Annotated in this window: 45 protein-coding genes and 1 pseudogene (1 of these 46 running past the window's edge); 19 read left to right on the plus strand and 27 right to left on the minus strand. The window is 75.5% G+C overall.

The genetic code is table 11. The features are described 5' to 3' along the window. Positions 1 to 200: 200 nt before the first annotated feature. Positions 201 to 2,402 carry an MMPL family transporter gene (locus AC07A6_RS02380; RefSeq protein WP_478775733.1) on the plus strand — a complete coding sequence of 734 codons (2,202 nt, stop codon included), beginning with the start codon at positions 201 to 203 and terminating at the stop codon, positions 2,400 to 2,402. A 239-nt stretch (positions 2,403 to 2,641) separates the two neighbouring features. On the opposite strand, the gene AC07A6_RS02385 is transcribed toward AC07A6_RS02380, so the two are convergent. From AC07A6_RS02385 to AC07A6_RS02395, 3 genes are all read right to left on the minus strand, one after another. Then, complete coding sequence (locus AC07A6_RS02385) at positions 2,642 to 4,435, minus strand: ABC transporter permease/substrate binding protein (protein ID WP_478775734.1); 1,794 nt, start codon at positions 4,433 to 4,435, stop codon at positions 2,642 to 2,644. Further along, positions 4,435 to 5,496, minus strand: coding sequence for a quaternary amine ABC transporter ATP-binding protein (locus AC07A6_RS02390; protein ID WP_362458707.1), 1,062 nt, complete (start codon positions 5,494 to 5,496; stop codon positions 4,435 to 4,437). The genes AC07A6_RS02385 and AC07A6_RS02390 overlap by 1 nt, the downstream gene beginning before the upstream one ends. A gap of 175 nt (positions 5,497 to 5,671) precedes the next feature. After that, the gene (locus AC07A6_RS02395; protein ID WP_478775735.1) at positions 5,672 to 6,628 is read right to left on the minus strand and encodes a SigB/SigF/SigG family RNA polymerase sigma factor; all 957 of its coding nucleotides are present in this window, start codon (positions 6,626 to 6,628) and stop codon (positions 5,672 to 5,674) included. A gap of 205 nt (positions 6,629 to 6,833) precedes the next feature. Between AC07A6_RS02395 and AC07A6_RS02400 the strand changes: the two genes are divergently transcribed. Then, positions 6,834 to 7,301 (plus strand): hypothetical protein, encoded by a 468-nt coding sequence (locus AC07A6_RS02400; protein WP_478775736.1) that lies wholly within the window; start codon positions 6,834 to 6,836, stop codon positions 7,299 to 7,301. Between the two features lie 239 nt (positions 7,302 to 7,540). Here AC07A6_RS02400 and AC07A6_RS02405 read toward each other — a convergent pair whose 3' ends face one another. Further along, positions 7,541 to 8,338 (minus strand): GntR family transcriptional regulator, encoded by a 798-nt coding sequence (locus AC07A6_RS02405; RefSeq protein WP_478775737.1) that lies wholly within the window; start codon positions 8,336 to 8,338, stop codon positions 7,541 to 7,543. A 133-nt stretch (positions 8,339 to 8,471) separates the two neighbouring features. Next, the gene (locus AC07A6_RS02410) at positions 8,472 to 10,010 is read right to left on the minus strand and encodes an IucA/IucC family protein (protein WP_478775738.1); all 1,539 of its coding nucleotides are present in this window, start codon (positions 10,008 to 10,010) and stop codon (positions 8,472 to 8,474) included. Positions 10,011 to 10,123: 113 nt separating this feature from the next. Between AC07A6_RS02410 and AC07A6_RS02415 the strand changes: the two genes are divergently transcribed. Both AC07A6_RS02415 and AC07A6_RS02420 read left to right on the plus strand, forming a co-directional pair. After that, positions 10,124 to 11,668, plus strand: coding sequence for an IucA/IucC family protein (locus AC07A6_RS02415; RefSeq protein WP_478775840.1), 1,545 nt, complete (start codon positions 10,124 to 10,126; stop codon positions 11,666 to 11,668). A gap of 56 nt (positions 11,669 to 11,724) precedes the next feature. Continuing rightward, positions 11,725 to 12,387, plus strand: a complete 663-nt coding sequence (locus AC07A6_RS02420; RefSeq protein WP_362474789.1) for a class I SAM-dependent DNA methyltransferase — start codon at positions 11,725 to 11,727, stop codon at positions 12,385 to 12,387. Positions 12,388 to 12,614: 227 nt separating this feature from the next. Here the strand turns inward: AC07A6_RS02420 and AC07A6_RS02425 are convergent, their stop codons facing one another. Continuing rightward, entirely contained in the window at positions 12,615 to 13,043 is a 429-nt protein-coding gene (locus AC07A6_RS02425) for a DUF8189 domain-containing protein (protein WP_478775739.1), read from the minus strand. A 340-nt stretch (positions 13,044 to 13,383) separates the two neighbouring features. Here AC07A6_RS02425 and AC07A6_RS02430 point away from each other — a divergent pair, with 340 nt between their 5' ends. The 3 genes from AC07A6_RS02430 (at position 13,384) to AC07A6_RS02440 (ending at position 19,263) form a co-directional block, all read left to right on the plus strand. Beyond that, complete coding sequence (locus tag AC07A6_RS02430; RefSeq protein ID WP_478775740.1) at positions 13,384 to 16,314, plus strand: AfsR/SARP family transcriptional regulator; 2,931 nt, start codon at positions 13,384 to 13,386, stop codon at positions 16,312 to 16,314. A gap of 110 nt (positions 16,315 to 16,424) precedes the next feature. After that, positions 16,425 to 17,990 carry an FAD-binding oxidoreductase gene (locus tag AC07A6_RS02435; RefSeq protein ID WP_478775741.1) on the plus strand — a complete coding sequence of 522 codons (1,566 nt, stop codon included), beginning with the start codon at positions 16,425 to 16,427 and terminating at the stop codon, positions 17,988 to 17,990. A gap of 46 nt (positions 17,991 to 18,036) precedes the next feature. Then, the gene (locus tag AC07A6_RS02440; protein ID WP_478775742.1) at positions 18,037 to 19,263 is read left to right on the plus strand and encodes a hypothetical protein; all 1,227 of its coding nucleotides are present in this window, start codon (positions 18,037 to 18,039) and stop codon (positions 19,261 to 19,263) included. Here AC07A6_RS02440 and AC07A6_RS02445 read toward each other — a convergent pair. Then, entirely contained in the window at positions 19,217 to 19,627 is a 411-nt protein-coding gene (locus tag AC07A6_RS02445; RefSeq protein WP_478775743.1) for a hypothetical protein, read from the minus strand. The genes AC07A6_RS02440 and AC07A6_RS02445 overlap by 47 nt on opposite strands. Before the next feature lie 84 nt (positions 19,628 to 19,711). Here AC07A6_RS02445 and AC07A6_RS02450 point away from each other — a divergent pair, with 84 nt between their 5' ends. Beyond that, a complete protein-coding gene (locus AC07A6_RS02450; RefSeq protein WP_478775744.1) occupies positions 19,712 to 21,103 on the plus strand; it encodes a sensor histidine kinase in 1,392 nt (463 codons plus the stop codon). Then, positions 21,100 to 21,780: a response regulator transcription factor gene (locus tag AC07A6_RS02455; protein WP_362471311.1), complete on the plus strand. Its 681-nt coding sequence runs from the start codon at positions 21,100 to 21,102 to the stop codon at positions 21,778 to 21,780. The genes AC07A6_RS02450 and AC07A6_RS02455 overlap by 4 nt, the downstream gene beginning before the upstream one ends. Positions 21,781 to 21,795: 15 nt before the next feature. On the opposite strand, the gene AC07A6_RS02460 is transcribed toward AC07A6_RS02455, so the two are convergent. The 4 genes from AC07A6_RS02460 to AC07A6_RS02475 form a co-directional block, all read right to left on the minus strand. Further along, on the minus strand, positions 21,796 to 23,142 hold the full coding sequence (locus AC07A6_RS02460) for a glycosyltransferase family 2 protein (protein WP_478775745.1): 1,347 nt from the start codon (positions 23,140 to 23,142) through the stop codon (positions 21,796 to 21,798). An 11-nt stretch (positions 23,143 to 23,153) separates the two neighbouring features. After that, on the minus strand, positions 23,154 to 24,308 hold the full coding sequence (wecB, locus tag AC07A6_RS02465; RefSeq protein WP_478775746.1) for a non-hydrolyzing UDP-N-acetylglucosamine 2-epimerase: 1,155 nt from the start codon (positions 24,306 to 24,308) through the stop codon (positions 23,154 to 23,156). Positions 24,309 to 24,478: 170 nt separating this feature from the next. Further along, positions 24,479 to 25,228: a response regulator transcription factor gene (locus AC07A6_RS02470; protein WP_478775747.1), complete on the minus strand. Its 750-nt coding sequence runs from the start codon at positions 25,226 to 25,228 to the stop codon at positions 24,479 to 24,481. Continuing rightward, positions 25,225 to 26,409: a PAS domain-containing sensor histidine kinase gene (locus AC07A6_RS02475; RefSeq protein WP_478775748.1), complete on the minus strand. Its 1,185-nt coding sequence runs from the start codon at positions 26,407 to 26,409 to the stop codon at positions 25,225 to 25,227. Before AC07A6_RS02475 ends, AC07A6_RS02470 begins: the two co-directional genes overlap by 4 nt. 329 nt (positions 26,410 to 26,738) lie before the next feature. On the opposite strand from AC07A6_RS02475, the gene AC07A6_RS02480 reads away from it, so the two are divergent. Then, entirely contained in the window at positions 26,739 to 27,914 is a 1,176-nt protein-coding gene (locus AC07A6_RS02480; RefSeq protein WP_362471297.1) for a UDP-N-acetylglucosamine--N-acetylmuramyl-(pentapeptide) pyrophosphoryl-undecaprenol N-acetylglucosamine transferase, read from the plus strand. Between the two features lie 397 nt (positions 27,915 to 28,311). Beyond that, a pseudogene (locus tag AC07A6_RS02485) lies at positions 28,312 to 28,749 on the plus strand (GNAT family N-acetyltransferase); the annotation flags it as partial. Positions 28,750 to 28,862: 113 nt separating this feature from the next. Here the strand turns inward: AC07A6_RS02485 and AC07A6_RS02490 are convergent. From AC07A6_RS02490 to AC07A6_RS02500, 3 genes are all read right to left on the minus strand, one after another. After that, on the minus strand, positions 28,863 to 29,300 hold the full coding sequence (locus AC07A6_RS02490; RefSeq protein WP_478775749.1) for an aminoglycoside 6-adenylyltransferase: 438 nt from the start codon (positions 29,298 to 29,300) through the stop codon (positions 28,863 to 28,865). A gap of 104 nt (positions 29,301 to 29,404) precedes the next feature. Further along, positions 29,405 to 29,536: a hypothetical protein gene (locus AC07A6_RS02495; RefSeq protein ID WP_478775750.1), complete on the minus strand. Its 132-nt coding sequence runs from the start codon at positions 29,534 to 29,536 to the stop codon at positions 29,405 to 29,407. 66 nt (positions 29,537 to 29,602) lie between these two features. Then, positions 29,603 to 29,980, minus strand: coding sequence for a hypothetical protein (locus tag AC07A6_RS02500; protein ID WP_478775841.1), 378 nt, complete (start codon positions 29,978 to 29,980; stop codon positions 29,603 to 29,605). A 291-nt stretch (positions 29,981 to 30,271) separates the two neighbouring features. Between AC07A6_RS02500 and AC07A6_RS02505 the strand changes: the two genes are divergently transcribed. Both AC07A6_RS02505 and AC07A6_RS02510 read left to right on the plus strand, forming a co-directional pair. Then, positions 30,272 to 31,315: an alpha/beta hydrolase gene (locus tag AC07A6_RS02505; protein ID WP_478775751.1), complete on the plus strand. Its 1,044-nt coding sequence runs from the start codon at positions 30,272 to 30,274 to the stop codon at positions 31,313 to 31,315. Then, entirely contained in the window at positions 31,312 to 32,517 is a 1,206-nt protein-coding gene (locus AC07A6_RS02510) for an acyltransferase family protein (protein ID WP_478775752.1), read from the plus strand. The genes AC07A6_RS02505 and AC07A6_RS02510 overlap by 4 nt, the downstream gene beginning before the upstream one ends. On the opposite strand, the gene AC07A6_RS02515 is transcribed toward AC07A6_RS02510, so the two are convergent. Beyond that, positions 32,514 to 33,179 (minus strand): winged helix-turn-helix transcriptional regulator, encoded by a 666-nt coding sequence (locus tag AC07A6_RS02515; RefSeq protein WP_362471285.1) that lies wholly within the window; start codon positions 33,177 to 33,179, stop codon positions 32,514 to 32,516. The genes AC07A6_RS02510 and AC07A6_RS02515 overlap by 4 nt on opposite strands. A 116-nt stretch (positions 33,180 to 33,295) precedes the next feature. Between AC07A6_RS02515 and AC07A6_RS02520 the strand changes: the two genes are divergently transcribed. Continuing rightward, a complete protein-coding gene (locus tag AC07A6_RS02520; protein WP_362471282.1) occupies positions 33,296 to 34,507 on the plus strand; it encodes a pyridoxal phosphate-dependent aminotransferase in 1,212 nt (403 codons plus the stop codon). 107 nt (positions 34,508 to 34,614) lie between these two features. Here the strand turns inward: AC07A6_RS02520 and AC07A6_RS02525 are convergent, their stop codons facing one another. Continuing rightward, positions 34,615 to 35,037 carry a DUF350 domain-containing protein gene (locus AC07A6_RS02525; RefSeq protein WP_125819052.1) on the minus strand — a complete coding sequence of 141 codons (423 nt, stop codon included), beginning with the start codon at positions 35,035 to 35,037 and terminating at the stop codon, positions 34,615 to 34,617. 116 nt (positions 35,038 to 35,153) lie between these two features. Here AC07A6_RS02525 and AC07A6_RS02530 point away from each other — a divergent pair, with 116 nt between their 5' ends. Then, the gene (locus AC07A6_RS02530; protein WP_478775753.1) at positions 35,154 to 37,040 is read left to right on the plus strand and encodes a GNAT family N-acetyltransferase; all 1,887 of its coding nucleotides are present in this window, start codon (positions 35,154 to 35,156) and stop codon (positions 37,038 to 37,040) included. A gap of 260 nt (positions 37,041 to 37,300) precedes the next feature. On the opposite strand, the gene AC07A6_RS02535 is transcribed toward AC07A6_RS02530, so the two are convergent. Continuing rightward, positions 37,301 to 39,301, minus strand: coding sequence for an AMP-binding protein (locus AC07A6_RS02535; protein WP_478775754.1), 2,001 nt, complete (start codon positions 39,299 to 39,301; stop codon positions 37,301 to 37,303). 139 nt (positions 39,302 to 39,440) lie between these two features. Between AC07A6_RS02535 and AC07A6_RS02540 the strand changes: the two genes are divergently transcribed. Continuing rightward, positions 39,441 to 41,321: an ABC transporter ATP-binding protein gene (locus tag AC07A6_RS02540; protein ID WP_478775755.1), complete on the plus strand. Its 1,881-nt coding sequence runs from the start codon at positions 39,441 to 39,443 to the stop codon at positions 41,319 to 41,321. 25 nt (positions 41,322 to 41,346) lie between these two features. Here the strand turns inward: AC07A6_RS02540 and AC07A6_RS02545 are convergent, their stop codons facing one another. From AC07A6_RS02545 to AC07A6_RS02565, 5 genes are read right to left on the minus strand one after another with little or no spacing between them, the layout of a single operon-like run. Continuing rightward, positions 41,347 to 42,912, minus strand: a complete 1,566-nt coding sequence (locus AC07A6_RS02545) for an AAA family ATPase (RefSeq protein ID WP_478775756.1) — start codon at positions 42,910 to 42,912, stop codon at positions 41,347 to 41,349. A 16-nt stretch (positions 42,913 to 42,928) separates the two neighbouring features. After that, the gene (locus tag AC07A6_RS02550) at positions 42,929 to 43,510 is read right to left on the minus strand and encodes a hypothetical protein (protein ID WP_386272589.1); all 582 of its coding nucleotides are present in this window, start codon (positions 43,508 to 43,510) and stop codon (positions 42,929 to 42,931) included. 2 nt (positions 43,511 to 43,512) lie between these two features. Continuing rightward, a complete protein-coding gene (locus AC07A6_RS02555; protein WP_478775757.1) occupies positions 43,513 to 43,761 on the minus strand; it encodes a hypothetical protein in 249 nt (82 codons plus the stop codon). Further along, on the minus strand, positions 43,758 to 45,536 hold the full coding sequence (locus tag AC07A6_RS02560; RefSeq protein WP_478775758.1) for a hypothetical protein: 1,779 nt from the start codon (positions 45,534 to 45,536) through the stop codon (positions 43,758 to 43,760). The genes AC07A6_RS02555 and AC07A6_RS02560 overlap by 4 nt, the downstream gene beginning before the upstream one ends. Next, positions 45,533 to 46,057, minus strand: a complete 525-nt coding sequence (locus tag AC07A6_RS02565) for a hypothetical protein (protein WP_478775759.1) — start codon at positions 46,055 to 46,057, stop codon at positions 45,533 to 45,535. Before AC07A6_RS02565 ends, AC07A6_RS02560 begins: the two co-directional genes overlap by 4 nt. 157 nt (positions 46,058 to 46,214) lie before the next feature. Between AC07A6_RS02565 and AC07A6_RS02570 the strand changes: the two genes are divergently transcribed. After that, positions 46,215 to 48,089 (plus strand): caspase family protein, encoded by a 1,875-nt coding sequence (locus AC07A6_RS02570; protein WP_478775760.1) that lies wholly within the window; start codon positions 46,215 to 46,217, stop codon positions 48,087 to 48,089. Between the two features lie 8 nt (positions 48,090 to 48,097). Here AC07A6_RS02570 and AC07A6_RS02575 read toward each other — a convergent pair whose 3' ends face one another. From AC07A6_RS02575 to AC07A6_RS02595, 5 genes are all read right to left on the minus strand, one after another. After that, positions 48,098 to 52,081 carry a CHAT domain-containing protein gene (locus AC07A6_RS02575; protein ID WP_478775761.1) on the minus strand — a complete coding sequence of 1,328 codons (3,984 nt, stop codon included), beginning with the start codon at positions 52,079 to 52,081 and terminating at the stop codon, positions 48,098 to 48,100. 17 nt (positions 52,082 to 52,098) lie between these two features. Further along, the gene (locus AC07A6_RS02580; RefSeq protein ID WP_478775762.1) at positions 52,099 to 52,752 is read right to left on the minus strand and encodes an RES family NAD+ phosphorylase; all 654 of its coding nucleotides are present in this window, start codon (positions 52,750 to 52,752) and stop codon (positions 52,099 to 52,101) included. A 3-nt stretch (positions 52,753 to 52,755) separates the two neighbouring features. Continuing rightward, positions 52,756 to 53,403, minus strand: a complete 648-nt coding sequence (locus AC07A6_RS02585) for a Rossmann-fold NAD(P)-binding domain-containing protein (protein ID WP_386272582.1) — start codon at positions 53,401 to 53,403, stop codon at positions 52,756 to 52,758. Further along, positions 53,400 to 54,509 carry a macro domain-containing protein gene (locus AC07A6_RS02590; protein WP_478775763.1) on the minus strand — a complete coding sequence of 370 codons (1,110 nt, stop codon included), beginning with the start codon at positions 54,507 to 54,509 and terminating at the stop codon, positions 53,400 to 53,402. Before AC07A6_RS02590 ends, AC07A6_RS02585 begins: the two co-directional genes overlap by 4 nt. Positions 54,510 to 54,775: 266 nt before the next feature. Next, a complete protein-coding gene (locus tag AC07A6_RS02595) occupies positions 54,776 to 55,486 on the minus strand; it encodes a FadR/GntR family transcriptional regulator (protein WP_386272579.1) in 711 nt (236 codons plus the stop codon). A gap of 151 nt (positions 55,487 to 55,637) precedes the next feature. On the opposite strand from AC07A6_RS02595, the gene AC07A6_RS02600 reads away from it, so the two are divergent. Next, entirely contained in the window at positions 55,638 to 56,126 is a 489-nt protein-coding gene (locus AC07A6_RS02600) for a gluconokinase (RefSeq protein WP_478775842.1), read from the plus strand. An 11-nt stretch (positions 56,127 to 56,137) separates the two neighbouring features. Then, on the plus strand, positions 56,138 to 56,626 hold the 5' end (the start) of the coding sequence (locus tag AC07A6_RS02605; RefSeq protein WP_478775764.1) for a GntT/GntP/DsdX family permease. It continues 909 nt past the right edge of the window; the window shows 489 of its 1,398 coding nt (coding positions 1–489); its start codon is at positions 56,138 to 56,140; the stop codon falls past the right edge of the window.

A 56,626-nucleotide genomic window follows, 5' to 3' on the forward strand; every position in this document is an offset into this window, starting at 1 on the left:
TCCCGTGGGGCTGGGGGGCGACTCTGGGAAGGGGAGCCCCCCCCCCCCGGGCCCCCTGGTCCTGGTCGGGGCCGGATCCCGGACCGCGGTCCCGGCCGCGTTCTCCTTCTCCACCAGGACGTTTTCCCGCCCGGCGGCTGATGGTCTGGAGTCAGGACGGCCGCCCCGGCCGCTCCGTACGGACAGACCGGAGGAGAACAGTGATCCGCGCCCTGACGGGATGCTCGACCAGGAACCCGTGGAAGGTGATCGCCCTGTGGGCGGTGCTGGGCATCGGGCTGACGATCCTCGGCCAGGTGTTCGTCTTCCGCGCCACCCAGCCCGGCAACGACGGCTTCCTGCCCGCCTCCTACGATTCGGCGGCCGCGCTGCGGATCTCCGAGGAGAGCTTCGGGGCCCGGCCGGACTCCGACCCGCTGACGGTCCTGGTGGCCCGGAAGGACGGGGCGGCGCTCACCGCTCCCGACGAGCGCCGGGTCGAGGAGGTGTCGCGGCAGCTGGCCGGGAAGCGGATCGTCATGCCGAAGAAGGAGGAGGATCCGCCCTTCATGCAGGACCACTCCCAGACGCCGCGGATCGGCGCCGGGATGACGGCTCCGGACCGGTCCTTCCGGCTGCTGTCGGTGGAGCTGAAGGGCAACCCGCAGGACCCGGGGGTGCAGAGCACCTACAAGGCGTTCCGCGAGCAGGCGCGGGCCGCGTTCGGCGAGGCGGGCCTGCGGACCGGGTTCACGGGCGGGCTGGCGGCCACGGTGGACACCGCCGACTCCGAGGAGACCCAGTCGACGGTGGTCGGCGCGGTGGTCATGGGGCTGATCGTGCTGCTCCACGTCCTGGTGTTCCGCAGCGTGTTCGCCGCGCTGCTGCCGCTGCTGGCGATGGCGGTGATCGGCGGCGGGGCGGCCGGGGTCGTGGTCATGGCGTCGGTGGCGAGCGGGGTCCGGCTGGCGCCTTCCACGCCCGGGCTGATCAACGTGGTGCTCATGGGCATCGGGATCGACTACTTCCTCTTCCTGCTGTTCCGCTTCCGCGAGCAGCTGCGGCAGTACCCCGCGCAGAGCGGGCGCGAGGCGGCCGCGGAGGTCGCGGGCCGGGTGGGCACGGCCGTCACCTCGGCGGCGCTGACGATCGTGGCCGCGTTCGCCACCCTCGGGATCGCCTCCTTCGGCCAGTTCCGGGTGCTGGGTCCGGCGATCGCGGTGTCGGTGCTGGTGATGCTGCTGGGCAGCCTCACGCTGATGCCGGCGCTGCTGGCGGTGACCGGCCGGAAGATGTTCTGGCCCTCGCGCGCCCTCCGGCACGCGCCCCGCGAGGGTGCGGCGGGCCGCCTCGGCCGGCTGACGGCCCGGCGTCCGGTGGCGCTGGTCCTCGGCTCGCTGGTGCTGCTCGGCGCGCTGGCGGCGGGTCTGGCCGGGATCCGCATGGACTACGGGCAGTCCGGCGCGGGCGGCGAGCGGACCGCGGCGGTGGAGACGGCCGAGGAGATCTCCCGCGCCCTGCCCGCCGGGGTCTCGGACCCGACGAGCGTGCTCGTCGCCGCGAAGGACGGGGCTCCGCTCGGCGCGGAGCGGGTGGCCGGACTGGCCGGGGCCCTCGCCCGGGTCCCCGGGGTGGGCGGCGTCGCGCCGACGGTGCTGAGCGAGGACGGGAAGGCGGCACGGATCGACCTGCTGCTGAACGTCGAATCCGGCGGGCAGCAGGCCCGCGACCTGGTCTCCGGCCCGGTCCGGGAGACGGTCCGGGCGAACCTGCCGGCCGGGACCGAGGCCCATGTCGGCGGCACCGCCTCGGTGTTCGCGGACATCGCGGTGGCGGTCGACAAGGACCTGAAGGTCATCTTCCCGGTGGCGGCGGTGCTGATCGCGGTGATCCTGCTGGTGCTGCTGCGGAGCGTGCTCGCGCCGGTGGTGCTGATGCTCGCCGTCGGGCTCGGCTTCGCGGCCACGCTGGGGGCCTCGGCCCTGGTCTTCCAGCACGGGCTGGGTCGGCCGGGCGTGGACTTCACGCTGCCGCTCGTGCTGTTCCTGTTCGTGGTGGCGCTGGGCACCGACTACAACATCCTGATCAGCGACCGGCTGCGGGAGGAGATGGAACGCCCCGGACCCGCCCGCGCGGCGGTGGCCCGCGCGGTGCGGCACACCGCGCCGGCGATCGCGACGGCCGGGCTGGTGCTCGCCGCGTCCTTCGGCAGCCTGGCCGTGAGCCCGCACGCCGGGACCCAGCAGACCGGTTTCGCGACGGCGGTGGGGATCCTGCTGTCCGCGTTCGTCCTGTCGGCCGTACTGGTGCCGGCGCTGGCCGCGCTGCTGGGCCGCTCCCTGTGGTGGCCGCTGCGCCCGCGGGTGCGCGACGGGGAGCCCCGGGCGGCCCGGCCGGGAGCGGACCGGGTGCCGGTGGGCTGAGCCGCGTACGCGCGGGCCGTGTACGCGCGGGCCGTGTCCTCCGGACCGGCCGGGGGGGGGGGGGGGGGGGGGGGGGGGGGGGGGAAAGGGGGGGGGGGGGGGGGGGGGGGGGGGGGGGGTGGGGGGGTGGAGGGGGCGGGGGGAGGAGGGGCAGGGATGGTGCTAGGAGGGGTTGTCCCCCGGGGCCGGGGGGGGCACCCGGGGCCCGCCCCCCCCCCCCCCCCCCGGCGCGTGGTCCGTCAGGCGAGCGCGGCCACTTCGGGGTGGTCGGCCAGCCAGGCGCGGACCGCCTGCTGCTCCTTGCCCTTGCCCGTCTCCTGGATCTTCGCCTCCAGGCCGGTGAGCTGGGCCTCGGTCAGCTTGAACGAGCGCAGCCAGGCGGCGACCTCGGGCTCGTCGTCGGCGAAGCCCTTGCGGGCGAGGGTGTGGATGCCGTCGCCCTCGCCCCAGACGCCCTTGGGGTCGGCCAGTTTGGTCAGCTCGTACGCGGAGTACGCCCAGTGCGGGGACCACAGGACGCTCACCACGGGTTCCTTCTTCTCGTAGGCGCGCTTGAGCTCGGCGAGCATGCCGGGGGTGGATCCGTCGACGACCTGGTACTCGCCTTCGAGTCCGTACTCCTTGAGGACCTTCTCCTTCAGTACGGACATGGCTCCGGCGCTGGGCTCGATGCCGATGATCCGGCCCTTGAAGCGGGCGCCCTTGCCCTTGAGGTCCTCCAGGGAGCGCACGTCCTTGACGTAGGAGGGGACGGAGAGCTCGATGGAGGTGGGCCCGTACCAGGAGCCTAGGTCGTCCAGCTCGTTCCCGTACTTCTTCCAGTACTGCGCCTGGGTGACGGGCAGCCAGGCGTCGGTCTGGAAGTCGACCTGGCCGCCGGCGAGCCCGGTGAACAGCGCGCCGAGTTCCAGCTGCCGGGCGTCGACCTTGAAACCGCGTCGTTCCAGCAGCTCCTTCCACAGGAAGGTGGAGGCGATGCCCTCGTCCCAGGGGATGTAGCCGATGCTGATGCTGCGGCCCTTGCCGGTGTTGTCGGCGCCGGTGGAGGCGGCCGGCGATCCGGAGCCGCCGAAGGTGCTCAGTCCGCCGGCGACGAGGGCGAGGACGACGGCCGCGGTGACGGCGTACGCGGGCTGCGGGCGGTGGTTCCACAGCCGGGCGGTGCCGCTCGCGGCGGACCTGGCCAGGGCCTGTGCCCGGCGGCCGACCGGGGAGACCTGGCGGCCCAGGGCCCCGGTCATCCGGTCCAGGTACATGGCGAGGACGACGATGGACAGGCCGGCTTCGAAGCCGAGGCCGATGTCGACGCTGCCGATGGCCCGGTAGACGGCGCCGCCGAGTCCGCCGCCGCCGACCATGCCGGCGATGACGACCATGGACAGGCCGAGCATGATGACCTGGTTGACGCCCGCCATGATCGTGGGCAGGGCCAGCGGCAGCTGGACGCGTACGAGGGTGTCGCGCGGGGCGGTGCCGAAGGCTTCGGCGGCCTCGACCAGTTCGGCGTCCACCTGGCGGATGCCGAGTTCGGTCATGCGTACGCCCGGCGGCAGTGAGAAGACGATGGTGGCGATGATCCCGGGGACCACGCCGACGCCGAAGAAGATGATGCCGGGGATGAGGTAGACCATGGCCGGCATGGTCTGCATGAAGTCCAGTACGGGCCTCAGGGCGGCGCTGACCCGGTCGGAGCGCGCGGCCCAGATGCCCAGCGGGAGGGCGAACGCGAGCGTGACGAGGGTGGCGACGAGGACCAGGGCCAGGGTGGACATGGCCTCGTCCCACAGGGCCACGGAGTCCACGAGGGCGAAGGCCCCGAAGGCGAGCAGGCCGGCGAGGAGGCCGCGCAGCCACCAGGCGGCGAGGGCGAGGAGGCCGGCGAAGAGCAGCGGTGCGGGGGCGGACAGCACGGCGTTCACGCCGTCGTAGAGGCCTCCGACCAGCATGCTGACGGTGTCGAAGAGCCATGACAGGTGGCGCTGGAGGAAGTCGACCGCGCTGTCGGCCCAGGCTCCGAGGTGCAGGCGGGGCATCAGGCGGCCACCTCCGCGCAGGCCATCGGGGGCCGCTGCTCGTCGCCGATGAAGGCGACGAGCCGGTCCTTGGGCACGGATCCGACGACGGTGCCGTCCGCGCCGGTGACGGCGACCGGGTGGGGGACGCGGGCGCTGACGGAGCAGAGGTCGGCGAGCGGGGTGTCGGCGCTGACGGTGGGGCAGGCGCAGGCTTCGGCGTCCTCGGCGGGCTCGTCCATGACGGCGTCGGCGGTCAGGACGCGGGAGCGGTCCACGTCCTGGACGAAGGAGGCGACGTACTCGTCGGCGGGGCGGGTGAGGACGTCCTCGGGGGTGCCCTGCTGGACGATCCGGCCGTCGCGCATGACGGCGACGCGGTCGCCGATGCGCATGGCCTCGTTGAGGTCGTGGGTGATGAAGACGATGGTCTTCCTCAGGGTGCGCTGGAGTTCGAGGAGCTGGTCCTGCATGTCCCGGCGGATCAGCGGGTCCAGGGCGCTGAAGGACTCGTCCATCAGGAGCAGGTCGGCGTCGGTGGCCAGGGCGCGGGCGAGGCCGACGCGCTGCTGCATGCCGCCGGAGAGCTCGTCGGGCCAGGAGTTCTCCCAGCCGCCGAGCCCGCACAGCGCGAGCGCCTCGGCGCCGCGGCGTTCGCGCTCGGCCCGGGGGACGCCCTGGACCTCCAGGCCGTAGGCGGCGTTGGCCAGGACGTCGCGGTGCGGGAAGAGCGCGAAGTGCTGGAAGACCATGGAGACGCGGGTGGAGCGTACGCGGCGCAGCTCGCGCGGGGTCAGCGCGGTGAGGTCCTCGCCGTCGAAGAGGATGCGGCCGGAGGTGGGCTCCAGCAGTCCGTTGAGCATCCGCAGGAGGGTGGACTTGCCGGAGCCCGACAGGCCCATGACGACGAAGATCTGACCGGGCTCGACGCGGAACGAGGCGTCGATCACCGCCGCCGTGGCGCCGTCGGCGCGCAGCTCGTCGCGGCCGGCGCCGCGTTCGAGCGCGCGGACCGCGGCGGCCTGGCGGTCGGGTCGTCTGGCGAACACCTTGTAGACGTGTTCGGCCTGGAGCGTGGACACATGCACCTCGCGGGTCGTACCGGGTCCGGCCCGCCGCCGGAGGCCGCGGGCCGGGGAGCGGGGCGGGATCGGCCCGCGCGGTCCGTGCTCCCGGCCCAACGGCCGGAGCATGCGGTTCCGCTCCAGCGGCCCGCATGCCCGGTCTTCACCAGCGCAAACGGCGAAGTGATCCAACTCACGTCAGGGATGCGGGACCCGGCTCGGGGTCGGCCAGCATGGAGGTGCGCAGGTGGGCGAGGAGCCTGGTGAGGAGCCGGGAGACCTGCATCTGGGAGATGCCGAGGGCGGCCCCCATCTGGGCCTGGGTCAGCTCTTCGCCGAAGCGCATGCGGAGCATGGTGCGCTCGCGGTCGCTGAGCCGCTCCAGCAGCGGGGCCAGGGTCTGGATGTCCTCGACGAGCTCCAGGGCCGGCTCCTCCTCGCCCAGGACCTCGGCGAGGGTGTGGCCCTCGGCGGGGCCGTCGCCGTGTTCGGCGTGCGGGGCGTCGAGGGAGCCGCTGGTGTGCCCGTTGGCGGCGACCAGGCCCTCGATGACCTGCTCCTCGGTGAGGTCGAGGTGGGCGGCGAGGTCGCGGACCGTGGGCGAGCGGTCGAGCCGGATCGTCAGCTCCTCCTTCGCCTTGGCGATGTCGATGCGCAGCTCCTGGAGCCGGCGCGGGACGTGGACGGCCCAGGCGGTGTCGCGGAAGTGGCGTTTGATCTCGCCCGTGATGTACGGCATGGCGAGGGTGGCGAACTCGTTCTCGCGGGCCGGGTCGAACCGGTCGATGGCCTTGATCAGGCCGATGGTGCCGACCTGGACGAGGTCGTCGACGTCCCCGGCGCCGCCTTCCGCGCGGCCGCGGAAGCGGCGGACGGCGTACTGGACGAGCGAGGCGTTCATCTCGATGAGGGTGTTGCGGACGTACTGCCGCTCGGCGGTGCCTTCGGGGAGTTCGCGGAGGCGGGCGAAGAAGACCTTCGACAGCTCCCGCGCGTCCGCCGGGGCCACCTCCCTGGGCTCGTCGATCCGGGGCAGTCCGGCCTCACGGGCCGCGGCCCGGCCGCTGCGGCGGGGGCCGGGGAGGAGGGGTCCGGGAGTACGGGCCGCGGCGGGGCCGGCGGTATGGGAGTGGTGGGCGGGGACCTGCATGGGGTTCGCTCCTTGGGCTGGTCGGCTTGCGGCGCGGGACCTTGACTGTCCTCGACTCTGGACCGATTCCGCTCACACGTCAAGAAATGCCGGAAACACTTTTCGCGTCTTGTTTCGCGTGAAACACGTGCCGCATCATGGCGAGATGGGGAGCATGACACGCCGACAGAACTGGACATTTCTCACAAATCACGCACGCGTCCTGGTGACCATCGCCCGGGACCCGGCGGCGCGGCTGAGGGATGTCGCCCTGGTCTGCGCGCTCACCGAGCGCACGGTCCAGGCGATCGTGGCCGACCTCGAATCGGACGGCTACCTGCGCCGCGCCCGGGACGGGCGGCGCAACCGCTACGAGATCTCGGCGGGAGCCATGTTCCGGCACCCCGCCGAGGCGGGTGTGGAGGTGGCCGGCCTCCTCGCCCTGCTCACGGGCGCCGCACCCTCCGGGGGCTCACGGGGGACCACGGGCGCGGGGGGCACCGAGGGGGCCGGGGGCACCGTCGGGGTCGGGGGCACCGAGGGGGCCGGGGGCACCGTCGGGGTCGGGGGCACCGAGGGGGCCGGGGGCACCGTCGGGGTCGGGGGCACCGAGGGGGCCGGGGGCACCGCGGGCGGTGAGGGGTCTTGGCCGGTGGCGGCCCCGCCGGGCCCTTCGACCCCGGCCCGCCCCTGAGACCCTGTCCGGCCCCGCCGGCGCTTGAGCCCTGTCCAGCCTTCGCCGGCGCTTGGGCCTTGTCCAGCCTCGCCGGCGCTTGAGGCGCGGGGGTCTGGGGGCGGAGCCCCCAGGAAGGGGTCCGGGCGCAGCCCGGGGAACGGGCGAAGGGCGGGTAGGGGACCTCGCCCCGCGCAGCGGCACCCGCACCCGCGGGCGCCCCACCGGCCCCGGCCCCGGCCCCGGCCACCCGGCGTGCGTCAGGTCACACGGAAGCCGATCGCCTCCGGCTCACGATGGAAGGTCACCCGGTCCCAGTCGGTGAACGCCAGGTCCGTGACGGCCAGCAGCCGGCCGGAGCCGTCGTGCACGGTGCGGCGTACCGACAGCCCGCAGGCGGGCGCGCCGCCGGCCGGGTGTGTGGTGCGGGTCATGGTGATGGTCTCCGAGGTCCGGCCGTGCGCGGCGGCCCGCTCCAGCCAGCGGTGCAGCGGCCGCAGGTCCTCGCCCCTGGCCCCCTCCGGCCGGTCGAGGTAGGCCGCGAGCTCCGGGGTGCGGGCCACGGTGCGCGGGCAGAGGTACGTCACCGTCTGCCGGACCGCGCGCCCGTCCGGGCCGTACACGCGGTGGTGGTGGACCAGCGTGCGCTCCCCGCCGCCCATCCCGAGCAGCCCGGCGAGCGACGGCGGCACGGCGACCAGGGCGAGCCGGGTCCGGGTGACACGGGGGCCGGGACCGGCCTGCCGGCCGGCGGGCGGCGCGTTCCGCGAGCCGGCGCGCGCCGCGGAGGAGGCGGGGGCGCCGCGCCCGCCGCCGGGGAGGACCGCGGCCCGCGTGCCCCGGCGGCCGGTGACGACCAGTCCGTCGGCGCGCAGCTCCTGGAGCGCGGCCCGGACGGTCTGCCGGTTGACCTCGTAGCGGGCGGCCAGCGTCCGTTCGGAGGGCAGTCTGCCGCCCGAGGTCCGGGCGGCGAGAGCGAGTTCGTCCCGCAGCTGTGCGGCGATCCGCTGGTACTTGGGCATGGCGGCCGGGCCGCCGCCCCGCGAAGGGGAGGGCATGGCTTCTCCTCTGACGGGTGGTCAAGGACTGCGCGGTCTGCCCGCCCAACCTAGCATTGGTCTATACCTTTCGATACGGCGGTTCCGGCGGCCGGCCCAGCTTGGCCGAATCCCACGCCCGCCCGCCGCCCGCTCACTCCCCCCGCAGCGGGTTGGGCAGCGGCAGGTAGCGCGCGTCCGCGCCGTCCGCCCGGGTCCAGCGCAGCAGGAGGTTCGTCTTGGCCGGAAGCGCCGGTGCCGCGAGCAGCTCCGCGATCTCCGGCAGGCCGTGCTCGGCGTCGTAGCGCAGCAGCTCCTCGCGGACCGCCGGCCACACCCCGCCGGCCGCCCCGGGGTGGTGCTCGGCCAGGGCCCCGCCCACCTCCGCGAGGTGGTTGACGACCAGGCAGTACACGAGCCGCTGCCAGGCGCTCTCGCGCGGCATGTCCCCGGGGAGTTTCACGCCCTCCGCGTCGCGGAAGAGGGCCTGCACCGGCATGCCCCGGCCGTCCACGGCGACCAGACAGTTCTGGAGGTGGGCCTCCAGCACGATCCCGTGCCGGGCGAACAGGTCCAGGACCGGAGGCACGACATGGCGCAGGTACGCCCGCCACCAGCCGGCCGGGTCGGACGCGGACTCCAGCGGGCTGCCGGGGTAGCCCTCCGCGAGGGCGGCGGACAGCAGCGGCACCGCGCCCGCCGCCACCCCGGTGCGCAGGCCGTCGCGGACCAGGACGGCCAGTTCCTCGAAGGCGAAGGCGGCGGTGCGGTACCCGCGGTCGGCAAGCCACACCGCGCCGGATCCGGTACGGCTGCGCAGGTCGGCGAAGCCGGCCTCCACCGCGGAGTCGGTGCGGCGCAGCTTCAGCAGGTCGTGGCGCCACAGCCGGCGCACGTCGTTGGTGATCCGGACGTCGAGGCTGAACTTCGCGAAGAGGTCGGCGTCGGGCCCCGGCGCGTACACGGTCCGCACGGAGGCGGTGGGCCACACCGGGAGCCGGGTCGGGCCGAGCCGCAGCAGCCGCCCGTCGGCGAAGGCCTCGCGGACCTCCCGCCGGCCGCCGACCAGCTCCAGCTGCCAGGGGTGCGCGGGCAGCGCCCGGTAACCGGCGGGCGGGCGGGGGCCGTCGAGGATCCCGGCCAGCGCGTCGACCGCGTCGGCGGCGGCCCGGCCGCCCTCCTCGGCCACCTGGTCCTCGCGCAGCCCCAGCATCACGAGCGGGAAGCGGGTGTGCGCCTCGGGGGCGTACGGCAGCCAGCTCGCGGCGGGTGCGCCGCCCCTGGCCTTGGGCGCGGGGTGGTGCGGATGGCCCGTCACCAGGGCCTGTTCGGACAGGACGTAAGGGTCCTCGGGCGCCTCGGCGGCCGCCCGGGCGGCCAGCAGTGCGGCGACGGCCTCGCGGCTGTCGTCGATCTCGCCCGGCAGCTCGTCGTTGGAGACGCCGGTGTAGCGGTGCAGTTCGTCGGAGACGAGCTTGACCAGCTCCGCGTGGCCGAGCGGATGCCAGCCGTCCGCCGTGTGCAGCTCCGCGCGGTCCGGGCGGCGGCCGCCGGAGACCCGCAGCAGCCGGCCGCTGCCGCGCAGCCGGTGGACCTGCCCGCCCTCGGCCTCGCCCACCTCCCTGAGCAGGCAGTTCAGGAGCGGGGCGGCGCTGCGCGCGTCGGCGTCGGTGTTGAGGTCCACTGGTTCCATTCGGTCCGTCTGCGGGGTGCCGGAGGTGCGCGGGAGGGACCACCGGGCGTGATCTTCAGTATCCGGGATGATGACCTGATCATCGGTTGAACCGACCCGAAAGGACCGGACCCCTGGACCGCAGCAGGCACGTTTCCCCGCCCGACCCCGGGCACTCCCCCGCCACCGCCGCCGAGGAGGCCGCCGCCGTCGCGCTGGCCGGCGTGCGGCCCGGGCTGGTGGCCGCGTACGAGGCATCGCTGGACGGGGCCCGCTCCGCCGTGCTGACCCGACTGTGGCGGGCGCTGGCCTTCGAACCGCTGCCGTGGGTGGTGGGCCGGGAGCAGGGGCCGGACTCCCTCACCCTGCTGCTGGCCGGGGGCGGACGGCTGGAGGGGCCGCGCCCCGACCCGTACGCGACGGGCTCGCTCGTCACCGAGGTGCGGCTCGACGGGCGGCCCCACCGGCAGGCGGCCCGGCTGGTCGAGGCGCTGCGGGTGCCGCACGGCGCCGCCTTCGCCGCCGAACTCGACGACAGCACCGCCTCCCTGGCCCTGTCCCGGGCCGGGCAGCCGGACGGGGAGCGGCCGGCGCCGTCGGCCGGGTGGGAGTGGGAGCAGCGGGTGGTGGACGGGCACCCGTACCACCCCAACTGCCGCTCCCGGCCCGGCTTCACGGTGGCCGAGCAGCTGGCGTACGCCCCGGAGCACCGGCCGCTGGTGGAACTCGGGCTGGTCCCCGTACGGGCGGCGGAGTGCCTGGTCGCGGGCGAGTGGCCGGAGCACCTGCGCGACGGCGACCGGATCCTGGTGCCGGTCCACCCCTGGCAGACCGAGCACGTCCTGAAGGGCGAGGAGGTCCTCCCCGGATTCGCCGCGCACCCGCTGATGGCGCTGCGCACGCTCGCCCCGGCGGCGGGCGGCCCCCATGTGAAGACGGCGCTGAGCACCCGGCTGACCTCCTCCGTCCGGGACATCTCCGCGTACTCGGTGGAGACGGCCGCGGTGGTCTCCGCGTTCGCCCACGCGCTGACCGAACGGCTCGACGGCCGGCTGCACATCACCCGCACGCTGGGCGCGGCCACCGCGTACAGCCCGGACCTGGCGGCGGTGCTCCGCGAGCCCCCGGAGGCGTACGCGGGACCCGGCGAGCGGGTCGTGCCGGTGGCGGCGCTGGCGGGAACTGAACTGGCCGGGTCGGCGGCCTGGCGGGCCGCGTTCGCCCGGCTGGCGCTGTCGGTGTGCCTGCGGGTGCTGGACCTCGGGGTGGCGCTGGAGGCCCACGGGCAGAACCTGCTGGTGGTGCTGGCGCCCGACGGGAGCCCGCTGCGGCTGGTCTACCGCGACCTGGCGGACATCCGGATCAGCCCGGCCCGGCTCGCCCGGCACGGCCTGTCGGTGCCGCCGCTGTCCGGGCGGCTGGTCACGGACGACGAGACGGTGCTGCGGCGCAAGCTGTTCGGCTCCCTGGCGGCCGGTGCCCTCGCCTCGACGGCGGGCTCGGCCGGGGCGTTCGCCGACTGCCTGGCGGCCGGGCTGGACGCTGCGGTGCCCACCGCCGACGCGGCGGCGCTGCGGAGCGGGCCGCTGCCGGTGAAGGCGCTGACGCTGATGCGGCTGAGTCCGGGGGTGCCGGGCGACCAGTGGGCGGAGCTGCCCCCACCGCTCGGCGCGGGCTGACCGGCGGTGACCTGCGGGGATGAGCCCGGCGGCCGGACGGGCTACTGTCCAGGGGCATGACACAGACCTCGCGGCTCAGTGCCGTCCAGGCGTCCTACGACACCGTCGCGGTCGACTGCGCCCGGCTGCTGGACGGCGATCTGGAGGGCCGGCCCCTGGACCGGGCGGTACTGAACGCCTTCGCCGAGTACGTGCGCGGCGGGGGCGGCGGGGCGGTCGCCGACCTGGGCTGCGGCACCGGCCGGGTGACGGCGTACCTGGACGGCCTCGGGGTACGGGCCTTCGGCGTCGACCTCTCCCCCGCGATGGTGGCGGTGGCCCGGCGCAGCTATCCGGGGCTGCGGTTCGAGGTGGGCCGGATGGCCGGGCTGGACATGGCGGACGGGGTGCTGGGCGGGGTGCTCGCCTGGCACTCCACCGTCCACACGCCGCCGGGGGAACTACCCGCCGTCTTCGCGGAGTTCGCCCGGGTGCTGGGGCCGGGGGGCCATGTGCTCGTCGCGTTCGGGGCGGGGGACGGGCAGCACCGGCTGGAGCACGCCTACGGGCATCCGGTCGACCTCGACGTGTACGGGACCCCGCCGGAGCTGGTCGCCTCGCTGCTCGCCGGGGCGGGGCTGGCGGAGGTCGCCCGGATGGTGCGGGGGCCGGGCGCGCACGAGCAGGGGCCGCAGGGGTTCCTGCTGGCCCGCAAGGGCCCGCGGGGGCCCGCCGCCTGAGCCCGCGCGGGACGCCGGGGGCGCGGGACACCGGGGGCGCGGGACACCGGGGGCGCGGGACACCGGGGGCGCGGAGCGTCCGCGCGCGCGGACGCCCGCAACGGGCCGCGGCCGCTCGCGCGCGCGGCTCGCGGGCCGGACCAGGGCCCGCGCGCCGCGCGGTGGGGGGCCGGGCGGACCCGCGGAGGTGCAGCTCCGCGGTCCGCCCGGTGCCTTCGGGAGAGCGGTCAGCTCTGCCAGCCGGTCCAGCTGCCGCTGTTCAGGCGGTGGCGGAACCAGCGTTCGCCGTCCATGCCCACGACGGAGATCGTCGGGTTCCAGGTGTTGTTGCCCTCGATGCGGACGCCGCTGCGGACCGTGCCGCCCATCGACTCCCAGGCGGACCAGCCGCCGCTCGTGTTGCTGTAGCGGGTCCACACCGCGAAGTCGGTGCCGACGATGAAGACCTGTCGCGTCCCGTTCGGGAAGGTCTGCCAGGCCTCCCCGTACTCGCAGATGTAGTCGCCGCCGAGGCCGGACACGTGGCAGTAGCCGGCCGCGGCGGCCGGGTTCCGGTCCGGCGCCGGGGCGGCCGACGCCACACCGGTCAGGGCGACGCCCGCCAGGGCGAGGGTGGAGGCCGCGAGGGCCGAGGCACGGACGATGGATAAGCCCATGAAAGTGACTCCCTGTTTTCCCACTCGTCTTCGGAGGATGCCGGGCGGCCGCACCGGGCACCCGCCCCCACGGGGCTGGGAGGACGGGTGCCGCGGTGTGGGCCTCCCCCGGCGAGAAGAAGCGTTCCAGCACCCGCAAACGCGGCCCTAACGCCGGGCTAAGGAAGCGCCGCCGGTCCTTGCGTCACACTGTCGTCCGGGTGTCCGTCCGCGCGTCGTCGCAGGTACGGGCCGTGCGGGGCGGTTTCACGGGCCGGTGGCGATTGGCCGGGATCCCCCTCATCCACCGAAATACCGAGACATATGCTCGGACGGGGAAAAGCAGATGGAAGGGGCATGCATGCGGTTCCGCGTGCTGGGGACGGTTTCGGCGGTGGCGGAGTGCGGGAAGCCCGTGCAGTTGGGTCCCGCCAAACGGCGCAGCCTGCTGGCGATGCTCCTGTTGCGGCCCAACGCGGCCGTCGGCGTGGACCGGCTGACCCGGGCGTTGTGGGACGAGGACCCGCCCCGGCACTCCCGGACGGTGCTGCAGGGCCACGTCTCGCGGCTGCGGGCCCTGCTCGCCGAGCACGGCGCCGCCGCCCACGGGGTCGAACTCCTCACCCAGGGGCCGGCGTACGCGCTGCGGCTGCCCGCGTCCCTGGTGGACGCCCACCGCTTCGAGCAGTTGCAGCAGCAGGCCCGGGAACAGCACGAACCGGCCGACGCGGTACGGCTGCTGCGGGAGGCGCTCGCGCTGTGGGAGGGGCCCGCGCTGGGCGGGACCGTGGGCGGGCCCCTGCTGGAGGCCGCCGCACACGGGCTGGACGAGCTGCGGCTGGCCGCCGTGGAGGAGCTGGCCGGGGCGCACTCGCTGCTGGGCGAGCACGCCGCGGCGGCGGTCCTGCTGCGGGCAGAGGCCGTGCTGCACCCGCTGCGGGAGCCTCTGATCGCCGAACTGATGCTGGCGCTGGGCCGGTCGGGCCGGCAGTCGGACGCCCTGGACTGGTACCACCGCACGCGGGAACTGCTCGCCGAACAGCTGGGCGTCGACCCCGGAGCGGTGCTCGCGGACGCGTACACCGCTCTCCTGCGGGCCGGCGAGCCCGTGCGCTCCGCGACGGCCCCCGTGTCACTGGCGTCCGGTCCGGCCGGTGCAGCCGCCAGGGTGTCCGGGCGGCCCGGCACGGGAGGCGGCGGGGCCGACTCCGGCCCCGGGGCGGGCTGGATACCTGGGGTGGCCGCCACGGGAGGCGGCGGAACCGGTTCCGCCCCCGGAACAGCTGGGGCGGCCGAGACGCCCGGGACCCTCGGGGCCGCAGGGGCCACGGGTTCCTCCGGAGCTGCGGGGGCCACAGGAACCCCCGAGGCCGCAAGAACCCCCGGGCCCGGGTACAGGGATCCGGCCCCGGGCGGTCGCCCCGTGGCGGGGCCGCAGCTGCTGCCGCGGAGGCCCGGTGGCTTCACGGGCCGTGGCGGCGAGCTGGCGGCGCTCGACCGGGCCGCGGACTCCGGCCCCGGGCCCGTCGTCATGCTCACCGGCAGCGCCGGCGTCGGGAAGACCGCGCTGGCCCTGCACTGGGCGCACCGGCGCCGCGCGGACTTCCCCGACGGCCGGCTCTTCGCCGACCTCCACGGCTACAGCCCCATCCCGGCCCGGGACACCAGCTCCGTGCTGCGCGAGTTCCTTCTCGCGCTCGGCCTCCCGGCCGAGCGGATGCCCGACTCCCCGCAGGCGCTCGGCGCCCGCTACCGGGAACTGACCTCCGGGCGCCGGATGCTGGTCGTGCTCGACAACGCCCGGGACTCCGCCCAGGTGCGGCCGCTGCTGCCGGGCGGCGACGGCTGCGTCACCCTCGTCACCAGCCGCAGCCGGCTCGGCGAGCTGGTGGTATCCGACGCCGCCCGCCCCGTACCCGTGCGCGAGCTGCCCGCCGCGCAGTCCACCGAGCTGCTCGCCGCCGTCCTCGGCCCGGACCTGATCGCGGCCGAGCCGGAGGCCGCCGCACGCCTCGCCGGGCTGTGCGACGGCCTGCCGCTGGCGCTGCGCGTGGCGGCGGCCCGGCTCGCCACCCGCCCGCACCAGGGGCTGGCCGCCTTCGCGGGCGAACTCGCCGACGAGCACACCCGGCTGGACCTGCTGAACGTGGGGAGCACCGGCGTCGCCGCCGCGCTCCGCCTCACGCTGCAGCACCTGCCGGAACCGGCCCGGCGGATGTTCCACCAGCTGGGGCCGCACACCGGGGCCGCCCTCGACGTCCGCACCGCCGCCGCGCTCGGCGGCTGCCTGCCCAGCCAGGCCGCTGCCGCGCTGGACCAGCTGGCCGCCGCCCAGCTGGTGGTGGAGGCGGGCCCGCAGTCCTACGTGCTGCACGACCTGGTGCGGCTCTACGCCCGCAGCCTGTCGCCGGGGCACGACCCGGAGGGGCTGCTGCGGCTGCTCGACCACTGGCTGCGCACGCTCCTCGCGGCCTGCGCTGCCGCCGAGCCGGGCAGCGAGCCCTGCTGCGCCCTGCCCGACGGGACCCGGCGGGCCGCCCCGGTACGGCCGTTCGCCGACCGCGCGGACGCCCTGGCCTGGTTCTCCGCCGAACGGGACGCGCTGCGCGGCGCGGTCGAGTCGGCCGTCGCCGCCGGGCTGCACGACCGCGCCTGGCGGCTGGTGCTGCTCCAGTGGCCGCTGATCGTGTGGCAGGTCCGCGACGGCTGGGTACCCCTGCTCGAACGGGCGCTGGCCTGCGCCGAGGCCGACGGCGACCCCGGCGCCCAGTCCCGCGCCCGGGCCCTGCTCGGCTGGGTGCTGTCCGAGGAGGGCCGCCCCGAGGAGGCCCTCGCGCAGCTGGAGCTGGCGCCGGACCTCGCGGCCCTGGCGGGGGACGCCAACGCGGAGGCCATCGCCCGGATCAACCTCGCCGTCGCGCTCGTACGGGCGGGCGAACGCGCCCGGCCCGCGGAGCTGCTGGACGCGGCGCTCGTACTGGCCGAGCGGGCGGGCCGGCCGGACACGGCCGCCCTGGCCCACCAGCACCTCACGGAGCACCTGCTGACCGTGGGCGCGCCCGAGGCGGCCGCCGACCACGCCGCCCGCGGCCTGGCGCTGGCCGCCCCGCCGGCGGCGGCGCCCCGGCGGGTGGTGCTGCGCACCCTGTACGGCGAGGCGCTGGCCGCGACGGGCCGCAGAGGCGAGGCGGTGCGCCAGCTCGACGACGCCGTCCGGGAGGCGCGGGCCCATGCGTACGAGGAGGGCGAGAGCGCGGCCCGTGCGGCGCTGGCCGCGCTGACGGAACGTTAAAGCCGATCGGGGGCCGCCCGCCCGCGCGGCCGTGGTCCGTTCGGGCGGGAAGCGGCGCCCGGCGGGCCCGCCTGCTCGGCGATCGGGCCCGGCGGTGGCAGGAAGGAGGGATGAGCCTTCCACGCCGCCGGGTCCTCGCGAGTACGGCAGCCGCCGTGCTCGCCGCCACCGGGACGGGTGCGCGGGCGGACGGCGGACGGGCCGGCGGGACGCGGCCGGGTGCGCGTGCCAAGGGCGGGGCGGGGCCCGACTTCGGGGCGCTCGGCCGCGCGCTGGACGGCCGCCTGGTCCTGCCGGGGGACGCGGACTACGCGGAGGCCCGGCAGCTCTTCCAGCCCCGCTACGACACCGTCGCGCCCGGCGCGGTGGCCTATCCCGCGCACGCCGGGGACGTGGCCGTCTGCCTGGACTTCGCCCGCCGCTCCGCCACCGCGGTGGTGCCGCGCGGCGGCGGCCACAGCTACGCGGGGTGGTCCACGTGCGCGGGCGGACTGGTGGTGGACACCGGGGCGCTGGCCGCCGTGACCGTCGGGGGCGACGAGGTGCGGGTCGGCGCCGGGGCCCGGCTCGCCGGGGTGCACGCCGCCCTCGCCGCGCGCGGCCTGGGCGTCCCCGCCGGGCTGTGCCCCTCCGTCGGCATCGCCGGGCTGGCCCTCGGCGGCGGGCTCGGGCTGGGCTCGCGGGCGTACGGGACCACCTCGGACCGGCTCTCGGGCGCCCGCGTGGTCACCCCGGACGGGGTGGTCCGCGAGGTCGGCCCCGACCGGGACCCCGACCTGTACTGGGCGCTGCGCGGCGGCGGGGGCGGCAACTTCGGCGTGGTCACCGAGCTCAGGCTGCGCACCCATCCGGTCGGGGACGCCGCGTACGCCGAACTGCACTGGCCCGCCGGGGACTCGGCGGCGGTGGTGCGGGGCTGGCAGCGGTGGCTGGGCGGGCTGCCGGACCCGTTCTGGAGCCAGGTGGAGTTCACCGTGGAGGCCGGGCGGGACGCGGTCCCCGCCTTCCGGGCGGTGTGCCTGGACGGACGGGCGGAGCTGGAGCGGGAACTGGCCCGGCTGACCGGCCTGGTGGGCCGGGAGCCGCGGGACGCCTGGTTCGCCGTACGCGGTTACGGGGACACCGTGCGGGCCATGGCCGGCTGCACCGAGCGCGGCGCCGAGGAGTGCCGGCTGCCGGGGCGGCTGCCCGGCCGGGACCCTCGGGGGCGGCTGGGCCGGGACTCGTACGCGGCCCGCTCCGACTTCTGGGACGGCGGGGGCCTGCCGGAGGGCGCGGTGGCGGCGGTGCTCGCCGCGATCGGCCGGTACGGGCGCGAGGTGCCGGGGGGCGGGTTCGGGGTGGTCCAGTTCGACGGGGTGTGCGGCGGGGCCGTCAACCGGGTGCCCGCCGCGGCCACCGCGTTCGTGCACCGGGACAGCGCCTTCCTGGCCCAGTACCTCGCGTACTGGCCCCGGTCGGCGGCGGCCGCCGAGGTCGTGCGGCACCAGGGCTGGCTGGACGGGCTGTGGCGGGACCTGCGCCCGTGGGCGAACGGCAGCGCCTACCAGAACTACGCCGACCCGGGACTCGCCGGGTGGCGCGGGGCCTACTACGGGTCCAACCTCCCCCGTCTGGAAGGGATCAGGCGGGCCTACGACCCGGACAGGCTGTTCCGCTTCCCCCAGGCCGTATAGGCCGCGTCTTGTGGATCAGGCCAGTCACGACAGGAGCGAGCGAGACATGCGACGTGTGTTGACGGTGGTGACGGCCGCGGCCGCGGCGGCCGCCGCCCTGATGCTGCCGGGCGGGGCGCTGCCCGTCGCGCGGACGGAGCGGGCCGAGGCGGCCTCCGAGCACTGGTCGGCGCGGGAGGCCACGGCCTTCTGGACGGAGGACCGGATGGCCTCCGCCCTGCCCGTACCCGAACCGGAACCGGCCTCGGACCCCGTCCCGGCCTCCGACCCCGTGCCGGCGGCGGCCGGTCCCGCGACCCCGGGGCCGTCCCCGGCGACGGTCCCGTCACCGCCCCCGGCGGCCGACCCGGCCGGGCCCGCCCGGCCGGAGGCGCCGGCCACGCCGGCCGTTCCCGACGCCGCGGCACCCCCACCCGACGCGGCCGTGCCCGTTCCCGAGGCGCCCGACGCCGCCGTCCCCGGCCCGGCGGCCGCCACACCCGCCACACCCGCCACACCCGTACCGGCGCCCGCGCCGAGCGGGTCCGACAAGGCTGCGGTGCCGGCCGTGAACGGGGTCGGACAGGACTTCAACGGCATCCCGGTCGTCGGCCGGATGTTCGTCATGCAGGGCAGCGGCGCCTACTTCTGCACCGCCAGCGTGGTCTCCTCCCCCAGCCGCGACATGGTGCTCAGCGCCGCGCACTGCCTGCTCGGCACGGACACCCGCCAGGTGGCCTTCGTACCGCAGTACACGCGCGCGAAGCCGCGCCCCTACGGGCTCTTCCCGGTGCTGCGGGACGCCGCGGGCCGCTCGAAGGTGTGGATCGCCCCCCGGTACCGCACCGACGGCCCCGACCGGTCCGCCACCCTCGACGTGGCCTTCGCCCAGGTCGGGCCGGGCTCCGACGGCCTCCCGGTGGAGGACGTCGTCGGCGGGAACCGGCTCGTCACCGGGGCCGCCTTCAACCACCCCAAGGTCACCCTGATCGGCCATCCGGCGGCCGCCGCCCGGCCCCGCATGTGCGTGAACAAGACGACCAGGTTCACCAGCGCCGACCCGAAGAGCCCCGGGTCCTTCCTGCGGATCGACTGCACCGGCTATCCGGGCGGGACCAGCGGCGGCCCCTTCCTGGTCCGCTACGACGCACAGACGATGACCGGGGACGTCGTCGGGGTGATCGGCGGCTGGAAGACGGGCGGGCCGACCGCGGACACCTCGTACAGCTCCTACTTCGGCGCGGAGATCAGGAAGCTGTACCAGACGGCGGTTGCCGGGGCACTGGTGCAGTGACCACCACCCGCTCCCAGCGGGTCCGGCGCGGGTTGCCGACCGTACGGGGGGTCGCCGGGACGCCCGCGGCGGTCAGCGGGTCGGCCGGGGCGAGCGCGAGCTGGCGGCGCAGGTCCGCCAGGGCGGCGTGCACCGGGGCGAGGATCACCTCGGCGCGCGGGTGGACGTACGCGAGGGCGTGCGCGGTGGTCTCGATGGTCTCGGCGGCGTCCTCGGCGGCGGTCCGGCTCCACCCGCCGGGCCACCCTCCGGGCCCTCCACCGCTCCAGGGCGCGACGGCGTCGTAGAGGTGGCAGGCGGCGTCGGCCGCGGCATCGGCCCGTTCACCGACGCCCGGCCCCGCGATGGTCGGCAGCAGCTCCATGCCCGCTCAACGAGCGGGATGCGCCGGGGGAACGAGACGTCGCGGATCCCGGTCGGCGGCACGTGCGCATAGGCTGGCGGGATCATGAGCCTGAGAGTGCGCAAGCCTGCCGGCAGGAGGAAGCCGGACGCGGCGGAGGCGACGGCCGGCGCGGCCCGCGAGCCGCGGCCGCCCGTCGGGTTCGCCCAGTTCGCCATGGCGTTGCGGACGCCCGCGCGGGCGGGCGAGCCGTTGCTGGCGCGGGCGCCCAGGGCGTGGCAGCGGATGCTGCCCTTCGCCGTGATGGGCGTCTTCGTGGTGTCGCTGCTGCCGGTGACGATCGCGGTGCTGACCAACGACTACGGGATGGGCGGCGGTTGGGCGGGGGCCCTGGGCGTGGCGCAGACGGTGCCGCTGCTGCTGGCGGTGTCGCGTCCGGTGGCGGCCTGGGGCCTGGTGCTGTCCGCGGACGTCCTCGGGGCGGTCCTGCTGCTGGTCGGCGCGGACCGGGTGCCCGGGCATTCCTGGCCGTGGACGCCGATGGTGGTGGTCGGGTACCTGGCGCTGATGGTGTGCCTGGGGCTGCGCGAGCCGGTGCGGACGCTGGTGCAGGTGGGGCTGGCGACCGGTGCGGCCGGGGTGGTGCTCGGCTTCTTCGCGCCGGACGGGGTGACGAACACCGTGGCGCTGCTGTTCGTCCTCAGCGGCTGCGTGCTGGCGGTGACGGGTGCGCTGCGCGGGCTCGGTGACGCGCGGCAGCGCGCCGCGGAGCAGGAGAGCATCAGCGAGGCGGAGCGTGCCCGGCGCACCCTGCTGGAGGAACGGGCGCGGATCGCGCGGGAGTTGCACGACGTGGTGGCCCACCACATGTCGGTGATCACGGTGCAGGCGGACTCCGCGCCGTACCGGCTGCCCGGCATGGAGGAGCCGGTGCGGGAGGAGTTCGCGGCGATCGCGGCCAGTGCGCGCGAGTCGCTGGGCGAGATGCGGCGGCTGCTGACGGTGCTGCGGGGCGACTCGGGCTCCGGCGGCGCGGACGGGAACCGGGCGCCGCAGCCGGGCATCGCCCGGATCCAGCAGCTGGTGGAGGCGACGGTCCGGGCGGGGCAGCCGGTGGAGTGCTCCCTGGCCGCCGGGCTGGCGGACGCGCCGGTGCCGCCGGCCGTGGACCTGTCGGCGTACCGGATCGTGCAGGAGGCCCTCGCGAACGTGGTGCGGCACGCCCCGGGCGCGCCGGCCCGCGTCTCGGTCACGTACTCCGCGGAGGACGGGGAGGTGCTGGTGCTGGTCGTCAACGGCCCGGCCCGGGAGGCGGTGGTGGAGCTGGAGCGCTCCGGGACGGGGCACGGGCTGGTGGGGATGCGCGAGCGCGTACGGTTGACCGGCGGGACCCTGGACGCGGGCCCGCTGCCCGAGGGCGGTTTCCGGGTGGCCGCCCGGCTCCCCCTCGACCCGCCCGCCGACCCCGTCGACTCCCTTACCGAGGAGCCCAGTTGACCATCCGCGTGATCATCGTCGACGACCAGGCCATGGTCCGGGCGGGGTTCGCCGCGCTGCTGTCGGCGCAGGCCGACATCGACGTGGTGGGCGAGGCCGCCGACGGCCGCCAGGGGATCCTGGTCTCGCGTACGGTGCACCCCGACGTGGTGCTGATGGACGTACGGATGCCGGAGCTGGACGGGCTCTCCGCGGCCCGCGAGCTGCTGGACCCGCCGCCGGGGGTGACGCACCGGCCGAAGGTGCTGATGCTGACCACCTTCGACATCGACGACTACGTGTACGAGGCGCTGCGCGCGGGCGCGTCCGGGTTCCTGCTGAAGGACGCCCCGCCGGCGGACCTGATCGCGGCGGTCCGGGTGGTCGCCTCGGGCGAGGCGCTGCTCGCGCCGTCGGTGACGCGCCGGCTGATCGCGGACTTCGTACGGCAGCGGCCGGCACCGCGCAAGGATCCGGCGCTGCGGCTGAACGGGCTGACGCCGCGCGAGACCGAGGTGCTGGAACTGATCGCGCGGGGGCTGTCGAACCAGGAGATCGCCGCCCACCTGGTCCTGGCGGAGCAGACGGTGAAGACGCACATCGGCCGGGTCCTGGGGAAGCTGGACCTCCGCGACCGGGCCCAGGCGGTGATCTTCGCGTACGAAGCGGGCCTGGTCCGCCCGGGCGACACCGCCTAGCGCCCGGGCCGGTGCCTAGTGGTCCAGGGCGACCGGGCCGGCGGTGACCGGGTCGGCGTTGCGGCGGGTCTTGGACCAGCCGGTGCGGCCGCGGAGGATGCGGACGAAGGCGCGGGCGGAGACGGGGAAGAGGTGGTAGGCGTACAGCCACAGGGCGACGCCCCACAGCAGCGCCCGGGCCCGGGAGGCGTCGGGGGCGAAGTCCCTCCGGTAGACCGGTCCCCACAGGAGGAACGGCACCACCGAGAGCACCGCCAGGCCGAGCGCCAGGGGCCACCAGGCGAGGGCGCCCGTGAAGCCGTTCAGGGCGAGGACGGCCAGCAGGACCGCGGAGAGCACCAGGGAGAAGAGGTGGGCCAGCGGCTGGCCGAAGGTGTACAGGGTCTCCAGGACGCCGCTGCCGGTGTAGTGGCGTGAGGAGAGGATGCGCGGGGCGTAGCGGACGCACTGCAGGTTGCCCTGGGCCCAGCGGGTGCGCTGGGTGAGCAGGCGCCGGGCGTGCGGCAGGCCTTCCTGCGAGACCCAGGTGTCGGCGATGTGGCTGATCCGGTGGCCGGTGAGGATCATGTGGAGGCCGAGTTCGTAGTCCTCCAGCAGGGCGGCCTCGCGCCAGGGGCGGCGTTCGGCCTCGGCGATCCGGTCCAGCGCGGAGAGCCGGGTGAACTGGCCGTTGCCGCCGAGCCCGACCGATCCGGTGCGGGCGCGCAGCAGCTGCATGCCCGCGTTGGAGACGGCGAACTCCATGTCCTGGACGCGGACCAGCAGGCGGGCGAGGGCGTTCGCGGCGCGGCCGCGGTCCGGCAGCGGCCGCGGGTCGTCCACGTTCCGCATCCGCACGCTGACCTGCACTCCCCCGGTGTCCGGGTGGCCGAACCCCTGGGGGCCGCTGACCAGGAACGGGGCGGCGGGGTCGAGCCGGCCGTCGGCGTCGACGACGCAGACGACGACGCGCTCCCGGTCGGCGCCGGGGCCGAGCAGTCCGCCGAGTTCGCGGTACGCGGCGTTGAGTGCGGCGCCCTTGCCGGTACGGGCCTCGGGCCGGACCCGGCTCACCAGGTGCAGCCGTACGTCGTCCTCGGCGAGCGCGGCGACGATGGCGCCGGTGCGGTCGTCGCTGGCGTCGTCGACCACCCACACGTGGGCGTAGGGGAAGTCGGCGCGGAGCCGGGCGACGGTGGCGCCGACCACGGCCTCCTCGTCGCGGCAGGGGACGAAGAAGTGCCAGTCGAAGGCGGCCGGGTCACCCGGTTCGGTCTCCGGCCGGCTGCGGTAGGCGTGCCGGGATCCGGCGGCGTAGAGGAGGAAGCCGGCGAGGAGGAGGAAGGGGAAGAGGAACAGGAGGAGGTGGTCGGTGTGCGGCACGGGGTGGTTCCTCAGGCGGCGACGGGCCGGGCGGCGGGGGCGGGGGGCCCGGCGGGGGCGGCGGGGGCGGCCGTACGGGCCAGCAGGGCGGCGATCCGCCGCGAGGCCAGGCCGTCGCCGAACGGGCTCGGCAGCGCGGCGAGCCGCTCGCGCAGGGCCCGGCCCTGGTCGAGCCGCTCACGGGCGGCCGCGCCGAGCTCCGGTCCGGGCCGGACGAGGGTCGCGAAGTCGGCCATGGCTTCGGGGCGCTCGGTGGAGTTGCGGACCACCACCAGCGGGCGGCCCAGTACGGTCGCCTCCTCCTGCACCCCGCCGGAGTCGGAGACCAGCAGGGCCGCGTGCCGGGCCAGCCCCAGGAACTGCGCGTAGCCCAGCGGCGCGGTGACCCGCAGTGCGTCCAGGGCCCCGGCCAGGCCCGCGGCCTCGATCCGGGCCCGGGTGCGGGGGTGCAGCGGGAGGACGACGGGGAGGGTCCGGGCCAGGCCGGCCAGTTCGCCGAGCACGGCGCTCAGTGCGGCCGGGTCGTCGGTGTTCTCGGGCCGGTGCACGGTGGCCAGGACGTACCCGTCCGGGCGCACGCCGAGCGGGGCGAGCAGGGCGTCGCGGTCCCGCGCACCGGGCAGGTGGGCGCGGACGGCCTCGACGACCGTGTTGCCGGTGAGTTCGATCCGGTCGGCGGGCAGGCCCTCGGCCAGCAGGTTGTCCCGGTTCTCGGGGGTGGCCGCGCACAGCACGTCGGCGAGCCGGTCGATCAGCACCCGGTTGTGCTCCTCCGGCATGGCGCGGTCGTGGCTGCGCAGCCCCGCCTCCACGTGGACGAGGGGCAGGTCGCGGGAGTTGGCGGCGAGGGCGCCGGCCAGGGCCGCGTTGGTGTCGCCCTGGACGACGACCGCGCGGGGCCGGTGCCGGGTGAAGAGCGCGTCGAGCTGGGCGAGGCCGGCTGAGATCTGCACGGCGCGCGGCCGGCCGCCGATGCCCGTCAGGTAGGTCGGCTCGGGGAGGCCCAGCTCGGCGAGGAAGCGGCCGGACATGTCCTCGTCGTAGTGCTGCCCCGTGTGCACGAGCCGGGCGGCGGGGCCGAGCAGCCGGCACAGCTCGGTCAGCTTCACCAGTTCGGGACGGGTCCCGAGGACGACGGCGATGCTGCGCGGGGGCAGGCCGGTCATGCGGAGGCTCCTTGCGGCCGGACGGGGCGGGACACCCCGGAGCGTGGGGAACGGGGGTTGCCGCGCGCCGCCGAACCGGTTGCCGGACGGTTGCGATCACGGACGGCGGGGCAGCTCGGGACCTTCGGCCCGCCCCCGGCGGGGCCTTGCGTCCCCGCCGGGGGCGGGCCCTACGTCCCGGACCCCGGGAACGGCCTCAGGGTGTCGCGTCCGTCGCGTCCGTCTCTTCCCTCGCGTCCGTCGCCCTGGTAGCGGTAGCCGAGTCCGCGCACCGCCTCGATGGGGTCCTCGGCGTGGCGTCCGGCGGCCTGCTGGATCTTGCGCCTGACCCGCAGTACGGCGAACTTGACCCGCTCCCGGCCCAGGCCCGCCGGGTCGTCCCACACCTGGACGAGCAGCTGGTCCGTGGTGACGACCCGGCCCCGGTTGCGCACGAGCGTCTGCAGCAGCCGGTACTCGATGTCGCTGAGGCGGACCTCGGCGCCGTGCCAGAGGACGGCGCGGCGCTCCGGGACCAGGTGCAGCGCCGAGTCCTGCCGGTCCCCGGACCAGCCCGGGCGGCCGGCGCGGCGCAGGAGGGCCTCGATCCGGGCGAGCAGCTCCTCCTGCCCGAAGGGTTTCGGCAGGTAGTCGTCGGCACCGGCGCGCAGCCCCCGCACCCGGTCCGCCTCCGCCCCGCGGGCGGTGAGCAGCAGGACCGGGAGGTCGGTCAGGTCCCGGGTGCGTTCCAGGACCTGCCAGCCGTCGAGCTCCGGCAGGCCGATGTCGAGGACCATCAGGTCCGGGCGGTCCGCGAACAGGCGGCGCAGGGCCTCCCTGCCGTCGGCGGCGTGCCGGACCTCGTACCCGGCGCGGCCGAGGAGGGCGCGCAGGGCGGTGGCGAGGTCGGGGTCGTCCTCGACGAGGAGGATCCGCGTCACGGGGCAGCGGCTCCGGCTCCGGCGTCGGAGCCGGGGGCGGCGGGTGCGGGTCCGGGGCGCGGGCCGGCGACGGGCAGCCGCACGGTGAACACGGCTCCTCCTTCCTCCCCGCCCGGCGCGTCGGCGACGGTCAGGTCGCCGCCGTGGCGCCGTACGATCTCGCGGCTCAGCGCCAGGCCGAGGCCGGTCCCGGCGTATCCGCCGCTCTCGGCGTTGGGTGCGCGGACGAAGCCGGAGAAGATCTCCTCCCGGTAGTCCGCGGGCACCCCGATGCCGGTGTCGGCCACGTCGACGGTCCAGTGGTCGCCGTCGACGGCCGAGGTGACGGTGATGCTGCCGCCGGGCGGGGTGAACTTGGCCGCGTTCTCCAGCAGGTTGGCGAGGACGTGTTCGAGGTGGAGCTCGTCGCCGTGGAGGGGCGGGCCCGGGGCCGTGTCGAGGACGACGAACACGCCTGCGGCCTCGGTGGTCGCGATCCGGTCGAGGACCGCGTGGGTGAGCATGCGCGGTACGTCGACCGGCCCGAACTCCAGGTTGAGCTGGGGGGCGCGCATCACGGTGGTCTCCATCAGGGTGGTGATCACGCGTTCCATGCGGCGGGCGTTGCGGTGGACGGCGTCGAGGAACTCCCGCTGCTCCGCGGTGAGCGGGCCGGACACGGGGTCGGCCAGCAGTTCGCAGAAGCTGATGACGGAGGCGAGCGGGGTGCGCAGGCTGTGCGAGGCGAGGGCGACGAACTCGTTGCGCTGGCCGGCCAGTTCGGCGAGCGTCCGGTTGTCCCGTTCGAGGGCGTGCGCACGGCGCTTCTCCTCGGTGACGTCCTCGGCGGTCCACAGGGAGCCGAGCAGGTTGCGGTCGGCGTCGTAGAGGGGCTCCACGTCGCGGCGGATGATCCGGCCGTCCTTCAGGGGGATCTCGGCGGTCCGGTGGACCCGGCGGGCGGCGATCGCGTGCGTGGTGTCGACCACCCAGGCGGGGCGTTCGGCGAAGGTGGCGCAGACCGCTTCGACCACGGGGCCGAGGGGGGCTCCGGGGGTGTGGGCGACGCCGGCGGCGTCGAGGCCGAACATGTCGGTGAAGCGGCGGTTGACGGCGATCACCTGCTCGTCCCCGCCCTGGACGATGGCGGCGCGCGGCAGTGCCTCCAGGACGGCCTGCACCTGGGCCGGGGCGGTGTGCACCCCGCCACGGTACGCCGGGATCCGGGACCCGGCGGTGAGGACACCCCCGCGACGGTGTCCTGCGGACCGGACCGGACCGCCCGGCGACGTGAGATGGCGACGACTGGACGATCCACTCGATCCGCGCGATCCGCGCGATCCCCGCGATCCCCGCGATCCCCGCGATCCCCGCGATCCCCGCGATCCCCGCGATCCCCGCGATCCGAGCGGAACATATGGCCGGATAGACCCCATTCCCGACAGTTGACGCCGGCCATGTCCGCCGGTCCGGTCGGCGTCGGGCCACCCGGCGCCGCGGCCCGCCCCAGCAGGGCGGTTAGGGTGGCCGGGTGAACCTTTCTTCCGCGCTTCCCCGTTCCTTCCGGCTGCTCGTCACTGGCGGGGGGACCGGTGGGCATACCTACCCCGCCCTGACCGCGATCCGTACCCTGCAGGGCCGTCTCGCGGCCGCCGGCAGCACCCTCGACGTGCTGTGGATCGGAACCGCCGACGGCCTGGAGGCCCGGGTCGCCCCCGCCGAGGGGATCGCGTTCAAGACCGTCGCCACCGGGAAGATCCGCCGTTCGGCGAACCCGCTGAAGATGCTCTCCGCGGCGAACATGAAGGACATGGCGAAGGTGCCGCTCGGCGTGGCCCAGGCCCGCACGATCGTGTCCGAGTTCGCCCCGGACGTGGTGCTCGCCACCGGCGGGTACGTCGCGGTGCCGGCCGGACTGGCCGCGCGGATGTGCAAGCGGCCGCTGGTGCTGCACGAGCAGACCGTGCGCCTCGGGCTGGCCAACCGGAAGCTGGCCGGGTCGGCCACCCGCATCGCCGTGTCCTCGGAGTCCTCGCTGCCGCTGCTGCCGGAGGACGTCCGCGGGCGCGCCGTCGTCACCGGCAACCCGGTCCGCCCGGAGGTGCTGTCCGGGCACCCCGACAAGGCCGTGCACGCGCTGAACCTCACCGGTTTCGACCGCCGGCTGCCCACCGTCTACGTCACCGGCGGCGCGCAGGGCGCCCAGCAGATCAACGGCGTGGTGCGCGAGGTGCTGCCGTGGCTGCTGAGCCACGCGAACGTGATCCACCAGTGCGGCCCGGCCAACGTGGACGAGCTGCGCTTCGCGGCCGCCGGCCTGGACCCGGTCCTCCAGGGCCGCTACCACGTGACGGGCTTCGTCGGCCCCGAGCTGCCTGACGTGCTGGCGCTCGCCGACGTGGTGCTGTCCCGGTCCGGGGCGGGCACGCTGGCCGAGCTCACCGCGCTGGGCAAGCCGGCGGTGTTCGTCCCGCTGGCCACCTCGGCCGGCAACGAGCAGGCGCACAACGCCCAGCACCTGGCCGACGCGGGCGCCGCCGTCGCGCTGCTCGGCGAGGTCACCGCCCAGAGCCTCGCCGACGCGATCGGCCCGCTCCTCACCGACCCCAACCGCCGCGCCTACATGGCCGACCGCGCCCGCGCGTACGGCCGCCCGGACGCCGCTGACCGCCTGGTGGACGTCCTGCTGGAGGCGGCCGCCCGCTGACCCACCCGCGGACCGGCCCGAGGGGGCACTCGCAGCGCATCCACCACGACGACGGACGGGATGCGGCCACGGGTGCCCCCTCGGCGTGTTCCGTACGTCCCGCCAGGCACCTTGCGGCGAGCTGTGACCGGCGTGCGCCGAGAACCCTGAGGTTTCCCCATCTCCCCGGACGCAGCACCGCCCTGCTCCAAGCCGTCACCCAGATGCCGCGCATCGTCGTCGCCGACCTCTTCGGCCTCCACCCACAAACCGCAACGAGCTGGGCCCGTCACGCAAACGACAGCTGGACTCGTTACCTCGCAGCCCGCCTCTAGGGCTTCGTCAACCCCGGACAACTCCGAGCGCCCTCCCGCGGAATCCGATGGTGCGACGCGGTTCCGGCGTCAAGAATCAGCGGATGCATGAAGTCAAGCTGTCCGACGGGATCATCACTCTGTCGCCGCTGCGCCTGGACGACGTGAACGCGCATCTCACAGGGGAGGACGAGCTGCTGGTTCGCTGGCTCAACGGCGGTCGCGGCACGCGCGAGGGCATTGAAGCGTACTTCCAGCACTGCTGGGAGCAGTGGGACACTGCCGGGCCGCTCCGCGCTTTCGGCATCCGTGTGGGAGCCGACGAGACACTCGCGGGGACGATCGACCTGCGGTTCGCAGGAGGGGGCTTGGCTCCCGGCCAGGTGAATGTCGCCTACGGCCTCTATCCGTCCTGGAGGGGGCGTGGCCTTGCAACTCGCGCGGTCCTCCTGGCGTCCCGGTACGCGGCCATTGAGGGCGGGGAGGAAGCGGTGATCCAGGTAGACCCGGAGAATCCGGCATCCGCTGCAGTCGCGCAGCGGGCAGGATTCACCCCCGGCAAACAGCCGCACAGCAACGACGGCACACGGTTCCACTGGTACATCCGGGACCTGCGCGACGCTCCCAGTGACGACCAGCAGCTACGGGACGACCCTCAGCAGGCACCGAGCAGGTCGCCCAGAAGGCCCGCCGGGTCGTGGAGCACCCGGGCGCCATCGGTCACCACGCGGTGTGTCCCCAGGTCGACCGGATCCGTCTTCGCCCAGGACGGAGAACCGATGCCGATCTCGACTTCCAGGCCGGAGGCCGTGGAATAGCGTCGTTCGGTGATCGGTCCCCACGACTCGGCGCGGATCAGTCCGCCCAGGCCGAGCTCACCAGCCCAGGCGGCGTTGTCAAGGTATCGGGACTCGTCAGTGGTAAGCAGAACGATGTCGACATCGGAGTCGGGTCGCGCAGCATTGCGGGCACATGATCCAACCAGGAGTAGACCAACGATGTCCTCGCGGTCCTTCGCCCATCGGGTGATGCGATCAACGAGTTCGTCAATCTCAGCGATCCGCTCCGGCGTCAGCGCAGTAGAACCGCTCACCGACCGATCGTCACGACGCACTCGAGTCCCCCGACAAGTAGTTGGTGCTCATTTCAGGCAGCCTTTCAGACCAGCGCTGCCACCGCCAGCGACGCGGGCGTCCGTCACGGCGGCCGGAACCGCGGAACCCCGACCAGGGCCCGCCGGAGCCGGGCGACGTCGATCCGGCCCTGGTTCAGCCCGCCGCGGAGGGCGCCGTATCCGCGCCGGTACTCGGGCGTGAGGGCCAGGTCCACGAGGGTGCCGTGAACAGGGGAAACCCCGAACGAAGACTGGGCCCTCAGCCGCGTGCGTCGTGCGCTTCAGACCGCCAGGCTGAAATCACCGCCCGCGGCGATGTGGGTGATGGCGCCGATCCCGGTGCCCACCGTGACGGGGGTGCCGCTCATGCCGCTGGTGCTGCCGTTGCCGAGCTGCCCGCGGTCGTTCGCGCCCCAGGTCTTGACGGTGCCGTTGGACAGCAAGGCCAGGCCGTGAAGCCCGCCTGCGGCGAGGCTGGTGGCGTTGGCAACGGTCAGCCCGCGCCGAACCCTGGAACGCCACCGGCGAAGGCGCCATGCACGACTACAACCGCCCGTACGCCCTGTGCGTCTGGCACCCCGGCCAGCAGCGCATGATCCTGCCCTCGTGAGACCTGCAGCTCCTCCGCTCTTGAAAGAGTGCCGAACTGAGTACGCCAGTCACCTGAAGGTGTTTCCGCAGTTCAGATGCATGTTCACCCGCACATCAAGGCCCCTCCGTCGCCTGGGTGAGCTGTAGGGGGACACAGGGGGACACAGGGGGACAGGGGGGACAGACGTCCCGTGAAGCCCGGGGAAAGACGCGGAAGAACCCTGCCTCCTCCACCCCCTACCGGGGTATGACATCCGGCTTGGCTCCACGGTCCGACGTGCGGCCGGGTACCTCCTTCCTACCTTCCTCCTCGTCAACGGCCCGGCACGGGGGCCGGTTCGAGGAGAGGGGGAAGGGGCATGCGCCGCTTCCGTAGGACGGTCGTCGCGGCAGCGCTGGCGGTGGCCGTCGTCGCCGGGACCGCCGGATGGGCCGCCGGGGACAGCCGGCCGGCCGTCACCGGGCCGCCGCCCGGGAGTGCCGCCTGGCGGGCGGGGTCGGCCGGCGGGCGGGCGCTGCCCGATCCGGAGGCGGCCTCCCCGTACGAGGTGGCGCGGTTCTTCGCCGCCCTGGACGGGGACGCGCGCCGGGAGCTGGTACGGGGCCACCCGCTCGTGGTCGGCAATCTGGACGGGGCGCCGCTCCCCCTGCGGTACGAGGCCAACCGGCTGGCCGTCCTCGCCACGGGTGAGGCCCGCTACGCCTCCCTCGCCGGACCCGGCCGGCAGATCCTGGCCTTCGACCCGCGCGGGCGGGGGCAGGTCGTCGAGGTGTTCGGGGACCTGGAGCGCGCGGCGCACGTCTCGGTGGTCGTGCCGGGGTCGGACAACGACGCCGCCACGCACGACGCGGCACGGGCCCCGCACACCGGGCCGGCCGGGATGGCCCGCGCGCTGCGGGCGGCCGCCGGCGAGGGGACCGCCGTCATCGCGTGGACGGGCTACACCACCCCGGTGGGGGTGGGTCTGGACGCGGCGACCGGGCGGCTGGCCGGGGCGGGGGCGGTCCGGCTGGCCCGGTTCACCGCCGGGCTGGACGCGGTCGGGGCGCCCGACCCGGTGCTGTTCTGCCACAGTTACGGTTCCGTGGTCTGCGGTCTGGCGGCCCGTCACACGGACGCCTCCGACGTGGTGGCCCTCGGCTCCCCCGGCATGCGCGCGGACACCGCCGCGGGCCTCGGCACCCGGGCCCGCGTGTGGGCGGCCCGCGGACCCTCCGACTGGATCGCGGACGTGCCGAACACCCGGTTCGCCGGCCTCGGCCACGGCGCCGACCCGGCCTCCCCCGCGTTCGGCGCGCGCCGGGTGCCGGCCGGCGACGTCCGCGGCCACACCGGCTACTTCGTGCCCGGCACCGGCTCCCTGGCCGCGTTCGCCGCGATCGCGAAGGGGGAGGTCCGATGAGCGCGGCGGAACGGATCGACCGGCGGACGCCCGCCCACCGGGACCGGGCGGTGGACGGCCTGCGGGCGCTGGCCCTGCTGGCGGTGCCCACGGGGCACTGGCTGCTGAGCGGTTTCACCCTCGACGCGGAGGGCGGCCTGCACAACGCGAGCCCGCTGTCGGCCTTCGGTGCCCTCGCCCCGGCGAGCTGGGTGCTCCAGATGCTCGGCGTCTTCTTCCTGGTGGGCGGCTACGCGTCGGCCCTCTCCTTCGGCCGCCGCACCGGTTCGGCCGGGGCCTGGCTGAAGGGGCGGATGGTGCGGCTGGGGCGGCCGGTGCTCGGGGTGACGGCGGTGTGGGCGCTGGCCGCGCCCGTGCTGTACGCGGCGGGCGTGCCGGAGGCCACGTTGCGGACGGGGGCCACGCTGGTGGTGCAGCCCCTGTGGTTCGTCGGGGTGTACGCGGTGGTGACGGCCCTGACCCCGTACTGCGTGCGGGCGGCGGAGCGGCTCGGCGGGTGGGCGGCCGCGCCGCTGCTCGGGTCGGTCGCGGTGGTGGACTTCCTGCGGTACGGGCCGCTCGCCGGGTCGGTGCCGTCCTGGCTGTCCGTGCTGAACGTGCTGCCGGGCTGGATGTTCGCGTACCAGCTGGGCGTGGCGTGGGGCGGGCGGCGGATCGGGCGGCGCGGGGCGTGGCTGCTGCTGGCGGGCGGGACGGCGCTGTTCGCGGTGCTGCTGCTCGTCTTCCACTACCCGGCGTCGATGGTCGGGGTGCCCGGCGAGGCACGGACGAACTCGCATCCGCCGTCGCTGCTGGTGCTGGCGCTGGCCTCGGCGCAGTCGGGGGCGGCGATCCTGCTGCGGGACCGGCTGGCGCGGCTGCTGGCCCGGCCGGTGCTGTGGGCGCCGGTGGTGGTGGTCAACCTGTCCGCGATGACGATCCTGTGCTGGCACCAGACCGCGATGCTGGCGGCGGCCGTCCCAGGCGCGCTCGCGGGCGCGGTGCCGGGGCTGACGACGGCGCCCGACACCCTCGGCTGGATCGCGGCGCGGGCGGCGTGGATGCCGGTGTTCGCGGTGCTGCTGGCCGTCATCGCCCGGTACGCCCGCCGGTTCGAGGCCGCCCCGCCCCCGGCCCGGGGCCGCCGGGCCCCGGCGGTACGCCGTGCCGTGGCGGGGCTGCTGGCGGCGGGCTTCGCGGTGTTCGCGCTGGGCCTGGCCTAGGGGGTGTCCCCGCGCAGGGCGGCGGCCGCGGGGCCCTCGCCGTGTATCTGCAGGCGGCCCGTCCGGAGGGCCTGTGCCATGCCGAGCGTGCCCTCGCCGAGCTCCCGGCAGGTGTCGGCGTCGAGGACGAGGCGGGCGTCGGCCGTTTCGGCGGGCCCGTCGCCGTAGACCGGACCGCCCCCGTGGGCCGGGCCGTCGCCGCCGAGGCGGACGTGGAACACGCCCTCGTCGAGGACCACGTCGACCACGGCCGGGACCCCGGTCGGCGGGAGGCGGCGCAGCAGGGGGAGCGCGTACCAGTGGGCGCGCAGCGCGTCGGTGGGGCGGCGTTCGGCGAGGTCGGGGGCGCCCCATTCGGCGAGTGCGGTGAGCACGGGCAGCAGTCCGGCGCCGCGCGCGGTCAGTTCGTACACGGTCGCGGCCGCCGGCGGCGGGAGCTTGCGGCGGGTGGCCAGGCCCTGCGCCTCCATGTCCTTGAGCCGGCCGGCCAGTACGTCCGTGGAGACGCCGGGCAGGTCGGCGTGGAGGTCGGTGTACCGGCGGGGGCCGGCCAGCAGTTCCCGGACGATCAGCAGGGTCCAGCGGTCCCCGACGGCGTCCAGGGCGCGGGCCGAGGCGCAGTACTGGTCGTAGCTTCGACGGCGTGGCTGACGAGGTGACATGCAGCGCAGTCTAGACAACATGTTGGACTTTCCAAGCTTCCACTTGGTAAAACCAAGCAGGAGGTCCGGAGTACGGGACCGGAGTACGGGAACAGCGGGAACAGGGAGGGCACGGCATGGAGTTCCGGCAGTCGAGCAAGCTCAGCGAGGTCTGCTACGAGATCCGGGGCCCGGTGATCGAGCACGCCAACGCGCTGGAGGAGGCGGGACACAGCGTGCTGCGCCTCAACACCGGCAACCCGGCCGCCTTCGGCTTCGAGGCGCCGGAGGAGATCGTCCAGGACATGATCCGGATGCTCCCCAAGGCCCACGGGTACACCGACGCGCGCGGCGTGCTCTCCGCCCGCCGGGCCGTGGTCCAGCGCTACCAGGCCATCGGCCTCACCGATGTGACGGTGGACGACGTCTTCCTCGGCAACGGCGTCTCCGAACTGGTCTCCATGGCCGTCCAGGCGCTGCTGGAGGACGGGGACGAGATCCTCATCCCCGCCCCGGACTTCCCGCTCTGGACCGCGGTCACCACCCTCGCGGGCGGCAAGGCCGTGCACTACGTCTGCGACGAGTCCGCCGACTGGTACCCGGACCTGGAGGACATGGCGTCCAAGATCACGGACCGCACCAAGGCCGTGGTCATCATCAACCCGAACAACCCGACGGGCGCCGTCTACCCCCGGGAGGTCCTGGAGGGCATCCTCGAACTCGCCCGCCGCCACGGGCTGATGGTCTTCGCCGACGAGATCTACGACCAGATCCTGTACGACGACGAGGTCCACCACAGCGCCGCCGTCCTCGCCCCCGACCTGGTCGTCCTCACCTTCTGCGGGCTGTCGAAGACGTACCGGGTGGCCGGGTTCCGGTCGGGCTGGCTGGTGGTGAGCGGCCCCCGGCAGCACGCGCGCAGCTACCTGGAGGGGCTGACCATGCTCGCCTCCATGCGGCTGTGCGCCAACGCCCCGGCGCAGTACGCCATCCAGGCCGCGCTGGGCGGACGCCAGTCCATCAAGGAGCTGACCGGTCCGGGCGGCCGTCTCCTCGAACAGCGCGACCGCGCCTGGGAGAAGCTGAACGAGATCCCCGGCGTGTCCTGCGTGAAGCCGAAGGGCGCGCTGTACGCGTTCCCGCGCATCGACCCCAAGGTGCACCCGATCCACGACGACGAGCGGTTCGTGCTCGACCTGCTGCTGCGGGAGAAGATCCAGGTCGTCCAGGGCACGGGCTTCAACTGGCCGCGCCCCGACCACTTCCGGATCCTGACCCTGCCGTACGCCGACGACCTGGACGCTGCGATCAGCCGGATCGGCCGCTTCCTGAGCGGGTACCGGCAGTAGGGCGGTAGGGCAGTAGGCGCGGCGCACCGCGCGCCGGAACGACGAGAGCGCCGCTCCCGGGGGGGAGCGCCGCTCTCGTCGTGCGGTCCGGGCGTGCCCGGTGCCGGTCAGGCGATCGAGGCGGCCACGATGGCGGCGACCGCCAGGTTGCAGGAGGCGGTGACCCACACGGCGGGGTGCGGCTCGGGGTCCACGACGATGGCGCCGAGCTTGCCCGGGGTCACCAGGTCCAGCACCAGGAAGGCCACGGCCATCAGGACCAGGCCCAGCACGCCGAAGGCGGCGGTGGACAGCAGGCCCTTGCCGAAGTCCTCGTAGGTCGTCCAGATCGAGGTGAAGACGATGCCGCCGATGCCGAGGAGGGCCGAGCTCAGCAGGAGGGCCGCGTTGCGGTTGCGCTCCTCCCAGATCTGCTTCGGGAGCTTCCCGGGCGTCAGCACGTCCACAAGGACGATGCCGAGGATCAGCAGCACCAGACCGAGGGCGCCGTAGGCGCTGGTACGGCCAAGTCCGTTGACGATGTCGCTCATTGAGAAGCCTGTCTCCGCGTGGGTGGGAAAGGATGGCCCGGAACGGGCCGGGACGGTGCCGTGGGGAGGCCGAATCTATCGCACGGCCCCGCCCCGGACCATGGGGAGGTCAGGAAATGGCAAAGGTCAGGGCCGCGCGGGCCGGTGAGGCGGAGGCGCTGACGGCGCTGGTGATGCGGTCGAAGGCGTACTGGGGGTACGACGCCGCCTTCCTCGCGGCGTGCGCGCCGCAGCTGCGCGTACGGGAGGCGGAGCTGGCCTCCCGGCGGATCGCGGTGGCCGAAAACGCCCGCGGGGAGCTGCTGGGCCTCGCCTCCCTGGACGACGCCGGGGACGGGCCGGGAGGCGGCCCGGGGGACGGGCGCGGGGACGGGCGCGGGGACGGGCGCGAGGAGGGTCGCGGGGACGGGCCCGCCGCCCGGCTCGGGCTGCTCTTCGTGGAGCCCTCCGCCATCGGGCTCGGCACCGGCCGGCTGCTGTACCGGGACGTGCTGCGCCGGGCCGCCGCCCTGGGCGTGCGCCGGCTGCTGATCGACGCCGATCCGCACGCGGCCGGCTTCTACCGGGCGATGGGCGCCGTGGAGCAGCCCGGCGCGGCCCCGGAGGGGCTCGTACGGTTCGCGGCCGCGCCGGCTCCGCTCGCGGACTGGGCGCGGGCCTGGACGGGCGGGGTGCCGGCGGTGCACGTGGGCAACGTCGCCGAGTTCAACGCGCAGTTCGCCGACGCCTCCCTCGACGCCGGGCAGCGCGCCGCGCACGACTACGCCTGCCTCGCCGCCTTCTACAGCCCCCGCCCGGCGGCGCTGGTGCTGCCCCGCGCGGTGCCCCCCGGCTGGGTCGCCCTGGTCGGCCGGCAGCTGGGCTGGGACCCGGGGGTCGAGGTGTACGACGGGCTCGCGGAGCGGGGCCCGGGCCTGTCGGACGCCGTGGCGGCCCGGCCGGCACTGGCCCGGCGGCTGACGGAGGGCGGGCCGCCCCTCGTACCGTGGGGGCTGACCGGGCCCTACGCCCGGCTCGCGGGGCTGCCGTGGCGGCCGGAGGGGCTGCGGTACGAGTCGAAGTCGGCCGCGCACGCCCTGTTCGGGCGGATCCTGGCGGGCGGAGGGCACCCGGGGATCACGCTCCCCGCACAGTGGCGGGCCCGTACCCGCCGGGAGGCCGTCCGGCTGCTGGCGGCGCGGTCCCGGGCGGGCGAGAGCACCGTTCTCAAATCGGAGCACGGTGTCGGCGGTTCCGGCACCACGGTGGTCACCCCCGGGGTCGTGAAGGCGGCCGGCGGCGCCCGGGCCCTGCTGCGCCGGCTGCCGCGCGGGCCCCTGCTCCTGGAGGAGTACGTGCACGGCCCGGCCGACGAGCGCCTCCCGCGGGACCTGACCTACGACGGGTTCGTGGACGGCGCCGGCCGGCCGCACGAGGTCGGCGCGGCAGTGATGGACGTGGCCGGCGGCGGCTACCGCGGGGCGACGGTCGGCCCCGGAGTCGTGCCCGACCGCCTGGCGGGGCCGCTGCTGGCGTTCGGGGCGGCGGTGGGCCGGGAGCTGGCCGCGGCCGGCCACCGGGGCTGGTTCGACGTGGACTTCGTCACCGACCCGGCGGGGCGGCTCGCACCGACCGAGGCCAACCTGCGGCTGACCGGCCCGTCGGCGGCGTTCATGGTGGCGGCCCGGCTGGACGAGCTGCGGGGCGCGGGGCACCTCGTACGGATCGCGGACCGCGTGGAGCTGGGCGCGCGGCTGCCCGACGCGCAGGTGGAGGCGCTCTGCGCGGACCTGGTACGCGGCTGCGCCGCGCTCGGGGCCGTGTTCGTACCGGCGATCCCGACGGCGGCGTTCGCCCCGGAGCCCTGGCTGGGCGTGCTGGTGGCCGCGCGCGGCGCGCGGGCGCTGGACGCGGCCGAGGCGCTGGTGCGGGAGCGGGCCCGGGCGGCCGGCGACGGCTTCGGGGCGGACTCCGGCCCGGGCCCGGACCCCGTTCCATCCCCCGGCCCGGCTTACGGCCCGTAGGGGGTGTCCGCGAAGTGGCTCCCCCAGCTACCGCTGGGAGGTGCCCCCAGCCCCTCGACGGCCGGCATGCGCTCTCGCCGCACCGGGCCCCGCGGGGCCCGCCCTCCGGGCGGACGGCTCCACTTTGCGGAAGCCCCCTGGCCCAACCCAACCCGGCCCCCGATCCCGGTCCCCGGCCCGACTCCCGACTCCCGGCCCCGGCCCCGGCCCGGACCCCGCCCCGGATCCCCGCCCCGGCCCCGAGTCCGCCCCTCCGCCGGTCAGTCGTCGAAGTCGAAGGGGCTGACCGGCTTCCGGGTCGCGTAGACGGCCACGACGAGGGCCGCGACCATCAGCGGGACGTTGAAGGCGTACACCAGGGCGGCCTGGCGCGGCCAGTCCTGCTTGGCCGCCAGGCGGTAGAGGTTGTCCTGCGGCCACCAGGCGATCAGCAGGTAGGCGATCGCCAGGTGGGCGGCGGTGGTGATGCCGCGCCCGCGCCGCTGGGCCAGCATCGGCCCGCGTCCGCTGAAGAGGAACACCACCCCGGCCCCGAAGGCGAGGCTCTCGCACAGGTAGAGGATCCAGAAGAGCAGGGCCCACGGGTTGGGGACGCCGGTCAGGTCGGTGGAGCCGGGCCAGATGACGCCCGTGAACACCCTGGCGAGGAGGCCCAGCAGCGGGGCGCCGCAGCCCAGGCCGAAGGCGAGCGGCACGACGTCCTGGCTCCCGGCCGCGCCCGCCGTCCGGACTCCCCCGGACTTGCCGCCGCCCCGGCCCCCGCCCACGGGCGCCAGGAGCAGCGGCGGCTGCGGCACCTGGGTCCGGTCCTCGCGGCCGGCGCGGGTGCGGGGCAGGGCGCGCATCCGGACCACCGCGCGCGGGACCGCGTCGGCGGGCACCTTCCCCTTCAGGTGTTCCCTGAGCCGGGCGGTGTCCGGCAGGACCTCGGCCGGGAGGCCGTGCGGCGGGGAGAGGTAGGCGACGAGCCGGTGCCCGCCCCCGGCGACGGCGACGCGGGAGACCAGGGCGGTGCCCACGGCGGCGTGCGTGCGGATCTCGGACTCCAGCGGGTAGGGGTCGATCCGGGTGCCGTCCCCGGCCTCGATCCGGTCGGCGGCCCTGCCGGCGAACTCCAGGAGCCCGTCCGGGCGCAGCACCCCGAGGTCGCCGGTGGCCACGGTCTCCCCGCCGCCGGGCGGGTCCACGGTGAGCTGCCCGTCGAGCACCCGGACCCGGCAGCCGGGGAAGGGGGTGCCGAGCAGGGAGATCCGCTCGGGCCCGTCCAGCGGGCGGGGCAGCTGCGGCAGTTCGAACCAGGCGCCGGTGCCGGCGGCCTCGGTGAGGGCGTAGACGTTGAGCACGCGGGCGCCGGGGCGCAGCCGGTCCTGGAGGGCGCTGTGTTCGTCGAGGTAGAGGCGGTCCCCGCTGACGGCGAGCAGCCTCAGGGACCGGAGTTCGGCGTCCGGCTCCCGGCGGAACGGGGCGATGGACTCCTGTTCGGACAGCAGCTCCGCGGCGCCGGCCGGGTCGGTGTGGAGCACGCTGACCTCCGCCGTGCGGACGGCTCGGAGGGCGTGTCCGGGCAGCCAGGCGGCGGTCTCGGGCAGGACGAGGGCGCCGCCGGAGCACAGGGCGCGGGTCCAGCCGGCGGCGAAGGGCGTGGTGTCGGGTCCGGCGGTGAACAGGTGCCGGTCGCCGGGGGTCAGGCGGGCCGTCTCGGCCCATCCTTCGTAGGCGGCGAGGAGCAGGGCGTGGCCGACGGGGACGGGGCGCGGGGTGGCGGCGCCGGTGAACAGCACGGCCGCGCCGTGGCCGGGGGCGGGCGGGGGCGGCGGGGCGGTGCCGTCGGCGCCTTCGCCGGGGTGCAGGACCCGCAGCCCCTTGCCGGCGTCGAGGCGGGCCGCGTCGGCGGGGCCGGCTATCAGCAGGTCCGGCGCGAGGGCGGCGAGCTGGCGCCTGCCGCCGCGCGGGTCGGCGACGTCGAGGACCGTGTAGACCCGGCCGGCCTTGAGCACGGCGAGCAGGGCGGTGACCAGTTCGCGCTGCCGGGGCAGGGCGAGGGCGACGAGGCCGTGCGCGGGCAGGTCCGCGTCGGTCAGGTGCCGGGCCAGCCGGTCGGACTCCGCGTCGAGCTGGGCGTACGGGACGGTCTCGTCCCCGGTGATGAGCGCGGGGGCCCGCGGGGTGCGGCGGGCCCATTCGCCGAAGCGGTCCAGTACGGTGCCGGCGCCCTGGCTGGCGGGGTGGTCCGGCTGTGATGACTGCGGTGACTGCGTCATTCCCCGATGATGCCACCGGGTACCGACAGGGCCTGGTGGCGGCGAAGTTCCGTTGGCAAAACGTGAGTTGACCACACCTCGGGGTGAGTCCGGACCGATCCGTTGACCTGAAGTCCGGTTGAGGTTCTAGCGTGGGGGCATGGACATGGAAGTCACCGCCTGGCATTCGCTGCACAGCGCGATCAACGCCCAGCAGGACCGCCGCCCGCTCTCCCGGGCGAGCCTGCGCCGGATCGCCGCCTTCGCCCGCCCGCACCGGCGCGGGCTGACCCTCTTCCTGTTGCTGAGCGTGGTGGGCGCGCTGCTGGCGGTGGCCACTCCCCTGCTGGCCAGCCGGATCGTGGACACCATCGTCGGGCACGGGGCCGAGGCCGAGGTGGTCCGGCTGGCGCTGCTGATCGCGGTGATCGCCGTGGCCGAGGCGGGGCTGGGCCTGCTGACGCGCAAGCTGTCGTCCACCCTCGGCGAAGGGCTGATCCTGGACCTGCGCCGGGCGGTCTTCGACCACGTCCAGCGGATGCCGGTCGCCTTCTTCACCCGGACCCGGACGGGTGCGCTGGTCAGCCGGCTCAACAACGACGTGATCGGCGCGCAGCGGGCCTTCAGCAACACCCTCTCCGGGGTGGTCTCCAACATGGTGACGCTGCTGCTGACGCTGGGCGTGATGCTGACCATCTCCTGGCAGATCACCCTGCTGGCGCTGGTGCTGCTGCCGGTGTTCGTGCTGCCCGCCCGGCGGATGGGCGCCCGGATGGCCGGGATGCAGCGGGAGGCGTCGGCGCTGAACGCGGCGATGGGCACGCAGATGACGGAACGGTTCTCCGCGCCGGGCGCGACCCTGGTGAAGCTGTTCGGGCGGCCCTCGGACGAGTCCGCCGAGTTCGCGGCCCGCGCGGCCCGGGTCCGCGACATCGGGATCCGTACGGCCATGGCCCAGTCGGCCTTCATCACCGCCCTGACCCTGGTCTCCGCGCTGGCCCTGGCCCTGGTGTACGGGCTGGGCGGGTACTTCGCGCTGCGCGGCACCCTGGAGGCCGGCTCCGTGGTCGCCCTCGCCCTGCTGCTGACCCGGCTGTACGCGCCGCTGACCGCGCTCGCCGGGGCCCGGGTCGAGGTGATGAGCGCCATGGTCAGCTTCGAGCGGGTCTTCGAGATCCTCGACCTGGAGCCGCTGATCTCCCAGAAGCCGGACGCCGTCCGGGTGCCCGAGGGCCCGGTGTCGGTGGAGTTCGACCGGGTCTCCTTCGGCTACCCCTCCCCCGACAAGGTCTCCCTCGCCTCCCTGGAGGAGGTGGCCGTGCTCGACGCCCGGGGCGGCACCCGGGTCCTGCACGAGGTGTCCTTCCGCGCGGAGCCCGGCCAGATGATCGCCCTCGTCGGCTCCTCGGGCGCCGGCAAGTCGACCATCGCCCAGCTGCTGCCCCGGCTGTACGACGCGGACGCGGGCGCGGTCCGCCTGGGCGGCGTCGACGTACGGGACCTCACCGCCGACTCCATCCGCGACACCCTCGGCATGGTCACCCAGGACGGCCACCTCTTCCACGAATCGGTACGGGCCAACCTGCTGCTGGCCCGGCCGGAGGCGGGCGAGGACGAGCTGTGGGAGGCCCTGCGCCGCTCCCGCCTGGACACGCTGGTAGCCGCCCTCCCGGACGGCCTGGACACCGTCGTCGGCGAGCGCGGCTACCGGCTGTCGGGCGGGGAGCGCCAGCGGCTGACCATCGCCCGGCTGCTGCTGGCCCGGCAGCGGGTGGTGATCCTCGACGAGGCCACCGCCCACCTGGACTCCACCTCGGAGGCGGCCGTGCAGGAGGCGCTGGCCGAGGCCCTGTCGGGCCGTACGGCCGTGGTGATCGCGCACCGGCTGTCCACGGTCCAGGCCGCCGACCTGATCCTCGTGGTCGAGGACGGCCGGATCGTCGAACGCGGCACGCACCCCGAGCTGCTGGCGGCGGACGGCCGGTACGCCGAGCTGTACCGGACCCAGTTCGCCACGCGCGGGGCGCCCGCCGCCGGGTAGGAGGCGGGCGCCCCGCGCGGCCGGGTCAGTCGTCCAGGAACACGATGCGGCGGCCCTGCCCGGCGGAGCCCTGGGCGGTGGTGGCCGCGAAGCGCCCGGCGGGCACGGCGCGTTCGCGGCCCCAGGCCCGGATCTCCTCGATCTGCTCCGGGTTGTTGCGGCTGAGCGGGACCGTGTTGGAGAAGGTGTCCTCCACGAAACCGGGCCGCATCTGCGCGGTGCCGCCGCCCAGGTAGGCCTCGGCGCCGACGTCGTGCAGGGCGGCCTCGATGTCCGAGCCGGCGAAGCCGTCGGAGAGGTCCACGAGCCGGGCGAGCTGCTCGGGGGCGGGCTCGGCCCTCAGGTAGCGGCGGTAGTAGATCCCGATGATCTCCTCCCGGTCGCGGGCGTCCGGCAGGTCCACGAAGAACAGTTCGTCGAAGCGGCCCTTGCGCAGCAGCTCGGGCGGCAGGCTGCGGACGTCGTTGGCGGTGGCCACCACGAAGGCGCGGGACTGGGACTCCTGGAGCCAGAACAGGAACTGGCCGATGATGCGCTGCGGCACGCCGGTTCCGTCGTTCACTCCGGCCAGCCCCTTCTCGATCTCGTCGATCCACAGCACGCAGGGCGCGACCCGGTCGGCGGTCTCCAGCGCCTCCCGGAAGCGCCCCTCGGACTCGCCGAGGTACTTGCCGTGGATGGAGCCCATGTCCAGCCGGTACAGCGGCAGCTGCCACTGGGCGGCGATGGCCTTCGCGGACAGCGACTTGCCGCAGCCCGGTACGCCCACCAGCAGCACCCCGCGCGGCGGCCGCAGGTCGGTGGCGCGCAGGTCGGCCTGGAGGAGGCGGCCGCGCCGGTCCAGCCAGTCGCGGAGGTTGCTGAGGCCGCCGACCGCGTAGTCGGAGGACTTCAGCGGCACCTTCTGCAGCCCGGTCAGGTCGTTGAAGATGCGGTCCTTGGACTGGGCCAGGAGCACCACGTCGCCGGACTCCACGGAGCCCTTGGCGGCGACGGTCGCCATCAGGTTGACGGCCTCCCCCTCGGTGACCCCGACGAGGAACCCGGCGGCGCGCCGGACGTCCTGCTCCTCCCAGGCGATGGGGATGTGGCCCCGGTGGTCGTCCAGGAAGGCGGACAGCGTCGCGTACATCTCGTCGGCGTCGGGCAGGTCGAGCTGGAGGCTCATCCCGAGCCGCTGGAGGCCGCTCCACACCGGACTGTCGGTGATCAGGATGACGCTGCCCATGTTGGTGTCGGCGAGCCGCGCCAGTTCGGCGACGTGCCGGGCCAGCGAGGTGTCGGCGTCCAGGCCGTCGGGTTCGACGAGGACCAGGGTGGCGTTGGGCCGGGAGGTGAACTGGGAGGCCGCGTACTCCATGGCCCCGGTGAGGGAGCGGTCGTCCATCACGGCCGTGTTGGTGCGCAGGTCCCGCAGTCCGGTGGCCCGGGTGTAGATCCAGAAGGGCATGTTGCCGCGCCGGGCGTGGGTGGCGGCGGTGCGCACCAGGCGCAGCGCGCGCTGCTGCTCGATGGTGCGCAGGCAGATGACCGGCACCCGGGCGGAGATGTAGCTGTCGAGGTCGCGCCGGCATTCGGCGTAGGTGGGCATGGGTGGCGGTCTCCGGTCAGTCGGTGATGATGCGGCGGCGGGCGGGCGCCGCCGGGTCGTACGACCAGCCGTCGCCCGGCGCCCGGTCCGGGGCGGGGGCGCCGCCGGGGCCGGGGGCGGTCAGCGGGTTCTCGCGCAGGGTTCGGCGGCGGGCCTCGATCAGGCGCGGGTCGGCCCCGGCCCGCAGGGCGCCGTCCAGGGAGGCCTCCAGCTGCCGCTGGAATCCGGCGATGTGGCCGTCCACGAGCTCCCGCAGCTGCTCGCGCAGGTCCTGCGGCAGGGCGGGGTGCGCGGTGAGGGCGCGGACGGCGTCCAGGCCGGTGCGGGCCTGCGCGAGGGCGCGGCCGGCGTCGAACTCGTCGCCGGCCGCGTCCAGGGCGGCGGTCAGGGCGGCCGCCCAGCCGCGCAGGCGCCGGTCCAGGGCGTCGGTCAGCTCCCCGGAGAAACGGGCCCAGGTCTCGGGGTGGAACTCCTCCGGGCGCAGTACGGGCAGCCGGGCGGCGGCCTCGGCGGTGGCGGCGCCGCCGTGGGCTCCCCAGTCGCGCAGGAACCGCGTCCAGGTCTGGTAGGCGCCGCCGTGGCCCCACATTCCGTCCATGGTCAGGGCTGCTCCCGCCGGCTGCCCGGGCGGCGGACGACCTGTTCGCCGGGCGGGAGCGGGGACCAGTCGGGCAGGCCCTGCACGATCCGGCGCAGCCTGGCGGTGGTGCGCTCCTCGGCGGGCTCGGTGCCGGCCGCCCACAGCCGTCGCCGCGCCCCGGCGGTGGCTGCGGCGGCCGCGGCTTCGGCGGCCGCGGCCTCGGGCCGCGGCTGGGCGTTCTCCCGGCTCGCCGGGTCGGGGGTGCTCATTCGGGATCGCCTCCGGGGGTGACGGTGCGGCCGGTGAAGGGGGAGTTGCCCTCGGTGGCGGTGGACAGGGACGCGATCAGCTCCCGTACCCGTTCCTCGACCGCGTCGGCGTCCACGTACGCCTGGTTCCACGCGGACAGTTCGGCGCGGGTGGCGACCAGGTGGCGCAGGCTCTCGGCCCTGGCGTCGGCGAGGTGCCCCTGCGCGGCCTCCTGGACCCGGCGGCACTGGCCGGCCAGATTGCGGATGATCAGCCAGGCGCCACCGCCGACGAGCAGCGCGGCCATCAGGGCCCCGACGGGACCGCCGCCCGAGCCGCCAACGAGCATGGCGACCAGGACCGCGATCACCGCGATCGCCACCGGCTGGGCGTACTTGTAGCCGAGGCCCGCGATGAAGGGGGCGGTGTGCCGGTCCCAGTGGTCGGCGAGGCCCTGCTGGAGCTCCGCCAGCGGGCTGAGGAAGGAGCCCTGCCACGGCGGCAGGTGGAACTGGCCGCCGGCCGCCAGCGGGTACGCGGCCCCGAAGCGGACCTCCACGTCCTGCGGTACGGCCGTCCGGTAGTCCCGGCTGAAGCCCTGGTGGGCGTGGTGGAACCAGTCGCGGCAGGCGGCGACGGCGAGCCGCCGGGTGGCCTGGGAGGTACCGATGGCGGCCGGGTTGAGGGCGGCGGAGCTCTGGACGGTGAGGTAGTCGAGGGATTCGTCGTAGGAGGAGGAGTCGGCGTCGGTGGCCGTCCGGGCGCGGGCGGTGTCCCCGTCGTGGGCGATCACCGCCTGCTGGTAGGCGAGGTCGCGGCGCAGCGGCAGCTCCTCGTCGTCGTACTCGGAGACGAGCCGGTCGAGGATGTCGTCGACGGCGTCCTCCAGGCGCTGCGAGGGGGCGGGTTCGGTGTTCATGACCGCCGTGTACTTGTCGAGGACCGCCTGCTGGCCCCGGGCGGCGGAGAGCACCCGGCCCAGCTGCGGCCACTGCGGGGACAGCGCGTGCAGGAAGGGGAACTCGGCGCCGGTCACGGTCGGGCACAGGCCGCGCAGTTCGGCTCCCCAGCGCTCGATCTGGACGTCCTGGGCACCGGAGTCGGCGCCGAGCAGCTCCTGCCAGTCGTCGAGGGCGTCGCGCAGCATGGTGCGGCCGACCGGGCCGAAGGCGCCCTGCGCCACGGACTCCAGGATGACGGCGAACTCGCGGCCGAGGGCGCGCGGGTCCTGGGCCAGCAGGTAGTGGCGCAGCCAGCGCGCGGACTCGGCGGGCCGGGCCTGGCGGCGCAGGACGAGCGCGAAGAACAGCGAGGTGCGGTCCGGGGAGCGGCGGAAGGCCTCCTGCACCGCCCGTTCGCACAGGGCGGGGTCGTCGGCGGACCAGGCGGTGAGCGCGACCAGCGCGGGCGCGAGCCAGTAGCGGGGGGTCTGGAGCATCAGTTCGTCGCCGACGGTGCGGACGACGTCCTCGGAGACGAGGCCGAGGTCGAAGGCCTGGAGCATGCCGACGGCGGTGCGCCGGACCACCTTGTGGTGGCCGAAGTCGTGGTCGAGCTGGTCCTGGAGGACGCCGACGCGGGTCTCGGCGCGCTGGAGGGCGGCGACGATCCGGGCCTGGGCGGCGAAGGCGAGGAACTCCTGGCGCAGCTGCTGGAGTTCGCTGCGCGCCTGGTTCTGCTGCGCTTCGACGTACTTGACCTGTGCGCCGACCTGGACGACCTGTTCGGAGACCCCGTGGACGAGCCTGTCGATCGCGGCGAGCTTGACGTACAGGCCCGCGTCCACCGCGCTCATGCCGCGCCTCCCGGGTGCGTGCCCGTGGGTCTGACGACGGATCCGCCGGCCAGGACGGGCAGCAGCAGCCCGTCGGAGTACGCCTCCACGTACGCGTAGCCGGGGTTGCGCACCAGCATCCGGGCCCCGCCGTAGGGGTCGGGGAGGGTGTCGCGGGGCGTGTAGTGCGTGACGATCGCGCCGAAGAGGTCGAGGACGTGGTCCACGTAGGGCGGGCCGAGGTGGCAGCGGGCGAGGAAGCCGACGGGCGCGCCCGGGTGTTCGCTCTCGTAGTGGTCCCGGATCCAGTCGGCGAGCCGCCGCCGCGCCGCGTCGTCGAGGCCGGCGTCGAAGCCGGAGACGGCCTCGAGCAGGTCCCGGGAGCGGTCCTTGAGCCGGTCGGCGACCGGGCCCGGCGGGCGGCCGGCCGCGGCGGGCGCCGGCGACGGGTCCAGGCCCATACCCGTGCCCGTACCCGTGCCCGTCGTCCGCGGGTCCTGGGCGGGTCCGACGATCCTGCGCGGGCGCTCGATGTACCCCATGGCCTCCCCCGATCATGAGTGGAGCACGCAGATTAGTGACGATCCGTCAATCGTGCGACCACAAAAGGGATTCGAGCCATAGCAGACCCGCAACCGCCCCCGATACGACCGGATTCCGGCCAGTGCCCGCCCGGCGCGGCGGCCCACACTGGCCCACATGGAGACGGTGTACGCCCTGCTGGTGGGCATCAACGAGTACCGCGACGGGATGCGCGCCGATCTGCGCGGGTGTCTGAACGACGTGGCCGCGGCGGGCGCCGCGCTGGAGACGATCGCCCCGAGCCGGGTCCGCGCCCGCGTCCTCACGGACGCCGCGGCCACCGCCGCCGCCGTGGAGGAGGGGATCCTCGGCCACCTCGGGCAGGCCGGTCCCGGGGACACCGCGCTGCTGTGGTTCTCGGGGCACGGCACGGAGTACCCGGCGCTCACCCCGGACGAACTGCTGGTCGAGCCGACCGGCTGGTGCCAGGCGCTGGTCTGCGCGGACGGCCCGCTGCCGGACAAGCGGCTGGGCGTGCTGCTGGACGGGGCGGCGGCGGGCGGGGGCCGGGTGGTGGCGGTGCTGGACAGCTGCTTCTCGGGCGGGGCCAGCCGGGAGGAATGGCCCGTCCGCATGCTGCCGCCGCTGCCGTCGTGGCGGCCGTCGCCGGACGTCGGCGGGCGGGACCTGACCGGGCCGGACCGTCAGGTGGGCCACGTGCTGCTGGCTGCGAGCCGCAGCGGCCAGCCCGCGTACGAGCGGCCGCTGGAGGGCCCGGACGGGCCGGTCTTCCAGGGCGTGTTCTCGTACGCCCTGACCCGCGCGCTGCGGGCCGCGCCGCGGGCCACCTTGCGGGAGCTGCTCGCGGAGTCGGAGGCGACGGTGCGGCGTCTGGTGCCCCGACAGCAGCCGGTGCTCTTCCCGGCCGAGCCCGGGGGGCCTGCGGACCTCCCGCTGCTGCTCGGCGGCGGACCGCAGCCGGGCTCGGACCTGCCGCGTGGGCTGGATCCCAGCCCTTACCTGCTGCGGGAGGGCCCCGAGGGCTGGGAGGTGGACTGCGGGCGGGTCCACGGCCTGACCGGGGGCGCAGGTACGGAGTTCACGGCCGCGGGCGGCAGACTCGTACGGGCCGAGGCGGTGCGGGCGGATCGCACCCTGGTCGTCCCCGAAGGCTGGACGCCGGCCCCGGGGTCGGTGCACGCGGTGTCCCTGTCGGCGCTGGCGCTGCCCCCGGCGGCGGTGGTTCTCGACGGGGCGGAGGTCCCGCTGCCGGCGTCCCCGCTGCTGCGCGAGGTGGCGGCCGGTTCGGCGGAGGAGGCCTCGGCGGGACTGCTGCTGCGGGTGGAGGTACGCGGTGGGCGGGCGCGGGTGCTGCGCCGCGACGGGTCCCCGTACGTGCCGCCGCTGCCGCTGGCCACGGAGGTGGACGCGGTCCGGCTCGGGGACTGCCTGACCCGGCTGGTGCACTGGCACCGGATCCGCGACCTCGGCTCGGGGCTGTCCCCGCTGAGCGGGCACGTCAGGGTGGAGGTGCTGCCCGGGGAGACCGGCGACGGCGAGCCGCTGCGGCCCGACGGCAACGGGGAGGTCGTCCTCGCGTACGACGGCGCCCGCGCGCCGCACGTCACCGTGCGGCTGCGCAACACCGGTCCCCGGCCGCTGTGGTGCGTGCTGGTCAACCTGGATGACCGCTTCGGAGCGAACACCTCCCTGTTCCCCGGCGAGTTCATAGGCCCCGGTATGACCGGCCACGCCCTCGACGGGCAGCCGCTGCGGCTGGTGCTGCCCGCCTCCCGGCCGGTGCGCCCGGGCGCCTCCGTACGGGACTGGCTGACGCTGGTGGTGGCCGAGGCGGAGCTGAACACCGTGCCGTTCCACCTGAGCCGCTGGGATCCGGAGGCCGTACGCACCGGCACGCTCCGGCGGGCACCGGCCGACGGGCTGCTGCGGCTGGGGCGCCCCCGGGGAGACCGGGACCTGCTGCCGGCGGACACCTACGGTCCGGGGCGGTGGGCGGCGAGCACCCTGGCGCTGCGCACGGTGGTGCCGTAGGCGGGGCCTCACTGCCCGAGGTGGGTGAACCCGGCCCAGGCACTGAGGTCGTCCGGGTCGAGGCGCCGCAGCCGGGCGGCGAGGGCGGGCGGCAGCCCGTCCGGGACGGCCCGGTCCGGGTCCAGCATCCACAGCTGGGCCCGGCGCAGCGCCCGGGCGGGCGGCTCCTGTTCGCGGCGCAGGTAGTGGTGGGTCAGGAACATCAGCACGGAGGTGGCGTCGTCCGGGACCGGCCACAGCGAGCCGATCACGGAGCGGCTGCCGGCCGCGAGGAAGGCCGAGGACAGGCTGTAGGACTCGTTCAGGCCGCGTCCGGACACCTGGCTGCGGCAGGCGGCGAGCACGACGAGCCCGAGCGGCCCGTGGGTGGCGCCGGCCAGCTCCTCGGCGGTGAGGACGCCGCCCTTCAGGGCGAGGTAGGAGCTGCGGGGCCGGTTCTCCTCGACGGTGCCGTGGCAGGCGAGGTGGAGTACGGCACCGCCGTCAGCGCGTTCGCGCAGCCAGCGGGCGACCTCCTCGGGCGTGCCGTCGCCGGAGCGCAGGCCCAGCCGGTCGCCGCCGGGGTAGAAGGCGCGCAGGACGGCGTCGGCCTCCTCCCCCGCGTACGGCAGGTCGCCGGTGGGGTCGCCGACGACCAGCGCGGTGCCGGTGTGCGGGACGGCCGGGCGGGCGGCGACCTCGCAGAGCAGGCGCGCGGAGGCCGCGTAGGAGATCTCCGCGTCCTGGAGGGCGTACCGGCGGCCCGTGCTCCCGTCGGCGAACGCCGCGTGCCAGGGGACGAGGCCGAGCGGGCCCATCGGTACGAGGACCAGCCGGGGCAGCCGGCCGGGCCGGTCGGGGACTTCGAACATGCCGAGCAGCGGGCGCAGAGCGGCCCGCCAGGCCCAGGAGCACAGCCGGTCGAGCTGCTCGCGCAGCGACGGCTCCGGCTCGGGGCGGGCTGTGCCGTAGCCGGGGACGGGTTCGAGATCGCGGGGCACGGCCGCCCCGCCGGGCCGGTAGTCGCGCAGCGGGCCGGCGTCCGCCCGCAGGCCGGGCAGGGGCACCTCGTGGACGTCCCCGCGGTTGGTGACGACGAGGGCGGTGCCGGGGCAGTCGGCGGTGGCGGCGACCAGGTAGACGAGGGCGTCCTTGTCCTGGGCGCGCAGGGCCGCTCCGATCTCCTCGGGGGTGGGCGGGTCCAGCAGCCGGACGCGGGCTTCGGTGAGGGCGAGCACGACCCGGCGGCGCAGTTCGCCCGGCGCGGAGTCGGGGTCGGCCTCGGCGCCGGACGTCCGCCACTCGGCGGCCAGGGCGTCCTGTCCGGCGGCGGTGAGGAGTTCGGGGACGGAGCGGCCGGTGGTGGCGGCGTGCAGGACGAGCCCGCGGCAGGCGTCGAGGGCCTGGAGGGCGTCCTGAGGGGCCCGGTCGGCGACGCACCAGCCGACGACCTCCTCGGAGAGGTTGGTGGCCAGCCGGGCGGCCTCGGCGGCGTCCTGGGTGCCGGACTGGAGAAGCGCGGAACAGACGAAGCCGCGCATGGCCTCCAGGCCCAGCCGGCGGCCGCGTTCGCGGTCGCGGCGGGCGATGCTGCCGCGGACCCGGTAGGCGTGGCCGAGGGGGTTGGCGGTGAGCGCCCACAGCCGGTGCTCGGGCCCGCCCATGGCGTCCACGGCGCCTTCGAGGAGGGTGACGGCCCGCTCCAGGTCCCGGGCGCGCTGCGGGGAGCGCGGGTTCTCGTCGGTCCTGACCAGGATGCCGTACGTGTTGCCGGCGTCCGAGGTGAGGCGGATCCAGCTCTCACCGCCCGGCTCGGCGAGGCCGATGGCCTCCTCGGTCAGGGCCAGGGTCTCCCGGACGCGGGGCACGTCGGACGCGCGCAGGGCGTCGCGCCGCCAGGCGAGGGCGAAGGAACCGATCACGTCGGCCCGGTGCCGGCGCGGGAGCCGGGCCGCCCTGCGGCGCAGTTCCCCGGCGGTGGGACGCGCGGCGGGCGGCGGGGTCGGGGGTGCTCCCAGGCGCTGCGCCAGGTCCTCCCGCGCCGTCCGGGCCGTTTCCAGCAGGCCGACGGCCTCTATCCAGGAGGGGTCCTCGGTGTCCCATTCCGCGACGGCCCGGGCGGCTTCGGCGACCTGCCGGTCGGCCTCCGGCAGGTCGCCGCGTCTGGACGCCTGGATCGCCCGGGGAGCCGCCTGCTGGACGCGCGCCTGGAGGTCCACCTTGGGGGACGCGCCGAGTGCGTCGCACAGCCGCTGCCACTCCTGCCCGTCGACCGCCGAGCCGCTGGTGATCCCGCGCACCTGGGCGAGCATCCCGGAGGCCATGGTGGAGCCGTAGGTGAGCCAGGGGCTGTCGTTGCCGGCCCGGACCGCCTCCTCGAAGTGCTCCAGTGCCCGGACCAGCCGGTCGGGGTCCATCCGCGCCGTGCCCATGGCGAGGCAGAAGTTGGCGAGGACCGCGTGGCCGTGCCCGCGCCACTCGGGGTCCTGGTCCGCGTGGGCGAGGACGATCCGGGTCAGCTCCTCCTCGCGTTCGCGGCCGAAGCGTTCGCCGTCGGGGTCCAGCACGGGCAGGAGGGCGAAGAGGTGGGCCGCCCGCTCGGCCCGTTCGAGTCCGGGTTCCGTGGACCGCAGCTCCTCGAACAGTTCCGCCATACGGCGTTCCCAGCTGCCCCTGGCGGGCGAGTCCTCGGCGTTGAAGACCTCGTCGAAGCTGTAGTCGAGGGAGGTCTCGGCCTCGCGCAGGCGCTGCTGGAAGTCCCGGTAGATCCGCAGGACCTCCTCGATCGGCACGGTCTGCGGCCGGTCCGGCCCGAGCCGGCTCTGCGCCTCGGACACGAACATGAGCAGCGTGTCGCGTACGTCGGCGGTCAGCCCGTCACCCTCCAGCGCCAGCAGCGCCGCCCGCTCGACGCTCCTCAGGCGTTCCGGGTCCTGGTCCGTCTCGTAACGCAGCTGCTGCGCCGTGGCAAGGGCCAGCGCGGCGAGGGTGACTTCTCCCCCGCCCGGTTCCCACCGGTCCACGGCCCGGGTGAGCAGGCCGATGGCCCGGTCCATCGCCCCTACGTCGAGCCGCAGCTGGGCCCGGGCGCCGATGAAACGGCCGAACACGTCGAGGTAGTACCAGGGCAGGGCGTCCATGTCGGCTCCGGTGACGAGCAGGCCGGCCAGGTCCGCCTCGGCACGGTCGGCCTCCGCCTCGTCGGACCAGGCGTTGCCGATCATCGCGCGGGCCAGGGCCAGCCTCAGCCGGGCGTCGCGTTCCCACGCGGGGTGCGGGCCCGCCTCGGCCAGGGCGCGCAGGACCTCGTCCCGGCCCTCCTCCACCAGGGCCCGGTCGGCGGCGTGGTGGCCCTGGAAGACCAGTGACACGGCGCGTGACAGGCGCACGAGGGGCAGGTCGCGATCCGGGGCGGCGGCGGCCAGCACCCTGCCGTAGTTCTCGGCGGAGCGGGTGAAGGAGGCGGTGTTCCCGGTCCTCAGGCCGTGGTGCTGCCAGAGGTAGCCGAGGGCCTCCAGGAGGTCGGCGTCCCGGCCGTCGGTGTCGTCGAGGGCCTCCTGGCCCCGGCGCAGGGCCTCGTCGAGGAGGCCGGGGTCGTCGTCGCCCGCCATGACGCGGCGTTTGGTGATGTAGGCCAGGATCCAGCGGGCGTGCACGGCGCGCGGTGACGCCGGCTGCGCGTCCGGGAGTCCGGCCAGGCCCTGTGTGAGCAGGTCCTGGACCTGGAGGGCCAGTTCCGGGGCGGGCTGTTCGTCGTACCGCAGGGCGAGGAGGTGCCCGTACATGATGCGCCGCACCGGCCAGGCGGGGCCTTCGGCGGGGGCGCGGAAGGCGTGGGCGAAGGCTTCGGCGGCGAGGTCGCGGTCCTCGGGGTCGGCGTGCGCCTCCCACAGCCGGTAGCTCATCTGGCCGGCCCGCCCGCACAGTTCGCGGGCTTCGGCGCTGCCGGCCCGGACGGTGGCGAGTGCCGTCATGGCCTCGTCGCGGGCGGTTCTCAGCTCGGCGGTGTCCACGGGGGCCTCCGGGGGGCTCAGGGCGCGAGGCGGGCGTGATAGGGCAGCAGGACCTGGTCGAGCCAGCGGCGGCCCGGCTCGGTGGTGAAGTCCACGGGGTCCTCGCCGGTGGGGGCGAGGACGGCGGGCGGGCAGCGGTCGGCGAACAGGACGAGGGCCCGCTCGCCCGGCTCCCGTTTGGAGGACCACAGGAATCCCTGCGCCCACGGGTCGGTGTGGCGGCGTATCCAGTGCGCCCAGCCGCGGGTGTACGGGTAGTCGCGGGCCTCGGCCTGGACGAGCCAGCTGTCCTGGTGGACGGCGGCCAGGTCCTGCCCGGTGACCAGCGCGACCACGTCGAGGGACTCGGTCAGGCGCAGCGCCGACAGCCGGCGGCCGGTGACGGCCACCCGGGGGACCAGCCGGGCCGCGCCGGAGGGGTCGAAGGGCAGCGAGTGCAGGACGCTCTCGCTGACGGCGGCCTGCGGGGTGAGTCCGGCGTACAGGTAGCCGTACCGGTCGCAGGAGGTGGAGTCGAAGCGGCCGCCGCCGTAGAGGCAGTGGGCGGGGACGGGGTTGAAGGCGTCGCCGGGGCGGCGGGCCGAGTGCACCCGGTAGAGCGGGGTGCCTGCGGCGAGGGTGACCTTGGCGGGGCTGCCGGCCGGCTCGGCGGGCGGCCGGTAGTTGGGCACGGGCTACTCCCCTTCGGCGAGGAACTCGGCGGCGGCGACGAGCCGTTGCTCGTCGGGGGTGCCGAGGAGGGTGACGGGCGCCGGGCCGAGCCAGGCGTTCGGGGAGAGCCACCAGTCGGCGGCGCCCCAGGGGTCGTCGTCGGCGCCCAGCAGCGCGTTGACCGCGGCGACGGTGGGGCGGACCCGGCCGTCGGGGGTGAACTGGAAGGCGGGCAGCCGGATCAGGCCGCCGGGTGCGCGCAGCCGGATCAGGTCCGGGGCGTAGGGGTCGGGGCCGCGTTCGAGGACTTCGGCGTCGCCGAGGGCGGGGGCGGCGAGGAGGCGGTCGCGGACCTCGCCGAGGACCGGTCCGACCATGCGGTGCCCGTCGAGGACGAGGACGGCCAGGTCGTCGGCGGTGTAGCCGAGGTGGCCGGCGGTGTGCGCCCCGGGGGCGGCGGTGAGCCGGCTCTCCCCGGGGAACCGGTCGGGCAGCCGGTCCCCCAGCAGCCGGGCGGCGAGCAGTGCGGCGCGCCGGGCGCCCTCGCCGGTGGCGGTGCGGGACGCGGTGAGCAGGAGTGCGAGCCGGTGCAGGGAGCCGGGGTCCAGGCGGGGGCGCAGCTCGTCCCAGTCGGCGGCCGCGGCGGCCAGCCGGGCGTAGGGGTCGGTCATGCGGGGAGTCCGTCCGGTGCGGTGAGCAGCTCTTCGACCAGGTCGGCGCGTTCGGGGCGGCGTACCAGGAGGTGGACGTCCTGGTCGCCGCCGCGGGCGAGTTCGGCCTCGACGGCGGCCCAGACGGCGGCGAGGCTGTCCGCGGGGGCGAGGCCGCCGCGGCCGGCGCCGATCAGGGGCAAGCAGACGGAGGGCCGGGCGGGGCCGTCGGCCAGCAGGGCGAAGACGCGGGTGACGGCCCGGGTGACGTCGGACGGCAGGACGTCGTAGTCGTTGGTGCCGGGCCGGGGCACGGCCACGGCGGCGTGGTGGATGTGGCGGACGCCCTGTGCTCCGAGGGCTCCGGCGCCGGTGACGGCGACCGTGCCGGGTGCCACGGGGAGGCCGTGCGGGGCGTACCGGTCGGTCCAGGCGCGGAGTTCGTCCCGGATGCGGTCCTCGACGATGCGGCCGGCGGGGTCCCGGACGGCGCCCGCGCGGCGCAGGGAGGCGGCGACGGAGGACTTGTACGGCTCGGGGAGGGCGAAGTGGGTGTTCGACGGGGAGACGACCGCGTCGATGTCGCGCAGCAGGTCGACGGGGTGCACGTGCAGGGTCAGCGTGTGCGCGCGGCCGCCGGCGCGGACGGTGATCCGGCGGTGGCTGGGGGCCAGTTGGCGGGCGGGGCCGGCGGGCGGGGGCGGGGCTCCGCCGCCGTCCGGGGGTAAGTGGCCGGTGGCGGCGCGGCGGACGAGCTGCTCGGCGACCTGTCCGAGGACCATCAGCTCCTGGTGCTTGCGGAAGCGCTCCACGCTCACCCCGTACACCTGGGCGGCGCGTCTGCGCCGGTCGGCGGGGGGCCAGTCCCGGGTGCCGCGGGCGAGGCCGAGGCTGTATTCGGCGGCCTCCTGGAGGGTGCCCCCGCCCATGGCGGCGACGGCGGCGCGCAACAGCCGTTCGACGGCGGGGAAGTGCGGCTCTCCGGGGCCCCCCGCCCCCGGACCGGCCGACATGCCGGTGAGCAACGGGAGCCGCAGCTCACGCAGTCGGACGATCCCGGCCCGCCGCACTTCCCTCACCTCCGCGAGGACCTCCCCGTAGTCCGGCAGTTGTGTGGGCGACGACATGGCGGAAGGATCGCACCGCCCGCGCGCCCCGGACAAGCCGGAAGCGGCCCTCTTCCGCCATGGTGCGGGAGCGGGCCGGTCGGGTCCGGGTCGCGGGCCGGGCGCGGCGGGGCGGTTCCGGGTCGGATCCCGGGCGGGGGCCGTTTCCCGGGGCCGGTTCGCGGGGCCGGTTCGCGGGGCCGTTTCGCGGGGACGGTTCGCGGGGCCGGTTCGCGGGGCCCGGTTCGCGGGGCCCGGTTCGCGGGGCCCGGTTCGCGGGGCCCGGTTCAGGGGGCGAGCACGTCGAGTTCTTCCAGGGCGCCGAGGGCGATCCGGCGGGTCAGGGCCTCGGCGGCGGCCGCGTCGCCCTCGCGGACGGCTTCGGCGACCCGTACGTGGAGGGTGACGGCGGCCGGGTCGGGGTCGTGGAACATCACGGCGTGCTGGGTGCGGCCGGTGAGGACCTCGGCGACGACGTCGCCGAGCCGGGCGAACATCTCGTTGCCGGAGGCGTCGAGGACCGTCCGGTGGAAGGCGACGTCGTGGTGGAGGTAGCCCTCCAGCTGGTGGCCGCGGGAGGTGCGGACCATGCCGAGGGCCGCCTCGGTGAGCCGCGCGCACTGCTCGGGGGTGGCGCGGGTGGCGGCGAGTCCGGCGGCGACGGGTTCGACGGCCGAGCGCAGCACGGTCAGGGAGCGCAGCTGGCGGGGGCGGTCGGTGCCGGCGAGCCGCCAGCGGATGACGCGCGGGTCGTAGACGTTCCACTGCTCGGCGGGGCGGACGGTGACCCCGACCCGGCGGCGGGACTCGACGAGCTGCATCGACTCCAGGACGCGGACCACTTCCCGGACGACGGTGCGGGAGGCGTCGAAGCGCCCGGCGATCTCGTCGGTGCGCAGGACGCTGCCGGGCGGGTACTCCCCCGCCGTGATCGCGAGGCCGAGGGTGTCCAGCACCTGGGAGTGGAGTCCTTGGCCCGGACTGCCTTCGGTGGTCATGGCGTAAGCGTACGGTGACGCCCGGAGCGCCAAAAGGTGTGATGTTTTACCCCCGGATCCTTGAATAAGTACTACTTAATAGGCTTCAGTGGTCCTTCCAGCAACGAGGACAGCGAGGTACGACGTGAGCTCCCAGCGCGTCATTGTGGTGATGGGCGTCGCCGGCACCGGCAAGACGACCGTCGGGCGGCTGCTCGCGGAGGCGCTCGGCCTCCCGTACGCGGAGGGCGACGCCTTCCATCCGGCAGCCAACGTGGCCAAGATGTCGGCCGGCGTCCCGCTGGACGACGACGACCGCCGGCCCTGGCTGGACGCGATCGGCGGGTGGATCCGCGACCGGGCCGGTACCGGCGGTGGCGGCGTGGTCGCCGCCTCCTGCCTCAAGCACTCCTACCGCGACCGGCTGCGCACGGCCGCTCCGGACGCCGTCTTCGTCCACCTCACCGGGGACCGGCCGCTGATCGAGCGGCGCATGGCGGACCGCAAGGGGCACTTCATGCCCGCCTCCCTGCTGGACTCCCAGTTCGCCGTGCTCGAACCGCTCCGTGCGGACGAGCGCGGGTTCGCCGTCGACGTCGCCGGCACGCCCGAGGAGATCACCGACCGGGCGCTGGCCGCCCTCCGAACGTTCGAGAGTTGAGGAACCCCACCGTGACCGGTCTCAGCGTCGAGACTCTGGCGGCGGCCGCCCCCGGACCCATCACCTCGGCGGGCGACGCGCAGCTGGGCGTCGCCGTCCTCGCGGGCATCGCCGTCATCGTCCTGCTCATCACCCGCCTCAAGATGCACGCCTTCCTGGCCCTGACGGTCGGTTCGCTCGCCCTCGGGTCCTTCGCGGGCGCCCCGCTGAACAAGACGATCGCCAGCTTCACCGCCGGGCTCGGCGCGACGGTCGCGGGGGTCGGCGTGCTCATCGCGCTCGGCGCGGTCCTCGGCAGGCTGCTGGCCGACTCGGGCGGCGCGGACGAGATCGTGGACACCATCCTGGCCCGCGCGCGGGGCCGGGCGATGCCCTGGGCGATGGTGCTGATCGCCTCGGTGATCGGGCTGCCGCTCTTCTTCGAGGTCGGCATCGTGCTGCTGATCCCGGTGGTGCTGCTGGTCGCCCGGCGCGGCGGCTACTCCCTGATGCGCATCGGC

This window comes from Streptomyces sp. NPDC044002, assembly GCF_056434525.1.

Bases quoted from the DNA above. Each gene is read 5' to 3' on its own strand.
- AC07A6_RS02385 (WP_478775734.1), bottom strand. From the start codon at position 4,435: ATGCCCCGCCTGCACCTCGGAGCCTGGGCCGACAGCGCGGTCGACTTC.
- AC07A6_RS02395 (WP_478775735.1), bottom strand. From the start codon at position 6,628: ATGCAGGTCCCCGCCCACCACTCCCATACCGCCGGCCCCGCCGCGGCC.
- AC07A6_RS02405 (WP_478775737.1), bottom strand. From the start codon at position 8,338: ATGCCCTCCCCTTCGCGGGGCGGCGGCCCGGCCGCCATGCCCAAGTAC.
- AC07A6_RS02410 (WP_478775738.1), bottom strand. From the start codon at position 10,010: ATGGAACCAGTGGACCTCAACACCGACGCCGACGCGCGCAGCGCCGCC.
- AC07A6_RS02420 (WP_362474789.1), top strand. From the start codon at position 11,725: ATGACACAGACCTCGCGGCTCAGTGCCGTCCAGGCGTCCTACGACACC.
- AC07A6_RS02425 (WP_478775739.1), bottom strand. From the start codon at position 13,043: ATGGGCTTATCCATCGTCCGTGCCTCGGCCCTCGCGGCCTCCACCCTC.
- AC07A6_RS02430 (WP_478775740.1), top strand. From the start codon at position 13,384: ATGCGGTTCCGCGTGCTGGGGACGGTTTCGGCGGTGGCGGAGTGCGGG.
- AC07A6_RS02435 (WP_478775741.1), top strand. From the start codon at position 16,425: ATGAGCCTTCCACGCCGCCGGGTCCTCGCGAGTACGGCAGCCGCCGTG.
- AC07A6_RS02440 (WP_478775742.1), top strand. From the start codon at position 18,037: ATGCGACGTGTGTTGACGGTGGTGACGGCCGCGGCCGCGGCGGCCGCC.
- AC07A6_RS02445 (WP_478775743.1), bottom strand. From the start codon at position 19,627: ATGGAGCTGCTGCCGACCATCGCGGGGCCGGGCGTCGGTGAACGGGCC.
- AC07A6_RS02450 (WP_478775744.1), top strand. From the start codon at position 19,712: ATGAGCCTGAGAGTGCGCAAGCCTGCCGGCAGGAGGAAGCCGGACGCG.
- wecB (WP_478775746.1), bottom strand. From the start codon at position 24,308: ATGACCGGCCTGCCCCCGCGCAGCATCGCCGTCGTCCTCGGGACCCGT.
- AC07A6_RS02505 (WP_478775751.1), top strand. From the start codon at position 30,272: ATGCGCCGCTTCCGTAGGACGGTCGTCGCGGCAGCGCTGGCGGTGGCC.
- AC07A6_RS02510 (WP_478775752.1), top strand. From the start codon at position 31,312: ATGAGCGCGGCGGAACGGATCGACCGGCGGACGCCCGCCCACCGGGAC.
- AC07A6_RS02515 (WP_362471285.1), bottom strand. From the start codon at position 33,179: ATGTCACCTCGTCAGCCACGCCGTCGAAGCTACGACCAGTACTGCGCC.
- AC07A6_RS02520 (WP_362471282.1), top strand. From the start codon at position 33,296: ATGGAGTTCCGGCAGTCGAGCAAGCTCAGCGAGGTCTGCTACGAGATC.
- AC07A6_RS02525 (WP_125819052.1), bottom strand. From the start codon at position 35,037: ATGAGCGACATCGTCAACGGACTTGGCCGTACCAGCGCCTACGGCGCC.
- AC07A6_RS02530 (WP_478775753.1), top strand. From the start codon at position 35,154: ATGGCAAAGGTCAGGGCCGCGCGGGCCGGTGAGGCGGAGGCGCTGACG.
- AC07A6_RS02535 (WP_478775754.1), bottom strand. From the start codon at position 39,301: ATGACGCAGTCACCGCAGTCATCACAGCCGGACCACCCCGCCAGCCAG.
- AC07A6_RS02540 (WP_478775755.1), top strand. From the start codon at position 39,441: ATGGACATGGAAGTCACCGCCTGGCATTCGCTGCACAGCGCGATCAAC.
- AC07A6_RS02545 (WP_478775756.1), bottom strand. From the start codon at position 42,912: ATGCCCACCTACGCCGAATGCCGGCGCGACCTCGACAGCTACATCTCC.
- AC07A6_RS02550 (WP_386272589.1), bottom strand. From the start codon at position 43,510: ATGGACGGAATGTGGGGCCACGGCGGCGCCTACCAGACCTGGACGCGG.
- AC07A6_RS02555 (WP_478775757.1), bottom strand. From the start codon at position 43,761: ATGAGCACCCCCGACCCGGCGAGCCGGGAGAACGCCCAGCCGCGGCCC.
- AC07A6_RS02560 (WP_478775758.1), bottom strand. From the start codon at position 45,536: ATGAGCGCGGTGGACGCGGGCCTGTACGTCAAGCTCGCCGCGATCGAC.
- AC07A6_RS02565 (WP_478775759.1), bottom strand. From the start codon at position 46,057: ATGGGGTACATCGAGCGCCCGCGCAGGATCGTCGGACCCGCCCAGGAC.
- AC07A6_RS02570 (WP_478775760.1), top strand. From the start codon at position 46,215: ATGGAGACGGTGTACGCCCTGCTGGTGGGCATCAACGAGTACCGCGAC.
- AC07A6_RS02585 (WP_386272582.1), bottom strand. From the start codon at position 53,403: ATGACCGACCCCTACGCCCGGCTGGCCGCCGCGGCCGCCGACTGGGAC.
- AC07A6_RS02590 (WP_478775763.1), bottom strand. From the start codon at position 54,509: ATGTCGTCGCCCACACAACTGCCGGACTACGGGGAGGTCCTCGCGGAG.
- AC07A6_RS02595 (WP_386272579.1), bottom strand. From the start codon at position 55,486: ATGACCACCGAAGGCAGTCCGGGCCAAGGACTCCACTCCCAGGTGCTG.
- AC07A6_RS02600 (WP_478775842.1), top strand. From the start codon at position 55,638: ATGGGCGTCGCCGGCACCGGCAAGACGACCGTCGGGCGGCTGCTCGCG.